At 72.5% G+C, this 41,689-nt stretch carries 33 protein-coding genes; 22 read left to right on the top strand and 11 right to left on the bottom strand.

What is annotated here, in order from left to right:
• From C7C46_RS16480 to C7C46_RS16500, 5 genes are all read right to left on the bottom strand, one after another.
• A partial coding sequence (locus tag C7C46_RS16480; protein ID WP_110670358.1) for an SDR family NAD(P)-dependent oxidoreductase occupies positions 1-670 on the bottom strand: 670 nt, incomplete at its 3' end.
• Positions 667-1,392 (bottom strand): thioesterase II family protein, encoded by a 726-nt coding sequence (locus tag C7C46_RS16485; protein WP_110670360.1) that lies wholly within the window; start codon positions 1,390-1,392, stop codon positions 667-669. The genes C7C46_RS16480 and C7C46_RS16485, both read right to left, overlap by 4 nt.
• Positions 1,393-1,685: 293 nt before the next feature.
• Positions 1,686-2,399 carry a hypothetical protein gene (locus C7C46_RS16490; RefSeq protein WP_110670362.1) on the bottom strand — a complete coding sequence of 238 codons (714 nt, stop codon included), beginning with the start codon at positions 2,397-2,399 and terminating at the stop codon, positions 1,686-1,688.
• Between the two features lie 77 nt (positions 2,400-2,476).
• Positions 2,477-3,379, bottom strand: a complete 903-nt coding sequence (locus C7C46_RS16495; RefSeq protein ID WP_110670364.1) for a Gfo/Idh/MocA family protein — start codon at positions 3,377-3,379, stop codon at positions 2,477-2,479.
• Between the two features lie 121 nt (positions 3,380-3,500).
• Positions 3,501-4,736: an ROK family transcriptional regulator gene (locus tag C7C46_RS16500; RefSeq protein WP_110670366.1), complete on the bottom strand. Its 1,236-nt coding sequence runs from the start codon at positions 4,734-4,736 to the stop codon at positions 3,501-3,503.
• Positions 4,737-4,944: 208 nt separating this feature from the next.
• Here C7C46_RS16500 and C7C46_RS16505 point away from each other — a divergent pair, with 208 nt between their 5' ends.
• The 8 genes from C7C46_RS16505 to C7C46_RS16540 all read left to right on the top strand — a co-directional run bounded on the left by C7C46_RS16505 (position 4,945) and on the right by C7C46_RS16540 (position 15,805).
• On the top strand, positions 4,945-6,264 hold the full coding sequence (locus C7C46_RS16505; protein ID WP_245984456.1) for an extracellular solute-binding protein: 1,320 nt from the start codon (positions 4,945-4,947) through the stop codon (positions 6,262-6,264).
• A 74-nt stretch (positions 6,265-6,338) separates the two neighbouring features.
• Positions 6,339-7,289, top strand: a complete 951-nt coding sequence (locus tag C7C46_RS16510; protein ID WP_110670369.1) for a carbohydrate ABC transporter permease — start codon at positions 6,339-6,341, stop codon at positions 7,287-7,289.
• Entirely contained in the window at positions 7,286-8,134 is an 849-nt protein-coding gene (locus tag C7C46_RS16515) for a carbohydrate ABC transporter permease (RefSeq protein ID WP_110670370.1), read from the top strand. The genes C7C46_RS16510 and C7C46_RS16515 overlap by 4 nt, the downstream gene beginning before the upstream one ends.
• A gap of 11 nt (positions 8,135-8,145) precedes the next feature.
• Positions 8,146-10,128: a hypothetical protein gene (locus C7C46_RS16520; protein ID WP_110670372.1), complete on the top strand. Its 1,983-nt coding sequence runs from the start codon at positions 8,146-8,148 to the stop codon at positions 10,126-10,128.
• A gap of 27 nt (positions 10,129-10,155) precedes the next feature.
• Positions 10,156-12,615 carry an RICIN domain-containing protein gene (locus tag C7C46_RS16525; RefSeq protein ID WP_220040638.1) on the top strand — a complete coding sequence of 820 codons (2,460 nt, stop codon included), beginning with the start codon at positions 10,156-10,158 and terminating at the stop codon, positions 12,613-12,615.
• A 169-nt stretch (positions 12,616-12,784) separates the two neighbouring features.
• Positions 12,785-13,432, top strand: coding sequence for a lysophospholipid acyltransferase family protein (locus tag C7C46_RS16530; protein WP_110670374.1), 648 nt, complete (start codon positions 12,785-12,787; stop codon positions 13,430-13,432).
• A 105-nt stretch (positions 13,433-13,537) separates the two neighbouring features.
• On the top strand, positions 13,538-14,368 hold the full coding sequence (locus C7C46_RS16535; protein ID WP_110670376.1) for an SDR family oxidoreductase: 831 nt from the start codon (positions 13,538-13,540) through the stop codon (positions 14,366-14,368).
• 252 nt (positions 14,369-14,620) lie between these two features.
• Positions 14,621-15,805 (top strand): FAD-dependent monooxygenase, encoded by a 1,185-nt coding sequence (locus C7C46_RS16540; RefSeq protein ID WP_110670378.1) that lies wholly within the window; start codon positions 14,621-14,623, stop codon positions 15,803-15,805.
• Positions 15,806-15,926: 121 nt separating this feature from the next.
• Here the strand turns inward: C7C46_RS16540 and C7C46_RS16545 are convergent, their stop codons facing one another.
• Entirely contained in the window at positions 15,927-16,832 is a 906-nt protein-coding gene (locus C7C46_RS16545; protein WP_110670380.1) for a LysR family transcriptional regulator, read from the bottom strand.
• A gap of 86 nt (positions 16,833-16,918) precedes the next feature.
• Between C7C46_RS16545 and C7C46_RS16550 the strand changes: the two genes are divergently transcribed.
• The 5 genes from C7C46_RS16550 to C7C46_RS16570 all read left to right on the top strand — a co-directional run bounded on the left by C7C46_RS16550 (position 16,919) and on the right by C7C46_RS16570 (position 19,164).
• Positions 16,919-17,653 (top strand): CTP synthase C-terminal region-related (seleno)protein, encoded by a 735-nt coding sequence (locus C7C46_RS16550; protein ID WP_110670382.1) that lies wholly within the window; start codon positions 16,919-16,921, stop codon positions 17,651-17,653.
• Positions 17,650-17,997, top strand: a complete 348-nt coding sequence (locus tag C7C46_RS16555) for an arylamine N-acetyltransferase (protein WP_110670384.1) — start codon at positions 17,650-17,652, stop codon at positions 17,995-17,997. The genes C7C46_RS16550 and C7C46_RS16555 overlap by 4 nt, the downstream gene beginning before the upstream one ends.
• Positions 17,998-18,001: 4 nt before the next feature.
• Complete coding sequence (locus C7C46_RS16560) at positions 18,002-18,538, top strand: RBBP9/YdeN family alpha/beta hydrolase (protein ID WP_110670386.1); 537 nt, start codon at positions 18,002-18,004, stop codon at positions 18,536-18,538.
• A 74-nt stretch (positions 18,539-18,612) separates the two neighbouring features.
• Positions 18,613-18,849 carry a hypothetical protein gene (locus C7C46_RS16565; protein WP_181442384.1) on the top strand — a complete coding sequence of 79 codons (237 nt, stop codon included), beginning with the start codon at positions 18,613-18,615 and terminating at the stop codon, positions 18,847-18,849.
• Between the two features lie 39 nt (positions 18,850-18,888).
• Positions 18,889-19,164 carry a hypothetical protein gene (locus tag C7C46_RS16570; RefSeq protein ID WP_110670390.1) on the top strand — a complete coding sequence of 92 codons (276 nt, stop codon included), beginning with the start codon at positions 18,889-18,891 and terminating at the stop codon, positions 19,162-19,164.
• 12 nt (positions 19,165-19,176) lie between these two features.
• On the opposite strand, the gene C7C46_RS37345 is transcribed toward C7C46_RS16570, so the two are convergent.
• Positions 19,177-19,665, bottom strand: coding sequence for an SsgA family sporulation/cell division regulator (locus tag C7C46_RS37345; protein ID WP_181442385.1), 489 nt, complete (start codon positions 19,663-19,665; stop codon positions 19,177-19,179).
• Positions 19,666-19,903: 238 nt separating this feature from the next.
• On the opposite strand from C7C46_RS37345, the gene C7C46_RS16580 reads away from it, so the two are divergent.
• On the top strand, positions 19,904-21,322 hold the full coding sequence (locus C7C46_RS16580; RefSeq protein WP_110670394.1) for an MFS transporter: 1,419 nt from the start codon (positions 19,904-19,906) through the stop codon (positions 21,320-21,322).
• A gap of 86 nt (positions 21,323-21,408) precedes the next feature.
• Here C7C46_RS16580 and C7C46_RS16585 read toward each other — a convergent pair whose 3' ends face one another.
• Positions 21,409-22,290 carry an SGNH/GDSL hydrolase family protein gene (locus tag C7C46_RS16585; RefSeq protein WP_110670396.1) on the bottom strand — a complete coding sequence of 294 codons (882 nt, stop codon included), beginning with the start codon at positions 22,288-22,290 and terminating at the stop codon, positions 21,409-21,411.
• A gap of 229 nt (positions 22,291-22,519) precedes the next feature.
• Positions 22,520-26,602 carry a bifunctional nitrate reductase/sulfite reductase flavoprotein subunit alpha gene (locus C7C46_RS16590; RefSeq protein WP_110670398.1) on the bottom strand — a complete coding sequence of 1,361 codons (4,083 nt, stop codon included), beginning with the start codon at positions 26,600-26,602 and terminating at the stop codon, positions 22,520-22,522.
• 440 nt (positions 26,603-27,042) lie between these two features.
• Between C7C46_RS16590 and lepB the strand changes: the two genes are divergently transcribed.
• Positions 27,043-27,678 carry a signal peptidase I gene (gene lepB / locus C7C46_RS16595; protein ID WP_484421953.1) on the top strand — a complete coding sequence of 212 codons (636 nt, stop codon included), beginning with the start codon at positions 27,043-27,045 and terminating at the stop codon, positions 27,676-27,678.
• A 101-nt stretch (positions 27,679-27,779) separates the two neighbouring features.
• Here lepB and C7C46_RS16600 read toward each other — a convergent pair whose 3' ends face one another.
• Positions 27,780-32,168: a galactose-binding domain-containing protein gene (locus tag C7C46_RS16600; protein ID WP_110670402.1), complete on the bottom strand. Its 4,389-nt coding sequence runs from the start codon at positions 32,166-32,168 to the stop codon at positions 27,780-27,782.
• Between the two features lie 453 nt (positions 32,169-32,621).
• On the opposite strand from C7C46_RS16600, the gene C7C46_RS16605 reads away from it, so the two are divergent.
• The 6 genes from C7C46_RS16605 to C7C46_RS16630 all read left to right on the top strand — a co-directional run bounded on the left by C7C46_RS16605 (position 32,622) and on the right by C7C46_RS16630 (position 40,389).
• A complete protein-coding gene (locus C7C46_RS16605; protein WP_110670404.1) occupies positions 32,622-34,058 on the top strand; it encodes an ABC transporter substrate-binding protein in 1,437 nt (478 codons plus the stop codon).
• Positions 34,059-34,138: 80 nt separating this feature from the next.
• Complete coding sequence (locus tag C7C46_RS16610; RefSeq protein WP_110670406.1) at positions 34,139-35,074, top strand: carbohydrate ABC transporter permease; 936 nt, start codon at positions 34,139-34,141, stop codon at positions 35,072-35,074.
• 1 nt (position 35,075) lies between these two features.
• A complete protein-coding gene (locus tag C7C46_RS16615; RefSeq protein WP_110670408.1) occupies positions 35,076-35,951 on the top strand; it encodes a carbohydrate ABC transporter permease in 876 nt (291 codons plus the stop codon).
• A 125-nt stretch (positions 35,952-36,076) separates the two neighbouring features.
• Positions 36,077-37,711: a glycoside hydrolase family 13 protein gene (locus C7C46_RS16620; RefSeq protein WP_110670410.1), complete on the top strand. Its 1,635-nt coding sequence runs from the start codon at positions 36,077-36,079 to the stop codon at positions 37,709-37,711.
• A 21-nt stretch (positions 37,712-37,732) separates the two neighbouring features.
• Positions 37,733-39,778 (top strand): glycosyl hydrolase family 28-related protein, encoded by a 2,046-nt coding sequence (locus tag C7C46_RS16625; RefSeq protein ID WP_110670412.1) that lies wholly within the window; start codon positions 37,733-37,735, stop codon positions 39,776-39,778.
• Positions 39,779-39,876: 98 nt separating this feature from the next.
• Complete coding sequence (locus C7C46_RS16630) at positions 39,877-40,389, top strand: hypothetical protein (protein ID WP_110670414.1); 513 nt, start codon at positions 39,877-39,879, stop codon at positions 40,387-40,389.
• 54 nt (positions 40,390-40,443) lie between these two features.
• On the opposite strand, the gene C7C46_RS16635 is transcribed toward C7C46_RS16630, so the two are convergent.
• Positions 40,444-41,019, bottom strand: coding sequence for a PadR family transcriptional regulator (locus tag C7C46_RS16635; protein WP_110670416.1), 576 nt, complete (start codon positions 41,017-41,019; stop codon positions 40,444-40,446).
• 90 nt (positions 41,020-41,109) lie between these two features.
• Here C7C46_RS16635 and C7C46_RS16640 point away from each other — a divergent pair, with 90 nt between their 5' ends.
• Positions 41,110-41,526, top strand: coding sequence for a nuclear transport factor 2 family protein (locus tag C7C46_RS16640; protein ID WP_110670418.1), 417 nt, complete (start codon positions 41,110-41,112; stop codon positions 41,524-41,526).
• Positions 41,527-41,689: the final 163 nt, after the last annotated feature.

The raw sequence follows: 41,689 nt of genomic DNA on the forward strand, positions 1-41,689 counted from the left end.
CCTGCTCGTCGTCGCGCACCGAGCCTGGGCACAGCGCGTTCACCCGGACCCCGAACGGCGCGAGGTCGAGCGCGGCCGCCTTGGTCAGGCCGACCAGGGCGTGCTTGGCCGTGACGTACCCCGCGAAGTGCCGGTAGCCGACCAGCCCTGCGGTGGAGGCGACGTTGATGATGCTGCCGGAGCGACGGTGGGTCATCGCGGCGCCCGCCGCGCGGATCATCCGCCAGGCGCCGGTCACGTCCACGTCCAGCATCAGCTGCCACTCCTCGGCGCCGATCTCGTACACGGTCCGGCCCGAGGGCGCGGCGATGCCGGCGTTGTTGAGCAGTACGTCGATCCGGCCGAACCGGTCCAGCGCGGCGTCCACCACCTGCTGCACCTCGGCCGCCGCGCGCACGTCGGCGGGCTCGACCAGCACGCTGGCGCCCCCGCCGGCCTCGGTGCACAGCTGCGCGGTATACGCCAACTGGTCCAGGCTGCCCAGCGGGTAGGGTACGCCGGGCAGGTCGTGGCCGATGTCGGTGAGCACCAGGTCGGCGCCGGCCCGGGCGTAGGCGAGGGCGCAGGCCCGGCCGATGCCGCGGGCGGCGCCGGTCACCACGGCGGTCCGACCAGCCAGTGCCGCAGTGGCCGCGGAAGGGGCGGCCCCGGGCCGGGGCAGGGCGATCATCGGCGCACCTGCACGGTAGTCCGCTCGGCGGCCAGCTCGGTCTCCAGCAGCCGGACCAGCTCCGCGGCTGAGTCGGTCAGGTACATGTGCCCGCCCGGCAGTTCGACGTGCCGGTACCCGGCGGCGGTGGCCGCCGCCCATTCGCCGGCCTGTTCGCGGGAGACCAACTGGTCCTGGTCGCCGCGGACCGAGACGATCGGTACCGCCAGCGGCTTGTCCTCGGGGCCCAGGTAGCTCTCGTGCATCTCCACATCGGCGCGCAGCGTGGGCAGCAGCACCTCGCGCAGGTCCGGGTGCTCCAGCGCCGGGTGGGCGTAACCGGCCAGTTCGGTGACCTGGGCCAGGAAGGCCTGGTCCGACAGGCCGGTGGCCCGGATCCCACGCTGCGTCCAGGGCCCGGGGGAGCCGGAGACGAAGAGCTTGAGCAACTGCGGACCGGCCGCCCCGGTGAGCCGGTGCGCGGTCTCGTAGGCGAGCACCGCGCCCAGGCTGTGGCCGAACAGCGCCACCTGCGGGTAGCCGGCCAGTTGGTCGAGCAGCGCGGGCAGCAGGTCGTCCACCGCGTTGGCCACGTCGGTGAACAGCGGCTCGGCGAAACGCTCCTCACGGCCCGGCAGTTGCACGGGCACGAGTAGCAGTTGCTCGCTGCCGTACTCCTGGCAGCGCCGGTACACCGTGGCGCCGGCCCCCGCGAACGGGAAGCAGATGACGGGGATCTGCATGTCACTCCTCCGAATCCGTGGCGACCCGGGCCTGTTCGACGGGGGGCGCACGGTGTCGGCCGCGGGTGCCTTGCGGCGTGCGCGGCCGGTTCCCAACAGCTGTCGCTCACAGGGAATTGGAGAGTGCTGGGAAACGGATGGGAGAGCGGGGCAGGCGCGGCGGCCCGGCCGGGAGATCCCCGGCGGGGCCGCCGGTGTCGGGTGGGGAGGGCCCCAGGTGCTCGGGGCGCGGCTCCAGGGACAGCGCGACGTGTCGGTCCGTCAGGTGGAGGACGGTATCGCGGGTGGGCGCCTCACACGTCGGTGTCGTCCGCCGGATTCCAGACCGCGAGGCCCTCCAGGGCACGGGCGTGGTAGTACCGGTCCGTCATCGGGGAGTCCAGCAGGTCGCAGGCGCAGGCGGAGAGGGCGGGGTGCTGGTCGGCGAGGCGCGGGTCCTCGGCGAGCGGGACGGCGCAGACCAGCGCGGCCTGGCGGACCTCGGGATCCGGGTCGTGCAGGAACGGGGCGACCGCCGCGTACAGGAGCGGGCGCAGCGCGCGTACGGCGTCGCGCTCGGGGTGCAGGTAGCCGTGCATGCGGTCGAAGTCGGCGTTCCAGTCGTTGGCGTCGTAGGCCAGGAAGCCGAGCCAGTCCAGCAGGGCGGCGCGCAGCGGGCGGGGCCGCTGGGTGCGCTGGTGGCGCTGGTACAGCTCGTAGGTGCCGACCGTGGCGGTGCGCGGGTCGGGCAGGATCGCCGCGACGTACTGGGCCACGTAGACCGCGGGCGGGTAGATGCTGTTCTGGTGCCGGACCGGCTCCAGGTCGTGGTCGAGCGCCCGCTGCTGGACCGCCGGGTCCGGATCGAGCAGGGCGGCCAGCGCGGTGGGCACGGACCGCACGTCGCCGCGAGCCATGTAGAGGTTCGGGTCGCCCCAGTCCGTGTCACGGAGCAGGGCGTCGGGTTCGGGCAGGCTCTCGGGTATGGGGTAGGGCGGGGAGCCCGCTGGATGATTGCCGATGGTCACGAAGCTAGGCTATGCCGCCGTCGGCCCCCGGTCACCCCCGGACGGGGCGTCAGAAGTTGCCAGTCGGCGCCGGTTGCTCAGTGCCCGGCGGTGCTGACGGTGCGTCCGGTGGCCAGCGCCTGCTCGGCCGCGGCCAGCAGGCGCACCACGTGGAGGCCGAACTCCAGGTCGCAGGGTGTGCGGCGGCCCGGTTCCCGGGCGCCGGCCAGCAGCGCGTCGATCGCCCGGCCGAAGGCGGGCACCGGGTCGCCGCCGGGGCTGGGCAGGCTGGTGCTGCGCGGCCCGTCGTGCAGGTCGACCGCGAGGGTGGCCAGCTCGACCGGCGCGCTCAGGCTCAGCTCGGCGGTGCTGCTGGTGCCGCCGGTGTGCTGGAAGTCGAGCCGCACCGTCTCGTGCTCGCCGAGCTCGGCCGAGACCTGCTCGACCTCCCCGAGCGTCGGCAGCAGCACCGAGAGCGCGTGCGGACCGAGGTCCCAGAGCGCGCCCTTGGTCCGCCGCCAGGGCGAGGCGTACGGGCTGTCCCCGCTGGTGAAGACGGAGCCGAGCCAGCGCACCCGCCCGGTGGTCCACCCGGCGCCGGTCTGGGCGGTGACCCAGTCGGCGCGCTCGGGGTCGAAGCGCAGGGTGAAGAAGACCTGGCCGGCCACCCCGTGCTCGCGCGCCGCGGCCAGCACGGCCGCCGCCTGGGCGACCTCGGTGGCCACCGGCTTGTCCAGCAGCAGGTGGCATCCGGCCCGCGCGGCCCGCACCGCGAGCTCGGCCTGCACCTCGGGCGGCAGCGCCACCGACACCGCGTCCACGGCGCCGAGCAGCTCGTCGAGGTCCTCGAAGGCGGCGGTCTGCTGAGCCGCCGCCAGCTCGGCGGCCGCCGCGGGGCGCCGGCCCCAGACGCCGGTGAACTCCACCTCGGGGTGCGCCGCGAGGGCGGGAGCGTGGACGCGCTGCGCCCAGGGGCCGGTGCCGAGCAGTCCGATACGCATGCGGGCAGCTTGTCATACCAGGCGGGTGGTGACGACGCAGGGTGGTGACAGGAGGGTGCGGTACGGCAGCCGGTGAGCGGTGCGTACCGCGGAGCTGACGGCCCGTGGACCGACGGGCCGCTCAGGCGCCGCCCGCCATCACCGCCGTCGGGTCCTGGTAGACCGCGTCCAGGGCCAGCAGCGCCGCGCCGCGCGCGGTGCCGGTCAGGCCGAGCTGGGAGAGCACGATCTCGCCGCCGCCCGCGTCCGGGGCCATCGTCAGCTCGTGCACCTGACGGGTCACCTGCTCGATCAGGTACTCCCCGAAGAAGGCGAAGTGGCCGCCGAGCACCAGCAGTCGGGGGTTGAGGATGTCCGCGAGCAGGGCCAGCCCCGGGGCCAGATGTGCGGCGATCCGGTCCAGCGCGGCGAGGGTGCGCGGGTCGCCGGCGCCGGCCCGCTCGCGCAGCACGGCCAGCCGCTGCCCCAGGTCGGTCATCGGGTCGAAGACCGGATCGCCCGGGTCGGCGGCGTAGCGCAGCAGGGCGTCCCGGCCCACCGTGGTCTCCCAGCAGCCGCGCCGCCCGCAGGCGCACGGCTCGTCCGAGGGGACCAGCCGAAGGTGGCCCACCTCGCCCGCGTACCCGCCGGTGCCGCGCACCAGGTGGCCGCCCGCGATGATCCCGACGCCGACACCGGTCTGGCCGCTGACGAAGACCAGGTCGCGCACGTTGTCGGCGGAGGCGAGCACGTACTCGGCCAGCGCTCCCAGCTTGGCGTCGTTCTCCAGGTGCAGCTCCGGCGTGCCGGGCCCGAGCCGGCGGCGCAGCTCGGTGAGCGCGCGGACCTCGTGCCAGCCGATGTTGGAGGCGTACTTGACCACGCCGGCTGCCATGTCCACCGCGCCCGGAGTGGCCAGGGTCAGCCCGACCACCCGCCCGCCGCCCGCCCGGACCGCGTCGGTGCCCTGCTCGGCCAGCCTGGCGACCACGTCCAGCACCGCCCCGGGGGTCAGCGCCCGCACGTCCAGCGGCACGCTGTGCTCGAAGGCCACCTCGCCGCGCAGGTTGAGCGCGAGCACGCTGACGTAGTCCACGTTGACCTCGGCGCCCAGGCCGTGCACCTGGCGCCCGTCCACCTCGACGGCCTGGCCCGGGCGGCCGACCGCCCCGCGGTCGCGCTCGGCGGCGCCCTCGCGGACCAGCCCGCCCTCCAGCAGTTCGGCGGTCAGGTGCGAGACGGTCGCCTTGGGCAGGCCGGTCTCCTCGGCGATCCGGGCCCGGGAGCGCGGGCCCTCGTCGCGCAGCAGCCGCAGCACCAGGCTCAGGTTGGCCCGTCTGGAGGCGGACCGGTCACGGGCGACGGCGGGTCGTGCCATGGCCAGATCGCGTACGCCCGTGCCCTGTAGCGCCTGCTTCACCGACGGCTCCTCTCAAGCTGTTGCGGACCAGCCTATTGACTTGGCCGATGTTAGTTCAAACAATAGCCGAACGAATTCAGACTTGCTCGGTCCTGATCGATACTGCTTCGTCCATGCCAATACCGCGCAGGTTCTCGCATCCCCTCTGGCTCCCCAGGAGACGCACGTGAAGGCAAGATCCCACTCCCTGGCCGCCGCACTCGCGGTGCTCACCGCCGCCGCCGTGGTCACCGGCTGCTCCTCCGGCAGCTCTGGCACCAGCGACTCGGCCGGCGCCTCCGGCGGCGTGGTGAAGCTCGACTTCTGGGGCTGGGCACCGGGCTACGACCAGTCGGTGGCGCTGTTCAACCAGACCCACCCGAACATCCAGGTGACCTTCGACAAGACCGCCTCCGGCGGCAAGGGCGGCTACACCAAGATGCTCACCGCCGCCAAGGCGGGCAACGCGCCCTGCCTGGCCCAGGTCGGCTACGAGACGCTGCCCAGCTTCGCCGCCGCCGGCGCGCTGACCGACGTGACCAAGTACGCGGGTGACGCCAAGTCCCAGTTCGCGGACTGGACCTGGAAGCAGGTCACGATCAGCGGCCAGACCTACGGCATCCCGGTGGACACCGCCCCGATGGCGCTGATGTACCGCAAGGACCTGTTCGCCAAGTACGGCATCGACAAGCCCCCGGTCACCTGGGACGAGTACGCGGCCGACGCGGCCAAGGTGCACGCCGCCGACCCCACCGTCTACCTGGGCGACTTCGGCAACGACTCCTACAACTACGCGGGCCTGGCCTGGCAGGCGGGCGCAGGCTGGTTCGGCACCAGCGGAGACCAGTGGCAGGTGACCCTGAACAGCGCGGCCAACCAGAAGGTGGCCGGCTACTGGCAGGGCCTGCTGGACAAGAAGCTGCTGAAGACCGACCCGAGCTACGCCCCCTCGCTCTACGCCGACATGGGCAGCGGCAAGGTGCTCTCCGACGTCAACGCGGTCTGGGACGCGCCGATCATCGCCAGCAGCGTGAAGGACGGCGCCGGCCAGTGGGCGGTCGCCCCGATGCCGGTCTGGGACGCGGCCAACCCGGCCTACGGCAACGACGGCGGCTCGGCCACCGCGGTGCTCAAGGGCTGCGGCCACGCCAAGGAGGCCACCGAGTTCGCCACCTGGATGAGCACCAACGCGGACAGCGTGAGCAACCTGATCAAGGTCACCGGCATCTACCCGGCCGCCACCTCCGGCCTGGGCAACCCCGCGCTCGCCGCACCGGACACGTTCTACGGCGGCCAAACCATCTTCGACGTCTTCAAGGCCGAGACCCCGCACATCAGCACCGACTGGACCTGGGGCCCGACCATGACCCAGACCGCCACCGACGTGGGCGACGGCCTCGGCCAGGCCGGAACCGGCGGCACCACCGTGCCGAACATGCTCGGCGCGGTGCAGGGCAAGACGGTGGCCGCGATGAAGCAGCAGGGGTTGAGCGTCGCGGGCGGCTGAGCCGCCGTCACCTGACCAGTCACCAGTTCGGCGGGGCCGCAGGCCGGCTCCGCAGCACGGAAGGCAGCACCCCCATGACCACCGCCCTGCACGAGCGAACCGCCGGCCCGGCCAGAGCCGCCGGCGCACGCCGCACCGGCCGACGCCGCCGTCGCGGGCGGCCCGTGGCCCTGTTCCTGGCCCCGTTCCTGATCCCGTTCGCGGCCTTCTACCTGGCGCCGATCGGCTACACGCTCTACCAGAGCCTGTTCAGGATGCACCGCTCCGGGCTCGGGCTGACCGCCCCGACCCAGGTGTTCGTGGGGCTGGCCAACTACGCCACCGCGCTGGGCGACGCGGACTTCCGCGGCTCGCTGCTGCGGGTGCTGCTGATCGGCCTGGTCCAGGTGCCGCTGATGCTGCTGTTCGCGCTCGGCCTGGCCCTGCTGCTGGACGCGAAGTCCACTCTCTTCAAGCGGGTCTTCCGGCTGGCCTTCTTCCTGCCCTACGCGCTGCCCGGGGTGGTCGGCGCCATCATGTGGTCCTACCTGGTGGCGCCGGGCCTGAGCCCGATCACTACGGCGGCCCACCACCTGGGCCTGCACCTCAACCTGACCTCGGACGCGATGCTGGCGCCGACCATCGGCAACATGCTCACCTGGGGCTGGACCGGCTACAACATGCTGATCATCTACTCGGCGCTGCAGGCCATCCCGGCCGAGCTGAGCGAGGCGGCCACCATGGACGGCTGCTCGGCCTGGGGCATCGCCTGGCGGATCAAGGTGCCGCTGGTGCGCCCGGCGCTGGTGCTCACCACCGTCTTCTCGATCATCGGCACCGCCCAGCTCTACAACGAGCCGGCCATCCTGCACAACGTCGCCCCGAACCTGTCCTCCACCTACACCCCCATCTACGCCGCCTACGACGCCGTGAACGCCGACAACTTCAACGCCGCCGCCACCGAATCGGTGATCCTGGCGCTGCTCGCCTTCGTCCTGTCCTTCGGCTTCCTCAAGCTGGTCCAGCGCAAGGGGGCCGCACTGTGACCCGGTCGAACCAGCTCTCCCGCTACCTGGTGCTGGCAGTCCTGCTGCTCGCCTCGGTCTACTTCCTGGCCCCCGTCTGGTGGCTGCTGGTCTCCAGCACCAAGACCAACACCGACCTGTTCACCGGCAACGGCTTCTGGTTCGCCAAGTTCGCCCTGTTCGGCAACGTGCACCAGGTCTTCGTCCAGCAGGGCGGGATCTACTGGCAGTGGCTCGCCAACAGTGCGCTGTACGCCGTGGGCGGGGCAGCGGTCAGCACCCTGATCGCCGCGCTGGCCGGCTACGCCCTGGCCAAGTACTCGTTCCGCGGCCGGGAGTTCACCTTCAACTCGGTGCTCGCCGCGGTCCTGGTGCCGCAGCCGCTGCTGGCCGTGCCGCTCTACCTGATGTTCTCCGGGGTGCACCTGGTGAACACCTACTGGGCGGTGCTGCTGCCCAGCATGGTCAGCCCGTTCGGCGTCTACCTGGCCCGGATCTACGCCGGCGCCTCGGTCCCGGACGAACTGCTGGAGGCCGGGCGGATCGACGGCGCCGGCGAGTTCCGGATCTTCGCCACCATCGCGCTGCGGATCATGTCGCCGGCCCTGGTGACCATCTTCCTCTTCCAGTTCGTGGCGATCTGGACCAACTACCTGCTGCCGGTGCTGATGCTGGCCAACGACCACCTGCAACCGGTCACCGTCGGCATCGTCGGCTGGCAGGCCCAGCGCGGGATCGGCCCGACCGCGGTGCCGTTCAACATCGTGATCACCGCCGCCGCGATCTCCGCGGTCCCGCTCGTCATCCTCTTCCTGTCCCTGCAACGCTTCTGGCGCTCCGGCCTGGTGGCCGGCAGCTCCAAGTGAGGAGCCCCCGGGTGCCCGCCAAGTACCACCTGCGCTTCCAGCTCCACCCCGGAGCCGAGGCCGCGAGGCAGGCGGGCGAACTCGCCAAGTTCTGCGGGGGGTCGGGCGTCGAGGAGGTCGTGCTGCTGCTCGGGGCCGAGGAGCTGTACGAGGGCCACCCGGACGGGGAGCAGCTCTTCGAGGTGGCCGCCACCGCCACCGCGGTGCTGCGCGAGGCGGGACTGGGCGTCAGCCTCAACCCCTGGGTCACCGCCGGGCACGCCGACCGGGGCCGCGTCGACCGGCTCGGGTTCGCGCCGATGGTCGACCCGCGCGGCCGCGCGGCCGCCGCCCAGGCCTCCTTCGCCTGCCCGCGCTGGCGCACGTGGCTGGTCGGCCAGTACGCCCGGTACGCCGAGCTGGACCTGCGGGTGCTCTGGCTGGAGGACGACTTCCGCTACCACAACCACGCCCCGCTGCACTGGGGCGGCGGCTTCGAACCGCTGATGCTGGAGCGGTTCTCGGCCCGGGTCGGCCGGCCGGTGGACCGCGAGCGCCTGGTCGCCGCCGTCACCTCGCCCGGCGAGCCGCACCCCTGGCGCGCGCTGCTGCAACAGGTTTGGCGCACCGCGCAGTTGGAGGTGGCTACCGCGGTCGCCCGGGGGGTGGCCGAGCGTTCCGGCGGTCGGGTGCAGCTGGGGCTGATGAGCTCCGAGCTCGGCGTGCACGCGACCGAGGGCCGGGACTGGCCGGCCCTGTTCCAGGCGCTGAGCATCGGCGGGCGGGTCGCCCACCGGCCGCACTTCGCCCGGTACAGCGACGCACCGGGGCGCGAACTCAGCTTCTCTGTCTGGATGCTGGAGGCGCAGCGGGCGCTGCGCCCGGCCGGGGCGAGCAGCGAGCCCGAGATCGAGAACTGGCCGCACACCACCTGGTCCAAGTCCGACACGCAGACCTGGTCCGAGCTGGTGGCCGCCCAACTCGCCGGCTCCGACGCGATGTTCCTCAACCTGCACCCGATGCAGTCCGGGCGGGCGCTGCGCTTCCCGAAGGTCGCGCAGCTGCTGCGGCGCTCGCGCCCGGCGCTGGACTGGGTGGCTGCGGCGCGCCCGGCCGGTGCCCGGAGCCTCGGCGTGGCGCTGCCGGTGCCGGCCCAGCCCGCGGCGCAGGTGCGCACCCGGGTCGGCGGCGAACTCGCCGAACTCGCGGTCGACGCACAGGGCGCCGCCGATTACCTGTTGCGCTACGGGGTTCCGGTCACCGCCGAGGCGGCGCCGGTTGCCGCCGTCTTCGGTCAGCTTGCCTGGTCTCTGGGCGACTTCGAGATCGAGCAGCTGCTCACCGGCGGCCTGCTGGTGGACGGCACGGCGGCCGAGATCCTGAGCCGGCGCGGCTTCGGCCCGCTGCTCGGACTGCGCGCGGTCGACCTGGTCGACCGCGCGACGCCGGACCGGGCCGGGCCGTACGCGATGGAGCGGGTGGTCCGGGAGGGTCAGGAGGAGGCCTATCTGAGCGTCAACGTGCAGCCCGCGCTGGCCAGGCTGACCCCGGTGGCCGAGGCCGAGGTGTGGACCGAGATCCTGACGGCAGGGCAGCAGATCTGGGGCCCGGGCCGGTTCGTCCACCGCAACCGACTCGGCGGCCGGGTGGCCGTGCTGGCCGCCACCGACGTGGCACTGCTGCCGTTCGACGAGGACGGGCGGGCGCTGCTGCACGCGGCGGTCCGCTTCCTGGAGGGCACGGCGCCCGCGCTGCCGCTGGTCAGCGGCGGCCCGCACCTGATCCCGCAGCTCTGGGAGGCCGAGGGCCGGCTGCTGCTGGCGATCGCCAACGGCAGCGCCGACCCGGCCCGCCCGCAGCTCCACCTCCCGAGCGGGGCAGCGCAGTTCACCGTTGCCACGCTGCTCGCCCCGCTCACCCCACCGACTCCGGCCCGTCTCACCGCGCAGACCGACGGACCGAGCCTCGACCAGGACCTGCCGCACCGCGGCTGGCTGGTCGTGGAATCGCACTGACTCCCCACCCCCGACCGAGGAGAATCCGTGTTCCCCCCAACACGCGCGGCCCTGCTCGCCAGCCTCACCACCGCAGCCCTGCTCACCCTCGCCGTGCCCGCGACCACCACCCCCGCGGTGGCCGCCACCGGCAGCGGCTACACCGTCAGCGTCTCGGCGCCCACGGCGTTCGGCAACATCACCGACAGCCCGGCCGCCCCCTACCTCGACAAGGACGGCACCTTCCACTACCAGGAGTCCGCCGCGCTGTACGGCGCCAGCGACACCCGGAACTGGAGCTTCTACACCGGCACCGACTTCGACACGGCCACCGCCGACAGCGCGCTGGACAACGCCGTCAACCCGGCCAACTCCAGCGACCGGAACAACGACACCACCTGGCGCTGCAACAACAGCCCCACTGGCCTGGGCGCCAGTTACGCGACCGGCAACTCCAGCTACGCCCAGAAGAACTACTGCGACCTGGTCGGCACCTGGGTCGACCCGGACACCGGCAACTGGTACGGGCTGGTGCACAACGAGTTCACCCCGTCCCCGTTCGGCGACGGCCTGCACTACGACGCGATCGACTACGCCGAGTCCACCGACCAGGGCCACACCTGGACCGTCAAGGACCACGCGATCACCTCGCCGTACAGCACCACCCGCGGCGACAGCACCCAGTTCCCCGGCCAGACCTACTACTACGGCGACGGCGACCAGCGCCTCTACGTGGACACCGCCTCCGGCTACTTCTACGTCTTCTACGGCTCCCGGGTGATCGACAAGTCCGGCGGCTGGAAGGCCTTCTACGAGCACGCGGCGCGCGCCCCGATCTCGGCCAAGATGGCGCCCAGCTCCTGGCAGAAGTGGTACAACGGCTCCTGGTCGCAGCCGGGCCAGGGCGGCCAGGAGAGCAACCTGGTCCCGGTGGACGCCACCAACAGCACCGGGTACACGCCGCCCTCGGCCGAGTACGACCCGGCCACCAGCGGCACCGCCGAGCAGCAGATCGCGGCCGGGCAGATGCCGGCCACCTCGCCGCTGTTCGTGATGGACGTGACCTACGACGCCTACCTCGGCCTGTACATCGGCGAGCCGCAGGCGGTGGACCAGAGCGGCAACGCGCCGCAGCAGTACTACGCCACCAGCGACCTGTCCTCGCAGAAGTGGTTCCTGCTGGGCGACAGCGGCAGCTACCACACCGCCTCCTGGTACCGCTGGTTCCTGGACGGGGCGAGCCGGACCACCAACGGCGTGGTGGGCAAGAGCTTCCGCTCGTACTGCGCGTGGTCCTGCGCCGCGGGCTCGAACGGACAGTACGTCAACCTGACCCTGGACGGACCGAACCCGGCCGCGCCGGTGGACACCGCCAAGACCTACCGGATCGCCAGCGGGGCGGGCCGCACGCTGGCCCAGGTCTCCGGCGGCTCGGCGACCACCTCGGTGGCCGCGCCGACCGGCTCGACCCTGGAGGAGTGGAACTTCGCCTCGCGCGGGGACGGCTCCTACACCATCGCCAACGCGTCCACCGGCCAGCTGCTCGGCGTGAGCACCGCAGGTACGGCGGGCCGCGCCTGGGGTGCGCAGCCGGTCGCGTCCACGGCGGGCAGCGGCGGCCCGACGGTGGGTCAGCAGTGGTTCGTGCTGACCGGCTCCGGCGGCGCGGTGCACCTGGTGAACCGCTACAGCGGCCTGGTGCTGGCGCTGTCGGCCACCTCCTCGCGGGCCGCGGAGACCACCCCGGTGCGCAACTGGACCGACACCAGCGGCAGCACGGTCGGCGGCGGGCGCACCGGCGCCGAGCAGACGCTGAGCCTGACCGCGGTGGGCAGTGCGGCCGAGACGGTGACGGTGGCCAACCCCGGCAACCAGTCGAGCGCGGTCGGCGCGGCGGTATCGCTCCAGCTGGCCGGGACCGACTCCGCGGGCAAGCCGCTCAGCTGGAGTGCGAGCGGGCTGCCCGCCGGACTGTCCGTCAGTACCGGCGGCCTGGTCACCGGCACCCCGAGGACGGGCGGCAGCAGCACGGTGACGGTCACCGCCTCCTCGGGGACGGCGAGCGGCTCCACCAGCTTCAGCTGGGCGGTCACCCCGGTGCTGGCGGGCGCGCACACGCTGACCGCGAGCGGCAAGGCGCTGGACGACCCGAACCACTCGACCGGTGCGGGCACCCAGCTGGTCACCTGGACCCCGAACGGCGGCAGCAACCAGTCCTGGACCTTCACCCAGCAGGCCGACGGCTCGTACCAGGTCACCAACGGCCAGTCGAAGCTCTGCATGGACGTCAGCGGCGGCTCCACGGCAGCCGGGGCGCAGGTGATCCAGTGGACCTGCACCGGCGGCACCAACCAGCGCTGGACCGTGACCCCGGTGGCCGGGGGCGGGTACACCGTCGCCTCGCAGAAGAGCGGGCTGCTGCTGACCACGGCGAGCAGCACGGACGGCGCGCTGGTCACCCAGCAGCCGGACACCGGGTCGGCGCTGCAGCACTGGACGATCGGCTGAGCCGACGTCAGCTGAGCTGATCCGACAGGCCCCGGTGGGTCCCCAGGCGCGCGGTCCGGGGGCCCACCGGTCTCTTTCCCCGCACAACTGAGTACCCGTACTCGGGTGCGGCGGCCTGCGGGTGCGGGAGGATGGGAGCGTTTCAAGGGTCACGTGGGAGGGGTGTGCGGTGCTGGGTCGGGTGGCGGCGATGGTGGTTCCGGTGTGCGGGCGGCTCGGGGTGAGCACGGCCGCGCCGATCGGGGCGAGCGAGGGGGCGATCGTCGCGGCGAACCACACCTCGCTGGCCGACCCGGCGATCGTGCTGGCCGCACTGCACCGGCTCGGGGTCCGGCCGGCCGTGCTGGCGACCGCCGGGCTGTGGCGGATACCCGTGCTGCGCACCGCACTCGAGCGGGAGGGCTGCATCCCGGTGCGGCGCGGCACCGCCCGCGCGGCCGAGTCGCTGGAGGCGGCCGCGGCGGCGCTGCGGGAGGGGCGGACCGTGCTGATCTACGCCGAGGGCGGGCTGCCGCGCCGGCGGGACTCGGGGGAGCGCGCGCCGGGGGAGTTCCGCAGCGGGCTGGCCCGGCTGGCGCTGGCCACGGGAGCGCCGGTGCTGCCGCTCGGTCAGGCGGGGGCGCGCCGGTTGAGTTCGGGAAGCGGGACCAAGCAGCTGGCCGGCGTGTTGACCGCGCCGCTGCGCCGGCCCGACTACCACGTGCACCTGGGAGCCCCGGTGCAGGTGGACGGGGAGCTGGCGGCGGTCCGGGAGCAGGTGCGGGCGGCGGTCACGGGGGCCTGGCAGGAGGCGGTCCGGCGGCGCGGGCTGGGGTGACCGGCAGACGATCGGCGCAGATCCGAACTGGTGTGTACAGCAAGCGGATTGAGCCTTCATTCGCCCGGGTACAGGCGACCCGACAGCGGAGAAGGGGAGTGCGCGATGACGCGTCGTTGGCTGGTCACAGGTGGTTCTGCCGGGCTCGGACTAGCCCTGGTGCGCGCCGTGCTGGCGGCCGGTGAGCAGGTGGTCGCGACCGGGCGCCGGCTCGGTGAGCTGGAGGCCCTGACCGCCGAGTACCCCGACCAGCTGCTCCCGTTCCGGATGGAGGCCCTCAGCGCCGCCGACTGCACCGCCGCCGTGCAGGCCTGCACCGACCGGTTCGGCGGCCTGGACGTACTGGTGAACAACGCCGGGGCCGGCATCTACGGCGCTGTCGAGGAGGTCTCGGACGAGGAACTGCGCGGCCAGCTGGAGCTGTTGGCCATCACCCCGTGGCGGCTGGCCCGGCTGGCGCTGCCGCTGATGCGGGCCCAGGGCTCCGGACACATCGTCAACGTCTCCTCGCTGGCCGGCCGGATCGGGTTCACCGGGCTCGGCGCCTACGTGGCGGGCAAGTACGCGCTGGAGGGGATGAGCGCGACGCTGGCCGCCGAGGTCGCTCCGTTCGGGATCCGGGTCACCGTGGTCGAGCCGGGCGGCTTCGCCACCGGATACGGAACCGCGATGCAGGAGACCGCCCAGCAACTCCCGGAGTACCGCGAGGCGCTGGCCCCGATGCGGGCCGGCCTGCGGGGCATGGCAGCGCTGCCCGGCATCAATCAGCCCGAGGAGTTCGCCCGGGTGGTGCTGCGCGCGGTCGGCGCCGAGCAGGGCCCGCTGCGGCTGCCGGCCGGTCCCGACGCCTTCGGCTTCCTCACCGCGGTCCTGGAGGCCGACCGCGCCGAACTGGCGGCGGCCCAGGCGCTCGCCGAACAGCCCGCCGGGGCCTGACGAAGGGTCGGAAGCGCACCGCTCAGGACGGCACCGAGTCCTCGGGCACACAGCCGTACGTCGGCCCGTCGTCACCGTTGCTGTCCCTCGCGGCAGGCGGTGACGGTGGCGCCTCCCCGGTGCCGCAGGTGGCCGCACCAGCTGTCGAACAGCCTGACACGGACGGGTGACACACCGGCTCGTCGGCGCCCCGGCACGCCCCGATCACTGCTAGCTTCTGAGGCCCTGTCATCCGAGGCGAGCTGGGGAAACATGCGGATCACTTGCGTCGGCGGCGGTCCGGCCGGCCTCTACTTCGCCGTCCTGATGAAGCTGCGCGACCCGGGCCACCAGGTCACCGTGCTGGAGCGGGACGCCGCCGGGTCGACCTACGGCTGGGGCGTGACCTACTGGGCCGGCCTGCTGGAGCGGTGCCTGGCCGCGGACCGGGTCAGCGCGCAGGCGATCCGGGCGTCCTCGGTGAGCTGGCAGCAGGGCGTGGCCCACGTCGGCGGCGAGCAGGTGGTCCGCAGCAGCGACGAGGGGTTCGGGATCGGGCGCCACCGGTTGCTGGAGCTGCTGGCGGCGCGGGCCCAGGAGCTCGGGGTCCGGATCGAGTACCGGCACGAGGTGCGCGGGCGCGAGCAACTGGGTCCGACCGACCTGGTGGTGGCGGCCGACGGGGTCAACAGCGTGCTGCGCGATGCGCGCTTCGGTCCCACCGTCACGTACGGGCGCAACCGGTACGTGTGGCTCGGCACCCCCCAGGTCTTCACCGCCTTCACCTTCGCCTTCGTGAAGACCTCCCACGGCTACCTGTGGTGCTACGGCTACCCGTTCGACGCCGGCACCAGCACCTGCGTCATCGAGTGCGCCGAGGCGACCTGGCACGGGCTGGAGCTGGACCGGCTCGGCGAGGACGAACTGCTGGCGCGGCTGGGCGCGATGTTCGCCGAGGCGCTCGGCGGCCGGCCACTGCTCGCCGGGGTCGGCGGCGCCCGATGGCAGACCTTCCGCACCGTCACCAATCAGCGCTGGTCGGACGGGAAGGTGGTGCTGCTGGGCGATGCGGCGCACACCACGCACTACTCGATCGGGGCCGGCACCAGCCTTGCGCTGGAGGACGCCCTGGCCCTGGCGGATGCCCTGGGCCGGCCGGGCCTGGCGCTGCCCGAGGCCCTGGCGGCCTACGAGCGCGAGCGGCGGCAGGCGCTGCTGGCCACCCAGAGCGCTGCCCGGTACAGCGCCCGGTGGTACGAGGAGCTCACCCGCTACCTGGAGCTGAAGCCCGAGCAGTTCTTCGCCCTACTGGGCCAGCGGCACTCGCCGCTGCTGCCGCATGTGCCGCCGCAGCTGTACTACTGGGCCAACCGCGCGGTCGAGGAGTCGCCGGGCCTGCGCCGGCTGCGCGGTCAGATCGGCCGCCGGGTCGCCCGCACACTGCACCGGCGCGGGTGAGGTCGGCCCGCACGCCGCACCTGCGCACGTGAGGCGGGCTCGCACGCTGCACCTGCGCACGTGAGGCCCGGCGCGTCACTGCGCCCGGCTGCGCCGCACCGGTGAGGGTGCAGCCCCGGCCTCACCCCCGCTGCGGGCCCGGCCGGCGGTCGGCGACGAGCTCGGCCAGCTGCCGGGCGGCCTCGGTCGGGTTGGCGGGGTGGATCAGCTCCGTGCGGTGGACCAGGCGGGGCTGGGTGAGCGGGACGGCCGCCACCCCGGGCAGGGCAGCGGCCAGCGGCATCGGCAGCACTGCCAGGCCGTGACCGGCGGCGGCCAGCGCGGCGAGTCCGTGCAGGTCGGTGCCGCGGTGCCGGATCCGGGCGCGGAAGCCGTCGGCGCGACAGACCGCGCGCAGGCGGTCGAGCGGGATCGCGGTGTCCGGGGCATCGATCCAGTGGGCCTGGGTCAGGTCGGTCAGCCGTACCGAGCCGCGCCGGGCCAGCGGGTGGCCGTCCGGGAAGAGCACGGCCAGCTCCTGCTCGGCCGCGGCGAGGGTGGTGGTGGGGCCGAGGTCCGGCAGCGGGAGCGGGTCGCTGGGGGCGGTGGCGCCGTCGACCAGGCCGAGGTCGGCGCGCCCGGTGAGCACCTCCTCGATCACCGCTTCGCGACCCAGCACCCGCACCTCGAGCTCCAGCGGGTGGGCCGCGTGATGGAGGCGTTCCAGTGCCTGCGCGACTGCCGGGCCGAACGCGGCGGGCGTGTGGGCGACGGTCAGCCGGCTGGGCCGGGTGTCGTGCAGGCGGGCGAGGTCGGCGCGGGCCGCGTCCAGGCGCAGCAGCAGGCCGGGTGCGTGCTCCATCAGCCGGGTGCCGGCCGCCGTCGCGGTCACCGGTCGGCGCTCGACCAGCCGGGTGCCCAGGTCGGCCTCCAGCGCGGCGATGTGCTGCGAGACGGCCGACTGGGTGTAGCCGAGCACCGAGGCGGCGGTGGAGAACGAGCGGTGCTCGAGGACCGCGACGAAGGTGCGCAGGAGGTGCGGATCCATGCGGACCAGTATGCATCAGTATTTCTTATGCTCGATCCAGAAACCATCGTTGGACCTGATGCTGCCTGGTCGCCAGGATGGTGGCCATGAACCGCACCGCAACCCTCGCCCTGGTCGGGGACCGCTCCGACGCCGTCCGCTCGCACGCCCGCATCCCGGGCCTGCTGGCGGCGATGCGGCTGCGCGACGGGCTGGAGCTGGACGCCTACTGGATCCCGACCGAGGAGGCCGGGCAGGGGCTGGACGGCTTCGACGCGATCTGGGTGCTGCCCGGCAGCCCGTACCGCAGTGAGGACGGGGTGCTGGCCGGGATCCGCACCGCCCGTGAGCTGGGCATCCCCTTCCTCGGCACCTGCGGCGGCTTCCAGCACGCGCTGCTGGAGTTCGCCCGCAACGTCTGCGGCCTCGACCGGGCCGGCCATGCCGAGAACTCCCCGGCCACCGCCGAGGCCGACGCCGTGATCGTCCCGCTGGCCTGCTCACTGGTCGGCCACGAGGGGACCGTCAAGGTACTGCCCGGCTCGCGGGCCGCCCAACTGCTGGGCGCGGACCGGATGCAGGCGCGCTACCACTGCAACTACGGTCCCAACCCTGCCCAGTTGGACGTGCTGCGCGGGCACGGCCTGGCCTTCACCGGGGTCGACGCCGCCGGCGAGGTCAGGATCGCCGAGCTGCCCAGCCACCCGTTCTTCCTGGCCACCCTCTTCCAGCCCGAGCTGGACGGCGACGGCACCCGGGTGCACCCGCTGATCACCGGCCTGGCCGCAGCCGCGGTCGAGCACGCAACTGTGCGGTGCCGGGCGGAAGTTGGTAGCGGTTGAGTAAAGACGCCTCGGTCTGGACCGTCTCCATCGTCGAACATGCCGTCAACTCCGATGAGTGGCAGGACATCTACGCCTTCGTCGACCATCCGGTCGAGGCCGTCGACCTGGAGATGGCGCACTTCTACACGACCGCGTCCCCCAACAGCCTGCTGAACTGGCACAAGGTGGCGAGCCTGCCCACTCCCACCGGGCGGATGAGCGTGCGCGACGGGCACCTGACGGTCGTGCACGACCGCAGCAGCACCACCACCGCCCTCGCGGACGAGGCCGAACTGCTGACCGTGCTCGACCGGCACTTCGGCCTCACCGTCCCCGCCCGCGACCTCACGCCCGAAGGGTAGGACCATGCACTTCCTGACCGTACCGGGTTACACCGGATCCGGCCCCGACCACTGGCAGACCCACCTGGAGCAGGAGTTCGCGGACTTCTCCCGGGTGGTCCAGCGCGACTGGGAGACCGTGGACCGTGACCGCTGGGTCGCCCGGCTGGACGAGGTGGTGCGCGGCACCGACGGCGAGGTCTTCCTGATCGGCCACAGCTGCGGCGCCGTCACCATCGCCCAGTGGGCCGCCACCCGCTACGACCGCCGGGTTGTCGGTGCGCTGCTGGTCGCACCGGCCGACATCGACGCGCCGGACGCGTTGCCGGCCATCAGGCCGCAGGCGCCGCTGCCCAGCTGCGAACTGCCCGTGCCCACCCACCTGGTGGTCTCTGACGACGACCCGTTCCTCACCCTGGACCGGGGCCGTGAGCTGGCCCTGACCTGGGGCAGCACCCTGGAGGTGGTGCCCGGCGGCGGGCACCTCGCCACCCGTGACGGCTACGGACGCTGGGAGTACGCCGCCCAGTTGGTCGCGCGGCTCACCGGAACCACACTCTAATCGACCACGGGACGTGTCCCCCTTGCGCAGAGGAGACGGTCGACGGGAACCCGGTCTACCGGGCGATGACAGCCGTGGAGGTCGGCGAGCACCCCGAGATCGCGGCCTACGTGGCGCAGGCCCTCACCGCGTTGGGCGTCGAGAACGGGCCCGGCCACAGCGAGCTCATCCTCACCGCGGACGGGCCGGTGCTGATCGGCACGGGCGCGCGCATGCACGGGGCGTCGACCTCGACCGGCGCGGCGCGCTGGTCGAGGTCCGGCCGCAGGACTGAGGCCGGACCGCGCCGCCCGCCGCAAGGCGAGCGGTAGGGATACGGATTGTCAGTCCCGGCTGCCAGGCTGGCGGCCATGGACGAGGAACGCTTCATGCGCGGCCGGGTGTACGGAGCTGACCACGAGGACCCGGACCCGGGCCCGCGAGCGGGCCGCAGCTACCGGGTCCTGGTGGCCGGCCCGCTCGACGGCCTCCTGCTGGACGTCACCGACTGGAGCCCGCAGACCCTCACGGAGGGAGCCGCCCTCGCCACCGAGATCGGCCGCTTCGGCCCCGGCGGCCACACCCGCTACGGCCCGGGCCCGACCCCGGACGGGCAACGCTGGTTCTGGGAGGGCGACGTCCGCTAGGGCCGCCCTGGTTCAACCGTCGTCCTTCTCGCGCAGGCGGCCGAGCAGGGTGTCGACGTCGAAGTGTTCGGACTCCAGGCCCGGGGGGACCACGCAGGCGGTCCAGCGGAGGAAGGCGTGCAGCACGTCGGCCCGGGCGCGGAGCAGGGCGGTGGTGTCCCGGCCGCGCAGCGAGACGAAGACGCTGTCCGCCTCGCCGCCGGTGCCCGGGAAGACGGAGACGTCGCCGAGGCCGGTCGGCGCGGTGAGGCCGCCGAGCAGGATCTCCCGGGAGAGCGCCCAGGTGACCGGCTCGGGTAGGTCGATGTGGCTGTCGAGGTACACCGTGTACGGCTCGCGCGAGCGGTACCGCAGCCGGGCCGGGACCGGGATCGAGAGCAGCGGGGAGATGATCGCCTCCAGCAGCACGTAGGCGGTGCAGACCGCGCCGGCGGCCCGCTGCGGGGGCACCAGGCCGTCCAGGCCGGGCAGCGGTCCCTCCTCGGGCCCGGGGCCGGTCACCGGGAGCACCGGCCCGCCGCCCGGCCCGCAAGCCCCGGCAGAAACGATTCTTCACGCCTGTCTGGTGCACCCGTCTCGGACCTCATGACCTGTCAAACGACCGAGGCCACCACAGGTGACAGACGGTTCGCGAACTGCCCGTGCGCACCACCCCGGGTGCCGCCGCGCCGCACTCGTGCTTGCCTGCTGCTGGGGGACGACCCCCGGGCGGGGGACCGAGCGAGGAGGCGGCGCCGCGATGGACGACACCACCGAGGCCGCTCGGGACGTCCAGGGCGAGCGCCGGCGCTGGCGGGCGCTGGCGGTCTGCCTGCTGGTCGGTTTCATGACCCTGCTGGACGTGTCGATCGTCACCGTCGCGCTGCCCTCGATCGAGAGCGGGCTGGGTGCGAGCGAGGCGGACCTGTCCTGGGTGCTGTCCGGTTACGCGCTCACCTTCGGCCTGACCCTGATCCCGGCCGGCCTGCTCGGCGACCTGTGGGGCCGGCGGACCGCTTTCCTCACCGGCCTGGTGCTGTTCACCCTGGCCTCGGCCGCCTGCGGCCTGGCGCCGACCGCGACCGCGCTGGTGGCCGCCCGGCTGGTGCAGGGCGTGGCCAGCGGTCTGCTCGGGCCGCAGATCTCCGGGCTGATCCAGGAGATGTTCCGCGGACCCGAGCGGGCCCGGGCATTCGGGTACTTCGGCACCACGGTCGGGCTGGCCACCGCGGTCGGGCCGCTGGCCGGCGGCCTGCTGATCAACGCGGCCGGCAGTCAGAGCGGCTGGCGCTGGGTCTTCTTCGTCAACCTGCCGATCGGGGCGGTGGCCTTCGTCCTGGCGCTGCGGCTGATCCCGCACACCGGCCGGCTGCTGGGCGGCGGCGGCCGGCCGCGGATCGACTTCGCAGGCGTGGCGCTGCTGGCCGCCGGGCTGCTGGCGATCCTGCTGCCGCTGGTGCAGGAGCAGCAGTGGAAGGGCGCCGCCAAGTGGTGGCTGATCCCGCTCGGTGTGCTGCTGCTGGCCGCCTTCGTGCTCTGGGAGCGGCGCTGCGCACTGCCGCTGGTGGACCTGGCGCTGTTCGAGATCCGCTCCTACCGGTTCGGCGCGCTGCTCGGGATGCTCTACTTCGCCGGGTTCACCACGATCTTCTTCATCTTCACGCTCTACCTGCAGCGCGGCCTGGGCTACAGCGCATTGCAGGCGGGCGCGGCGATCACCCCGTTCGCGGCCGGCTCGGCGGTCTCGGCCGCGCTGGGCGGGCGGCTGGTCACCGAGCACGGGCGCGCCGTGATCATCGCCGGGCTGGTCACCGTGATCGCCGGGACCGGGTTGGCCGCGCTGGCCGTGCACCTGGTGCCGGGTCAGCACGCCGGGTACGCGACCGCCGCTCCGCTGCTGCTGGCGGGGATCGGCTCGGGGCTGGTGATCGCGCCGAACCAGAGCCTGGCGCTGGCCCGGGTGCCGGTGGTCCGGGCCGGCACGGCCGGCGGGGTGCTGCAGACGGCGCAGCGGCTGGGGACCGCGATCGGGGTGGCCTGCGTGGGCGCGGTCTTCTTCGCCCACCTGTCGGCCGGCGGCAGTTGGCCGGGCGCCTTCCAACTGGGCGTGCTGGTGGCGCTGGGGTTCGAGGTCTGCGCGCTCGGCTGCGCGCTGGCGGACGCGCGGCGGCGCGGATGACCGGTGGGACCGGTCGGCCGCGCCGCCGACGGCGGGCCGAGCGGGGCTGGCTGGCTCAGCCCAGGCGGAGCGAGGCTGCCGCCGGCTCAGCCCAGCCCGAGCGCGCTCGCGGTCCGGTCGGCCATCGCCGCCTCGCCCAGCGCGTTCGGGTGGACCGGCACGTAGTTGGTCCCCCAGAGCACCGGCTCGATCCACCGGGTGCCGACCGGCTGGCAGGCGTCGTGCCCGTTGGAGGCTGCCGACATGTCGACATAGGTGGCGCCGGTGTCGGCGGCCGCCCGCTGCACGGCGGCGTTGAGGTGGGTCTGCAGGTCACGCAGGTAGGGGATGTCCCCGGAGGCGATCGGCATCTTGGCGAAGCAGCCGGAGACCGCCTGGGCCGGGACGATCCACGGGTAGCCGAGGATCGCCACCCGGGCGTGGGGCGCCTTGGCCTTGACGGCGGCCAGCGCGTTGCGGATCGCCGGGTAGGTGGTGTTGTCGATGGTGTTGTCGAAGCTGGAACCGTAGATGCTCTGGCACGGGTGGCCGAACCCCAGGGTGGCCGCGCCGGCCGAGCCGCAGGCCAGGATGGCGTTGATGAAGGTGTTGCTGTCGTTGCCGCCGATGGTCAGGGTGACCAGGTCGGTGCCGCTGTCCAGTGCGGCCAGCTGCGGGGCCACGCCCGGGTACTGGGAGCCGGCGAAGTCCTTGGTCTGGGCGCCGCCGCAGGTCGCGTCGGTGAGGTCGAGGCCGTAGTCGGCGGCCAGGTCGTGCGGGTAGTTGGCGCTGGACCGGGCGCACTCCAGCGGCGCGCTCAGGTCGAGCGGCAGCACGCCGGAACCGGCGCTGTAGCTGTCGCCGAGGGCCACGTAGTGGAGCGCGGAGTCGGCCTGGGCCTGGGCCGGCAGTGCGAGGCCGAGGCCGGCCACGGTGGCGGCGGCCACCAAGGTCGCGGCCAGGCGGCGGGTGCGCGCACGTAGAGACATGCGGGTCTCCTTGAAACCAGGGGTGGGGGCTGTGCCAAGGGACGCGAGGGCAGGCCGGGCCGTGGGGGCGGCCGAGCCATTGTTTCCGCGATGTTACTGGCGGGGAAGTTACCCACTGGTTCATGGCAGGTCAATGCCCATGACAGGAATCGTTGCCATGGGTCGGGTCAGCGGCGCCGCGCCGCTGACCAGGCGTCAGCCCCGGGGCCGGTCACAGCCCGACCTCCGGTCAGTAGACGTCGCGCAGATACCGCTTCTCGGCGGCCAGCTGCTTGAGGTACGCCGCCGCCTCCTCCTCGGTCAGCCGGCCGTGCGTGACGGCGATCTCGCGCAGGGCGTGGTCCACGTCGCGGGCCATCCGGCCGGCGTCCCCGCAGACGTAGAAGTGCGCGCCGTCCTGCAGCCAGCGCCACAGCCGGGCGCCCTGCTCGCGCATCCGGTCCTGGACGTAGACCTTGTTCCGCTGGTCCCGGGAGAACGCCAGGTCCAGCCGGTCCAGCAGTCCGGCCTGCTGGAACTCGGCCAGCTCCTCCCGGTAGTAGAAGTCGGTGGCCGAGCGCTGCTCGCCGAAGAAGAGCCAGTTCGCCCCGGTGTGGCCGCGGGCCTGGCGGTCCGCCAGGAAGCCGATGAACGGGGCTATCCCGGTGCCCGGGCCGACCATGACCATGGCGGCGGCGGGATCGGCGGGCGGGTGGAAGTGGGCCGAGCGCTGCACGAAGACCGGCACCGGACCGTCGTCAGCGGCGTCCGCCAGGTAGCCGGAGCAGACCCCGGCCCGCGCCCGGTCGCGCTCGCTGCGGTAGCGGACCACCGAGACGGTCAGCCGCACCTCGCCGGGGTGGGCCAGCGGGCTGGAGGAGATCGAGTAGAGCCGCGGCTGCAGCTGCTTGAGCACCCCGAGCCAGTCGGCCGCCGCCGCCCGGACCGGGAAGGCACCCACCACGTCCACCGCCTGACGACCCCAACTCCATTTGGCCAGCTCGTCCTTGTTGTCCGGCCGGAGCAGTCGGCGCAGCTCGCGGTCACCGGTGCGCTCGGCCACGAAGCGCAGCAGGTCGGGGGTGATCCGGGCGATCTCCAGGTGCCCGCGCAGCGCCTCGCCGAGCGCCACCTCGCCCGAGCCGGGCAGGGTCACCGCCTGTTCCCCGTCGAGCCCGGTGACGGACAGCCACTCTGCCACCAGCGCGGGCGAGTTGGCCGGCCAGACGCCGAGCGCGTCGCCCGCCGCGTACTCCAGTTCGCCGCCGCGGGTGTCGAAGGTGAACTGCCGCACCTCCTTGGCCGAGCCGGGCAGGCTCAGGGTCCGGTTGCCGATCAGCAGGGTGGCGAACGGGGAGGCCTTGGTGGGGCGCGCCGGTGCGCCGGCCGGCGCCGGGTCCGGCTGCGGCGCGCCCGCGCGCAGTCCGGCGAGCACCCGGTCGAGCCAGGCCCCCGCGGCCGGCGCCCAGTCCGGCTCGCAGTCGGTGCGCGGCGCGATCCGCAGCCCGCCGAGCTCGCCGAGCCGCTCGTCCAGTCGGCGCCCGTGGCCGCAGAAGTCCTGGTAGTTGGAGTCGCCGAGGGCCAGCACCGAGTAGCGCAGCCCGGCCGCGACCGCACCGGCCTGGGCCAGCGACTCCCAGAACCGGGCGCCGTTGTCCGGAGCCTCGCCGTCGCCGAAGGTGCTGGTGACCAGCAGCACCGGCACCTCGGCCGGGAGCGCGGCCGGGTCCACCTCGTCCATGCCGAGCAGCCGGGGCCGCCAGCCCGCTTCGAGCAGGCGCTTGGCGGCGGTGGCGGCCGCCTCCTCCGCGGTGCCGGTCTGCGAGGCCCACAGCACGGTGACCTCCGGGTCCGCGTCCGCCGGGTCGAGGACGGGCGCGGGGCCCGGCGCGGTGCGCGAGTACAGGCCGGCCAGCAGCCCGTTGACCCACAGCTCCCGCTCGGGGGCCAGCGGGGAGCCGGCGGGCAGCGCCGGGGCGCTGCCGGGGGCGGGCGGGGCGGCGTCCAGCCCGGCCAGGAAGCCGGCCAGGTACTGCTGCTCGGCGGCACCGAAGGACGGTGCGGCCACCTGGGGCAGGCCCAGCAGTCCGGCCAGCGTGGCGGTCTGACTGTCCGTCATGAGGACCGCCGGTGCGGCCGGGAGCCGCTCGGGTACCACCCGCACCGCCACCGCGCAGGCCTTGAGCTCGGGTTGGAACGAGATCGGGTCCACCGCGTCGTTGGTCACCGCGTTGATGCTCAGGTACTCGCCGAACAGGTCGTTCCAGTGGAACGGGGCGAAGCAGTTGCCCGGCCGCACCCGGTCGGTGACCACGGCCGGCAGCACCGCCCGCCCGCGCCGGGAGGCGATCTCCACCTGGTCGCCCTCGGCCGCGCCGAGCCGCGCCGCGTCCTCGGGGTGCAGCTCCACGAACGGGCCCGGGTTGAGCCGGTTGAGCTTGGCCACCTTGCCGGTCTTGGTCATGGTGTGCCACTGGTGCGGCAGCCGACCCGTGTTGAGCACGAACGGGAACTCGTCGTCGGGCAGTTCGGCGGTCGGCAGGTGCGGGCGGGCGAAGAAGACGGCCCGACCGCTGGGGGTGGGGAAGACCAGCCTGGGCCGGGAGCCGTCGGGCCGCTCGACCAGCGGGCTGCTCACCCCGTCGTTGAGGTAGCGCACCGGGTTGCGGGCCGGCCCGTCCTCGTGGGCACTGGGCCACTGCACCGGGGTCTCGCGCAGCCGCCGGTAGCTGACGCCGCGCAGGTCCCAGCCCGTCTTCGGGTTCCAGGCCCGCTTGAGCTCCTCGAAGACCTCCTCGGCGCTGGTGTAGTCGAAGGCCTCGGCGAAGCCCAGCTCGCGGGCGACGCGGGCGATCAGCTGCCAGTCCGGCAGTGCCTGGCCGACCGGTGCGGTGGCCGGCTGGGCCAGCGTCACAGTGCGCTCGGAGTTGACGAGCACGCCCTCGGACTCGGCCCAGAGCGCGGCCGGCAGCACCACGTCGGCGTAGGCGTTGGTCTCGGTGTCGGCGAACACGTCCTGGGCGATGACCAGTTCGGCCGCCTCCAGGCCGGCGATCACGGTGCGGCGGTTGGCCACCGAGGCGACCGGGTTGGTGCAGATGATCCAGCAGGCCTTGACCTCGCCCGCCGCCATCCGCTCGAACAGCTCGACGGTGCCGCGGCCCACCTCGGTGCGCAGCGTGCCGGCCGGCAGGCCCCACAGCTCCTCGGTGAACGCCCGGTCCGCCTCGTCCAGCACCGAGCGCTGGCCCGGCAGCCCCGGACCCATGTAGCCCATCTCCCGCCCGCCCATCGCGTTGGGCTGGCCGGTCAGCGAGAACGGGCCGCTGCCCGGGCGGCAGATCGCGCCGGTCGCCAGGTGCAGGTTGACCAGCGCGTTGGTGTTCCAGGTGCCGTGGGTGGACTGGTTGAGCCCCATGGTCCAGCAGCTCATCCACTCCTTCGCGGTGCCGATCAGCTCGGCCGCCGCCCGCAGGTCGGCCTCCGGCACGCCGGTCAGCTCGGCCACCGTGGCCGGCGGGTAGTCGCGCAGGAACTCCGGCAGCGCCTCCCAGCCCTCGGTGTACTCGGCGATGAACTCCGGGTCGGTGTGGCCGTTCTCGACCAGCAGCTGGAGCAGGCCGTTGAGCAGCGCCAGGTCGGTGCCGGGCCGCAGCTGCAGGAACAGGTCGGCCTTCTCGGCGGTGGCGGTGCGCCGCGGATCGACCACGATCAGCTTGGCGCCCGCCTTGACCCGGTCCATCATCTGCAGGAACAGCACCGGGTGGCAGTCGGCCATGTTGGAGCCGATCACCAGGAAGACCTCGGCCGCGTCGAAGTCCTGGTAGGAGCCGGGCGGGCCGTCCGCGCCCAGCGAGAGCTTGTAGCCACTGCCCGCACTGGCCATGCACAGCCGGGAGTTGGACTCGATCTGGTTGGTGCGCAGGTAGCCCTTGGTCAGCTTGTTGGCCAGGTACTGCGCCTCCAGCGACAGCTGCCCGGAGACGTAGAGCGCCACGGAGTCCGGCCCGTGCTCCGCCAGCACCGCCCGCAGCCGGCCGGCGGCCTCGGTGATCGCCGCGTCCACGTCGGTGGGCACCGGCTGCGCGCCGCGCTCGGACCGCACCAGGGCGGTGGACAGCCGGCCCGGGGCGGCCAGTAGGTCGGCAGTGGTGGCGCCCTTGGTGCACAGGCGGCCGGCATTCGCCGGGTGCGCCTTGTCCCCGGTGGCCTGTACCACCGCACGCCCGGCTCCGAGCTGCAGCACCAGCCCGCACCCGACACCGCAGTACGAGCAGACGGTCCGTACGCCCTCACCGCGTAGCGCCCCCAAGGGGTTCCCCTCACGTGCCAGATCCGGTTACGGACCGGCAGGCGGTCCGGCGGGTGGGTTTCCCACCGGATGAAGGGTAGAAACCGGGGATTTCGCGGAGGTCACGGCCGCCGGGTACGGGCGGTTAAGCGGTACGCACATCCGGCCCGGCGGCCTGTGAGCGCCGGAGGCGTTCAGAGCACCTGGCAGGAAGCGAGGACATCGGCCGCACGGCGGCTGGGGCGAATCGGGCCTCGCAGTTTTCCAGGGCGTCAGCTGCGGGAGTCTGCGCTTATCGGGATCGAACCGCCCCTCGTGGATACTCGTGCCGACCGATCGGGGACGGCAGGGACGGGGGCCGGGCAGTGAGTGCTGGGCAGGGGACCATCGAGGCGGAACGCACCGGGCGCGGGTGGCCGCTGCGGCGAGCAGGGCGGGCACGCCGGGAGCGGAGGAAGCGGCCCTGGTGGCAGGAGCTGCTGGTGATGGTGCTGGTCGCGCTGGTGCTGGCCTGGGGGATCAAGACCTTCTTCGTCCAGGCCTTCTCGATCCCCTCGGGCTCGATGGAGAACACCCTGCAGGTCGGCGACCGGGTGATGGTGGACAAGTTCACCCCGTGGTTCGGGGCGACCCCCGAGCGCGGGGACGTGGTGGTCTTCCACGACCCGAACGAGTGGCTGAGGGACCAGCCGCAGCCGAAGCAGAACGGGCTGCAGACGGCGCTGTCCTTCGTCGGGCTGGCCCCGGCGGCCAGCGAGAAGGACCTGGTCAAGCGGGTGATCGCGGTCGGCGGCGACACCGTGGACTGCGAGCGGAACCAGCCGGTGCGGGTCAACGGCGTGGCGCTGGACGAGCCCTACCTCCACCCGGGCGCGACGCCCTGCAACAGGCACCCGGTGGGGAAGGTCACGGTGCCCAAGGGCATGCTCTGGGTGATGGGGGACAACCGGGAGAACTCCGAGGACTCGCGCTTCCACATGGACGAGGCGATCGGCGGGTTCGTGCCGGTGAAGGACGTGATCGGTCGCGCGTTCGTGGTGGCTTGGCCGCTGACCCACTGGCGCACCCTGCCGGTGCCGGGCACCTTCGACCAGCCGGGGCTGAAGGGCAGTCACTGAGCCGGCTGCTCCCGGCTCCTCCCGCGGCTCCCCGCCCGACTCCTGACACGTCGGAACCGGCGCGGACGCACGGGCCGCGCCGGTTCCGACCTGCGGTCAGGTCAGGGGTTGACGGTGATGGTGAAGGTGGAGGTGGTGTTCTGGATGTTCACGTCGTTGTTGTTCGCCACCAGGTGGTTGAAGGTGACCGAGCCGACCGCCGGCCCCTGGCCCGGCTCGGGCAGCGGGTTGGCCCAGATGCCGTAGCCGGACTTCCCGGTCCCGTAGGCGTCGTCGTCGGCATGGGCGCCGGTGATCGTGGTGTTGGTGAAGACGGTGTCCGTCACCGGGTTGAGCGCGGTGCTGCCCGAGTAGTCGGTCTGGAACATGATGCCGCTGTAGGTCGGGTCGGTGATGCTCGCGTCGCTGACCCGGATGCCCTGGAACGGCTGGGTGGCCGAGAAGGCCCAGAGCGCGCCGAACACCTGGCTGCCCCAGAAGTGGCCGCCGTCCCGGGCCAGCGTGAAGTTGCGGATGGTGGTCTGCGGGGTGGACTCGAAGCCCTCGAAGGCGAAGCCGAAGTTCAGCGAGGAGATGGTCAGGCCCGAGTAGCAGAGCGTGTCGGAGACCGTGAAGTTCTGCACGGTGTTGCCGCCACCGCCGTAGATCGCCACGCCCGCCGCCCGCCACGGGGTCATCGCGGTGACGTTCTGGATGGTGTTGTTCGCCAGCTTGCTGCCCGGGTTCTGGTCCTGGGCGGCGAACAGCGCGAAGCTGTCGTCACCGGTGCTGCGGGCCTCGTCGTTGGAGATCAGGTTGCCCTGGCTGCCGTTGGTGAGGTTGATCCCGTCCGCCATGGTGTCGCGGATGCGCATGTTGGTGAACGTCGAGTTCTGCACGTTCGACGAGCCCCAGACACCGACCACGTTGTGCTCGATCCACACGTTGTCGATGGTGATGTTGGACTGGTTGCGCAGGTCCCAGGTGTGGCCGGGGCCGTCCTGGCGGGTGTTGTAGTTGCCGAACCAGGCGAAGCCGGTGAAGGTCGAGCCGGCGGCCCCGGCCTGCAGGTCCCAGCCGGTGTCGGTGTCGGTCTGGTTCTGCGGCGCGACGAACTGGGAGTACCAGACGCCGGCGCCGACCACCTTGACCGCCTTGCCGTAGACGGTCAGCCGACCGGTGACCGCGTACTGGCCGGCCGGCAGGTAGACGCCGGTCAGCGTGCCGGTGGTGTCCATCCGCACCTTGTCCAGGGCGTTCTGCACGTCCTGCTGGGCGAAGCCGGCCGGGACCACCAGGTGGGCCGGGTCGGGGTTGGCCGTCTGGGTGGCCTGCTCCAGGTTCATGAAGTCGATCGCGTACTGCGAGGTGTTGGCGGTGTCCTTCTTCAGGGTGAAGACGGTGCCCTGCGGGTACGACTGGCCGAGCAGGAAGCTGGACTCGTCGTAGATGTGGCGGGGCGAGCCGGCGGGCGGGCTCTTGCCCGGGCTGGTCTCCGAGCCGTACAGCCAGGCGTAGTGCGAGGACAGGTTGAGCGGCTGCACCAACTGGCCGTTGGCGTACAGGTCCAGGGTGGCGCTGGTGCCGCCGCCGCCCGGCGCGTCCGGGATCGAGTAGCGCAGCACGAAGGTGTTGGTCGACTCGCGCGAGGTCCAGCTGACCGAGTCACCGGTGTTGTTGAGCGTGACGGCCTTGCGCTGGGTGGCCTCGCCGGCGATGTCGCCGATGGTGCGGTTGGGGCCGACCGCGGCGGCCGAGCCGCCGAGGGTGCCGTCGGTGGACTTGTAGGAGTCGTAGGGCATGTTGGCGCCCTGGCCGACGAAGACCGCGGAGTCGCTGGTCAGATGGGGCCGCTTGACCGGCAGCTCGTTGGCGTCGGCGGCCAGCACCAGGTGCGCGGTGTACTTGCCGTTGACGGCGGTCCAGGAGCCGAGGCTGACCGGGGCGGCGGTGGCGCCGGCCGCGATGGCGCCGCTGACCGAGCCGGTGAGCGTGGTGACGGTGGCGCCGTTCGCGTCCAGCAGGGTCAGCGTCATGCCGTGGCTGCCGGCGGTGGTCGCGATGGTGCCCTGGTTCTTCACCGTCACCGAGAAGTTGACGGAGTTCCCGGCCGCCGGGGTGCTCGGGGTCCAGTTCAGCGTGCCGACCAGGTCGGCGGACTGCACCGGGGCCACCACCAGGGCGGTGCTGTTGGTGTAGCTCTGGTCGGCCGTCAGGTTGAAGTTCTTCTTCGACTCGTCGACCTTGGTGGTGAGCTGGTAGCTGCCCGCGGTCTGGGTGCCGATGGCGGCGGAGACCGTCTGGGTCGCGCCGGGGGCCAGCGCGCCGACCGTGGTCGAGCCGACCTTGGTGCTGCCGAGGTAGAAGTTGACGTCGGTGGCGACCGAGGCGGCGGTGCCGCCGTTCTTCACCACGGCGGAGGCGGTGATCGCGTCGGTCTCCACCGGGGCGGCCGGGCTCCAGGAGCTGGAGGTCACGGTCAGGTCCGGGTTGGGGGCCGGGGTCCCGTAGACCTCGAACTCGGCGACCTGGCCGCCGGGCGCACCGCTGTTGGCGGTGATGGAGAGCTCGACGTCGGCGGCCCGGCCGCTGAGCGGGATGGTGACGGTGTTCTGGTTGCTGCTCGGGTCGAAGGAGTACGACTGCGCGGCGGCCAGGGTGGCGAAGGTCGAGGAGCCCTGCCCGCGGCCGAGCACGGCGATGGTCTGGGTCCGGACTCCCCAGGCGGCGGCCGGGTTGAGCTTGACCTTGACCGAGCTGAGGTCCGCGTCGGCGCCCAGGTGGACGGTGACCTGGGAGGGGTAGGAGGCGCCCTCGAAGTAGGTGGTGGTGTCACCGTCGACGGCGTTGGCGGGGGCGTAGACGTAGGTGTTGGCGGTGCCGTCGACCGGCTTGTGCAGGGCCAGGTTGGTCGAGGAGCCGCCCGAGCCGGTGCGGGTGACGGTGTTGGACTGGCTGGACTCCAGGGCCGCGGCGTTGGTCGCGGTCATGTAGTAGGAGACGGTCTGGGTGTCCGGGACCGCGTCGGTGTAACTGAGCGTGCTGCCGCTGACCGAGGCCAGCTTGGCGTTGTTGCGGTAGACGTTGTAGCCGGTCACCCCGACCGCGTCGGAGGAGGCCGACCAGGTCAGCTTGAGCTGCCCGGAGGCCGGCTGGGTGTAGGCCAGGTTGCTCGGTGCGGTCGGCGCGGTGGCCTGCGAGCCGGTGCGGGTGACGCTGTTGCTGTTGCCGGACTGGTTGCCGGCCGCGTCCTTGGCCCGGACGAAGTAGGTGACGGTGGCGGTGGCGGCGGGGTGGTCGGTGTAGCTGGTCGCGCCGGCCGGTACCGAGGTGAGCAGCGCGTTGTTCGCGTAGACGTCGTAGCCGGCTACGCCGGCGCTGCTGGAGGCGGTCCAGGTCAGGTTGACCGCGCCGCCGCTGCTCTGGGTGTAGGCGAGGTTGGTCGGCGGGCTCGGCGGTTGCGGGGCGCCGGAGGGGCCGTAGACCTCGAACTCGGAGAGCTGGGCGGCCGGCCAGGCGGTGTTGCCGGTGACGTTCAGCCGCAGGTAACGGGTGGTCGCCTGACCGAAGTTGATGGTGACGGTGTTTCCGGTGGCCGGGTCGAAGGAGTAGCCGGCGGCGGGGACCAGGTCGGTGAACGAGGTGCCGTCGGTGCTGCCCTGGACGGCCAGGGTCTGGGTGCGGGCGCCCCAGGAGCTGGACGGCGGCAGCTTGAGCACCACCTGGTTGACCGCGACCGAGGCGCCCAGGTCCACCTTGAGCCACTGCGGGAAGGCGTTGTTGGTGGACTCCCAGTAGGTGTTCGGATCACCGTCGACGGCGTTGGCGGACGCATAGGTCTGGGCGTGGCCGGACTCGCCGGTGGCCTTGCCGAGCGCCAGGTTGGCCGCCGAGGCGGTGGGGCCGTAGACCTCGAACTCGGAGAGCTGGGCGGCGTTCCAGCCGGTGTTGGCGGTGAGGTTGACCCGCAGGTACCGGGTGCTGGTGGCACCGAAGTTGATCGAGACGGTGTTGGCCGCGGCCGGGTCGAAGGTGTAGCTGCCGGCGGCGGTGAGGGTGGCGAAGTTGGTGCCGTCGGTGCTGCCCTGCACCGACAGGGTCTGGGTGCGGGCGCTCCAGGAGCTGGGCAGCTTCAGCACCACCTGGCTGACCTGGGTGGCCGCTCCCAGGTCGAGCTGGGCCCACTGCGGGAAGGAGCCGGTGGTGCCCTCCCAGTAGCTGGACTGGTCGCCGTCGTTCAGGTGGCCGGCCACGTACTGGGCGTTGGTGCTGGACACCGAGGTGGCCTTGCCGAGCGCCAGGTTGGTCGGGGCGGCGGTGGCGGGCGCCGCGGCGGTGCCGAGCACCGAGAGGCAGAGCGCGAAGACCGCGAGCAGCGCGGCGAACAGCTGCCGCACGCGCGGCGGGCGGCCGGCGGGGCGCCCGTGGGTGGTGGAGTAGCTGCGGACCGGACCGGGCGGCGCTGATCGCCGCGGCGGCCGTGGTACTGGCGACGACTGGACTGTTCTCATCGTTCCTCGGTTCCTGTGACCACACGGATGCCGAGGCGAGCCGCCCCTGACCCGGGCTCCCTCGCTGACGGCTGGCGGCGACCCATCGTCAGATCAACCGATCTCTGACAAAGATTTCCGCAGATTTGCGAGGAAGTTACAGATCCTGTCCGGCAGGCGTCAATGGGTCGCGCGAACCTGCCCGTGCCCTGCCGCAGCTTCCTCGGCAGGGCGCCGGAGCGACCCTCGGCCAGCACAAGGCCTGCTCATGCCACGCATTGCCTGGGAGTAACGCCGTAATAAAGTCGTGTCTTTTCGTCATACTGTCGAACTCTTGCAATCTCTCGTTTCCAGGCCTACGTTCTCCACACGCCGGATGTCGGCCGCACCACCGAACGCGTCGGGACCACCACCCGGACGCCGCCCGGCCCGCTCCAGCGCCATCCACCTCGCTCCACGACATGGGGTTCTCACATGAAGCCGAACAGTTCGCGAAGATTCGCCGCCGTCGCCCTCGCGGCCGGGATGCTCCTGGGCACGGCCGCCTGCGGCAGCAGCGGCTCGTCCGCCGGCAAGCCGGCCGGCAACGCCGCCGACGGGGTCGCGGACGGCAAGCCGCTGGACCCGAACGCCACGGTCACCATCTCGATCGACTGCGCCCCCGGCGCGGACCAGGCGGCGGGCAAGGCCAACTACGCCGACGACATCGCGCTCTTCAAGGTCAAGTACCCCAACGTCACGATCAACGCGAAGCCCTACGTCGGCCAGTGCGAGGTCCCGGCCCAGCAGACCGCCGAGTACAAGGCGCACGACGAGACCGGCGCCTTCCACGCCTACTTCACCGACCGCGAGCAGACGCTCAACTCGGCCGACGCGGTGGACATCGGCGGCTACGTCAACGACCAGACAGTGCCCGGCTACTCGAGCATGCTGGCCAGCGTCAAGCAGAACATCAGCGCCGACAAGAAGGTGTACGCGCTGCCGATCAACTACTACAGCACCGGCCTGGTCTACAACCGAGACCTGTTCAAGCAGGCCGGCCTGGACCCGGACAAGCCGCCGACCACCTGGGACGAGCTGCAGGCCGACGCCAAGAAGATCGCCGCGCTGGGCAACGGCATCACCGGCTACGAGGACTACAGCGGGGGCAACACCGGCGGCTGGCACTTCACTTCGGAGCTGTACAGCCTCGGCGGCAAGATGGTCAACGACGACGGCACCAAGGCCGCCTTCAACTCCCCGCAGGGCAAGCAGGTGCTGCAGCGGCTGCACGACATGCGGTTCGCCGACCAGAGCATCGCCGCCGCCCCGATCACCCAGTGGGCCGACGCGTTCCCGCCGCTGGCCACCGGCAAGGTCGGCATGTTCATCGGGGCCCCCGACGTGGTCAAGCACCTGATCGAGGTACTCGGCGCGAACAAGGACGCCTACGGCCTGGGCGCGATGCCCGGCGCCACCGGCCCCGCCTCCAGCCTGGGCGGCGGCGACCTCTACTACTTCAAGAAGGGCCAGACGCCCAACCAGATCAAGGCCGAGATCGCCTGGATCGACTTCGAGTACCTGACGCCGGACCAGGGCCAGTTCAACTTCGCCCGGTCCAAGACGCTGGCCGGCTCCAGCAAGGACCCGGTGGCCATCTCGGTGCCGCAGCCCTACTTCTGGTCCGCGGACTCCCCGCAGATCCAGGCCATCACCACCTCGCTGAAGACCAACGGCAACCTGCCGCTGACCAACTACGACCCCTACGTGAAGAACCCGACCACCTCGGTGAACGAGCCGCCGGCCGCGCAGCAGCTGTACAAGGTGCTCGACTCGGCGATGTCCGGCGCGCTGACCGACCCCAACGCCAACGTCGACAGCCTGCTGGCCACCGCCGAGTCCGCGGCGAACAAGATCCTGGCCAACCAGTGACCGCCCCCGGCCGGGCCGTCGACGCAGTACCGGCCCGGCCGGGCGGCCCGCACCACCACGACCCCGAGGAGTCACCCCCCATGGCTGTCACGCTGACGCGCGAGCGGGCCCGGGCCGCCCGGCCGCGCGGTGCGCGCCCCGCCGCCCGGCGCCGCGCCGTGGCGCGGAACCTGCGCGCCCACGGGTTCCTGGCCGGAGCACTGCTCTGCTTCGTGCTGTTCACCTGGTACCCGATGCTCCGCGAGATCACCATGTCCTTCCAACGGGTGCACCACGGCACCACCAGCTGGGTGGGCCTGGCCAACTACCGGCAGATCACTGCGGATCCGGGCTTCTGGGACGCCTGGCGCAACACCCTGGAGTTCACCGGGATCGCCCTGGTGGTCGGCTTCGTGGTCCCGTTCGCCGCCGCCCTCGTGATCAACGAGCTGCGGCACGCCCAGAGTTACCTGCGGATCCTGGTCTACCTGCCGGTGATGCTGCCGCCGGTGGCCGGGATCCTGCTCTTCAAGTACTTCATGGACCCGGGCTACGGCCTGTTCAACCAGGTGCTGCACGCCCTGCACCTGCCGGGATCGAGCTGGCTGGCGGCCAAGGGCACCGCGATGCCCTCCCTGGTGCTGGTCTCCACCTGGGGCAACCTGGGCAGCGCGACCCTGGTCTACCTGGCCGCGCTGCAGGGCATCCCCGGCGAGCTCTACGAGGCGGCCGAACTCGACGGCGCCAACCTGCTGCAGCGGATCTGGCACGTCACCGTGCCGCAGACCCGGTTGATCCTCTCGCTGATGCTGATGCTCCAAGTCGTCGCCACCATGCAGATGTTCACCGAGTCCTTCGTGCTCACCGGCGGCGGCCCGCAGGGCGCCACCACCACCGTGGTCTACCTGCTGTACGACTACGCCTTCAACTACGACAAGTTCAACACCGCGGCCGCCCTGGGCGTGATCATGCTGCTGGTCCTGGGCTGCTTCTCCGCGCTCTACCTGTGGCTCGAACGCCGCGGCCGGGAGGACTGACATGGCGACCGCCACCCGCACCCTGATCTCCCCGGTCCAGCTGTCCCGCCCGCGCGGGCGCCGGATCTACCGGGCCGTGCTCGCGCTGGTGCTGCTCGGTGCCACGCTGGCCTTCGTCGGCCCGCTGTACTGGCTGGCCACCGGCGGGTTCAAGTCCTCCCAGGAACTGGTCCGCACCCCGCCCACCCTGTTCCCGGCCCGCCCGGGCACGCACGCCTTCACCGAGGCCTGGTCCCGGCTCGGCATGGGCCAACTGCTGCTCAACACCGTGGTCTACGCCGGCGGCGCGCTCCTGTTCCAACTGGTCTTCTGCGTCGCGGCGGCCTACTCGCTGTCCAAGTTGCGACCGGTGCTGGGCAACGTGATCCTGGGCATGATGCTCGGCTCGATGATGATCCCGGCCGCGGCCCTGGTCATCCCGCAGTACCTGACGGTGCTCGACCTGCCGCTGGTGCACTGGAACCTGCAGGACACCCCCTGGGTGATCTGGCTGCCCACGGTGGCCAACGCGTTCAACATCTTCCTGCTCAAGCGGTTCTTCGACTCGATCCCGGACGAACTGCTGGACGCCGCCGCGATCGACGGCGCCGGCCCGCTGCGCACCCTGTGGTCGGTGGTGCTGCCGATCTCCCGGCCGATCCTCGGGGTGGTCTCCATCTTCGGCCTGGTCGCGGTCTGGAAGGACTTCCTCTGGCCGCTGATCACGGTGCCCGCGCACGAGACGCTCAACGTCGGCGTGAACACCGCCGCCACCTCGATGCCGCAGAACTCGCTGATCGCCGGTCTCTTCCTGGCCTCGATCCCGACCATCGTGCTGTTCCTGGTCTTCCAGCGCAACATCATGGCGGGACTGACCGCCGGCAGCCTCAAGGGCTGAGCGCCGCCGCGACGTTGACGTACCGTCGGTCGACCCCTGCCCCGTCGCCCCGGCCCAGCCGCCCTGACCGGTGCGGGCCGGGGCGGCGGCCCCACCTCCATGCCCACTACGAAAGCAGGTCCACCGTGCCCGTCCCCGGAGCGCAGGCGCTCGACTGGTGGCGCCACGCCGCCATCTACCAGATCTACCCCCGCAGCTTCGCCGACGCCGACGGCAACGGCGTGGGCGACCTGGCCGGGGTCCTGGCACGGCTGCCCTACCTCGCCGAACTCGGCATCGACGCCATCTGGTTCAACCCCTGGTACGCCTCCCCACAGGCCGACGCCGGCTACGACGTGGCCGACTACCGGCAGATCGACCCGCTGTTCGGCACCCTGGCCGAGGCCGAGGAGCTGATCCGGCAGGCCCATGCGGTCGGCATCCGGGTGGTGGTCGACGTGGTCCCCAACCACACCTCCGACCAACACCCCTGGTTCCAGGCCGCACTGGCTGCCGGGCCCGGCTCCGCCGAGCGCGCCCGGTTCTGGTTCCGGCCCGGCCGCGGCGAGACCGGCGAACTGCCGCCGACCAACTGGCAGGGCTTCTTCGGCGGACCGGCCTGGAGCCGGGTCACCGAGCCGGACGGCACGCCGGGGGAGTGGTACCTGCACCTGTTCGCGCCCGAGCAGCCGGACTTCAACTGGGATCACGACGAGGTGCGGGAGGAGTTCGAGTCCGTGCTGCGGTTCTGGTTCGACCGCGGCGCCGACGGCTTCCGGGTCGACTCGGCCGCACTGCTGATCAAGGACCCGGCGCTACCGGTGGACGACCCGGAGGAGCGGGCCTACACCGACCGCGAGGAGGTGCACCAGGTCTACCGCTCCTGGCGGCGGGTGGCCGACTCCTACGCCGGCGGCCGGGTGCTGATCGGAGAGGTCTGGCTGCCGGACGCCGAGCGACTGGCCCGCTACCTGCGCCCGGGCGAGCTGCACACCATCTTCAACTTCCCCTACCTGGAGTGCGCCTGGGACGCCAAGGCGCTGCGCGCGGTGATCGACGACACGCTGCGCCTGCACCGGGCGGTGCAGGCGCCGGCCACCTGGGTGCTCTCCAACCACGACGTGGACCGGGTGGTCACCCGCTACGGCCGCGAGGACACCTCCTTCGCGATCTACGCCCGCCACCACGGCCGTCCGGTCGACCTCGCGCTCGGCACCCGCCGGGCCCGCGCCGCCGCGCTGCTCACCCAGGCGCTGCCCGGCTCGGTCTACCTGTACCAGGGCGAGGAGCTCGGCCTGTGGGAGGTCGAGGAGATCCCCGACGAGCTGCGCCAGGACCCGATGTGGGAGCGCAAGGGCCGCAACCCCGCCGACCCCGGCCGGGACGGCTGCCGGGTCCCGCTGCCCTGGTCCGGCGAGGCCGCCCCGTTCGGCTTCAGCCCGGACGGGGCCGAGGCCGAGCCGTGGCTGCCGCAGCCCGCGCCGTGGCACGCGTGCACCGTCGAGGCGCAGCAGGGCGACCCCGACTCGATGCTGACCCTCTACCGGGCCGCCCTGCACACCCGCCGTGAACTGCCCGAGCTGCGCGAGCCCGAGCTGAGCTGGCTGGAGGCGCCCGCCGGAGTGCTGGCCTTCCGGCGCGGTGCCGGCTTCGCCTGCGTGGTCAACCTGTCCGGCCGCACCGTCGAGGTGCCGGTCACCGGCACCGTGCTGCTCGCCAGCGGCCCGCTCGGTCCGGCCGGCGAACTGCCCCCGGACACCGCGCTGTGGATCCGGATCTGACGCCCCGTTAGGAGACCTTGGATGGCCACCCCCACCACCCGCAGACTCGGCGCCGCCGCGCTGGCCGCCGGCCTGCTGGCCGCCGGCCTGCTGGCCGCCGCCCCGATCGGCGCGGCGCACGCCGCCGACGACCGGCACCGGGCCGGCGCCACGCCCGTCACCCGGGCCGGCCTCGACCCGGCGCTGCTCGACGGCCGCGGCGCCGCAGCCGGCTTCGCCGAGCAGCGCGCCGCCGACGCCGCCACCGACGGCACCGTGCTCGCCACCGACACCACCCCCTACACGCTCGCCGCCGAGGCCACCGGCCGCAGCGCCGTCACCCTGGCGCCGGGCCAGTACGTCGAGTTCACGCTGCCCGCCGCGACCAACGCGATCACGGTGCGCTACAGCATCCCCGACGCGCCCGGCGGCGGCGGGCGCACCGCCCCGCTGGACGTCACGGTCAACGGCCACCACCGCCAGAGCATGACGCTGACCTCGCAGTACGCCTGGCTGTACAACGAGTACCCGTTCACCAACGACCCCGCGGCCGGTCCGCTGCACCCGGACTGGTGGACCACCGAGTGCGACTGCGTGCCGAACCAGACCACCCCGGCACCGGCGTTCCCGACGCCGTTCCGGGCCAGCCACTTCTACGACGAGCAGCGGCTGCTGCTCGACCACACCTACCGGGCCGGCGACGTGCTGCGCCTGCAGGTCCCGACCGGCGCCGGCGCGGTGGCCACCACCGTCGACGTGCTGGACAGCCAGCAGGTCGACCGGCCGGAACGGGCCGCGCCGGGCTCGCTGAACGTGCTCGACTTCGGCGCCGACCCGACCGGCCGGCGGGAGAGCTCCGACGCCTTCGACGCCGCGATCGCGGTGGCGCAACGCACGGGGCGGCCGGTCTACGTGCCGCCGGGGACCTTCCAGGTGAACCGGCACCTGCTGGTGGACCGGGTGACCATCCGGGGCGCGGGCAGCTGGTACACCGTCATCAAGGGCCACCAGGTGACCCTGGCGCAGCCGGACGCCGGGGGAGGCGTGCACACCGGGGTCGGCTTCTACGGGAAGCCGGCGGCGGACGGGGGCAGCCACGACGTGCACCTGTCGGGCTTCGCCGTCGAGGGCGACGTGCGCGAGCGGATCGACACCGACCAGGTCAACGGCGTCGGCGGGGCGTTCGACGACTCCAGCATCGAGGGCCTGTACATCCACCACACCAAGGTCGGCATCTGGCTGGACGGCCCGATGTCCGGCCTGCGGATCACCGGCAACCAGATCGCCGACCAGATCGCCGACGGGATCAACTTCCACGGCGGCGTGACCGACTCGACGATCAGTCAGAACTTCGTCCGCAACACCGGCGACGACGGGATCGCGCTCTGGTCCCAACCCGCCGCCGACCAGCGGGACCTGATCGACCACAACACGGTGCAGACCCCGGTGCTGGCCAACGGCATCGCGCTGTACGGCGGCACCGACCTGACGGTGAACGGCAACCTGGTCGCCGACCCGGTCCGCGAGGGCAGCGCGATCCACCTGGGCACCCGGTTCGACGCCGTCCCGTTCGCCGGCACCGTCAAGGTGAGCGACAACACCACGGTCCGGGCCGGGACCTACGAGCTGAACTGGAAGATCGGGCTGGGCGCGATCTGGCTGATGGCCCAGCAGCACAGCCTGGACGCCGACGTGGAGGTGACGGGGGACCACTTCCTGGACAGCACCTACGCCGCGATCATGATGGTGGCCGACTGGCCGGTGAAGGACCAGTACACGATCAGCAACGTGCACTTCAAGGGCATCCGGGTGGACGGCACCGGGACGGACGTGGTCAGCGCCCGGGCGGCGGGCGGCGCGAGCTTCCAGAACGTGGCGGCCCGCAACGTCGGCGCGGTCGGGGTGAATAACTGCGGCTCCTTCCACTTCACCCCGGCCGGCTCCGAGTTCAGCCTGACCGACCTGGGCGGCAACACCGGCGGCGGGACCACGGGGGCCTGGCTGGCGCCCTGGGAGCTGCCCAACACGATCACCTGCGCGGACCGGCCTGCGGTCGTGCCGCCGCCGGCGCCCGGCCCCTGGCGGTGATCTGAGCCCGGGCCCTCCGGGGAACTCCTGGACAAGGAGAACTCCTAGACTGGGGGCGCGCGTCGGGTCGTACGCGCCCTGTTCCCCGGAGGCCTGCCATGCCTGGTCGCTCGACGTTACCCGCCGAGACCAGACTCATACTCGGTTCCGACGGCTCCACCACGCTGCTGCTGGAGTCACTGCTCGGAGTCCCGCTCGCCGTCCACGTGCTGACCGAAGCCGTGGTGACGGCCGATGAACTGTCCGCACCCGCCCTGAGATCGCTGGCCCTGCCGCCGGACGCCGAGCTGGTCTCGCGCAGCTCCGAACTGCGCACGCCGCAGGGCCACCGGGTCAGCTCCAACCGGGTGCTCTACCCGCACGACAGCGCCGACTGGCTGCGCACCGACCGCACACCGCTGGGCCACCGCCTGCGCGGGCGGGGCACGGCGCAGCACCGCGAACTGCTCGGCAGCGGGCTGGCGGTGTGGGACGCGCAGACGCTGGCGGTCTGCGCCTTCAAGGAGTACCTGATCCGGTGCGCGGACGGGCAGTGGTTCCACGTGTCGGAGCGGTTCAACCCGGCGCACGTACCGGTGACCGAGCGGACGGCCGCGGGGGCCGTCCGCTAGGACCTGTCCGTCCGGGCCGCCGCATGCCTGACGGCCTGTCAGCTGTGCGAGGTGCTAGCGCTGGGCTCGGGCGGCAGCGCGGGCGTCCAGCACGTCCAGCGCCAGCAGCCCCCAGCGCAGGTTCTCCTCCTCGAAGGCCATGCCGCGCAGCAGCGTCAGGTACGGGCCGATCCGCTCGGCCTCGGCCAGGTGCTGCTCCTCGGTGCGGCCCTCCAGCAGGCGGGCCTGCAAGCGCTGGTAGCGCGCGAGCTTGGCGCGGGCCCACCCCACCCGCTCGGCGATGCCGGCGCGCACGGCGGCCGCATCGCCCGCGTCCACCGACTGGACCTTGACCATCAGCTCGTCGCGGATGGTGGTGGGCCGGTTCGGCTGCTCGGCGGTGTGGGCGTGGACCGCGGCCAGGCCGGCCGGGGTGAGCGAGAAGAGGCGCTTGTTGGGGCGCCTGTCCTGCTCGACCACCCGGGCGGTGATCAGGCCCTCGGCCGCCATCCGGTCCAACTCACGATAGAGCTGCTGCGGAGTGGCCATCCAGAAGTTGGCGACCGAGGCGTCGAAGCCCTTGGCCAGGTCGTAGCCGGAGGCCTCGCCCTCCACCAGCAGGGTCGCCATCACCGCGTTCCGTAGCGCCATGCCCGCACCGTAGCACCCTGGACAGGCAGGCAGCGGCTGTTGAATACTCGCATCGGCAGCTATTCAACTTGTTGACTACCGGGAGCCCGGATGCACCCCTTCCGCAAGGCCGTCGAGGACCGCGACGAGCAGGCCGTGGCCGACCTGCTCGCCCCGAACGTCGTCTTCACCAGCCCGGTCGCCTTCAAGCCCTACCCGGGCAAGGCGATCACGGCGGCCATCCTGCGCGGCGTGCTGCGGGTCTTCGAGGACTTCACGTACGTGCGCGAGATCGCCGACCCCGGCGGCCGTGACCACGCCTTCGTCTTCACCGCCACCGTCGCCGGCAAGGAGATCCACGGCTGCGACTTCCTGCACTTCGACGAGGCCGGCCTGATCGACGAGTTCACCGTGATGGTCCGCCCGCTCTCCGCCGCCCACGCCCTGGCCGAGGCGATGGGCGCCCAGTTCGACCGGATCGCGGCCGAGGCGGCGGCGGAGTCGGCGGCGCAGTCGCAGGTCGGCTGAGCAGCGACGCTGACCATGGCCAAGGCGCGGTGGAGCGCGGCCCGTTGGTGGACAGGTCAGATCGCTGCGCACCACGGCAACGAGCACGGGCTGTGGGCCCCGAGTCACCACTCGGGGCCCACAGCCCGGCTGCGTCAGTGCTGTGTGTCGGTGTGTTGCTGGT

The organism is Streptomyces tateyamensis (assembly GCF_003205575.1).
Taxonomy (GTDB): domain Bacteria; phylum Actinomycetota; class Actinomycetes; order Streptomycetales; family Streptomycetaceae; genus Kitasatospora; species Kitasatospora tateyamensis.

Coding starts and splice junctions, on each gene's coding strand:
- C7C46_RS16485 (WP_110670360.1), bottom strand. CDS start 1,392: ATGCAGATCCCCGTCATCTGCTTCCCGTTCGCGGGGGCCGGCGCCACG.
- C7C46_RS16495 (WP_110670364.1), bottom strand. CDS start 3,379: ATGCGTATCGGACTGCTCGGCACCGGCCCCTGGGCGCAGCGCGTCCAC.
- C7C46_RS16500 (WP_110670366.1), bottom strand. CDS start 4,736: ATGGCACGACCCGCCGTCGCCCGTGACCGGTCCGCCTCCAGACGGGCC.
- C7C46_RS16510 (WP_110670369.1), top strand. CDS start 6,339: ATGACCACCGCCCTGCACGAGCGAACCGCCGGCCCGGCCAGAGCCGCC.
- C7C46_RS16535 (WP_110670376.1), top strand. CDS start 13,538: ATGACGCGTCGTTGGCTGGTCACAGGTGGTTCTGCCGGGCTCGGACTA.
- C7C46_RS16540 (WP_110670378.1), top strand. CDS start 14,621: ATGCGGATCACTTGCGTCGGCGGCGGTCCGGCCGGCCTCTACTTCGCC.
- C7C46_RS16545 (WP_110670380.1), bottom strand. CDS start 16,832: ATGGATCCGCACCTCCTGCGCACCTTCGTCGCGGTCCTCGAGCACCGC.
- C7C46_RS16550 (WP_110670382.1), top strand. CDS start 16,919: ATGAACCGCACCGCAACCCTCGCCCTGGTCGGGGACCGCTCCGACGCC.
- C7C46_RS16560 (WP_110670386.1), top strand. CDS start 18,002: ATGCACTTCCTGACCGTACCGGGTTACACCGGATCCGGCCCCGACCAC.
- C7C46_RS16570 (WP_110670390.1), top strand. CDS start 18,889: ATGGACGAGGAACGCTTCATGCGCGGCCGGGTGTACGGAGCTGACCAC.
- C7C46_RS16580 (WP_110670394.1), top strand. CDS start 19,904: ATGGACGACACCACCGAGGCCGCTCGGGACGTCCAGGGCGAGCGCCGG.
- C7C46_RS16585 (WP_110670396.1), bottom strand. CDS start 22,290: ATGTCTCTACGTGCGCGCACCCGCCGCCTGGCCGCGACCTTGGTGGCC.
- C7C46_RS16600 (WP_110670402.1), bottom strand. CDS start 32,168: ATGAGAACAGTCCAGTCGTCGCCAGTACCACGGCCGCCGCGGCGATCA.
- C7C46_RS16605 (WP_110670404.1), top strand. CDS start 32,622: ATGAAGCCGAACAGTTCGCGAAGATTCGCCGCCGTCGCCCTCGCGGCC.
- C7C46_RS16610 (WP_110670406.1), top strand. CDS start 34,139: ATGGCTGTCACGCTGACGCGCGAGCGGGCCCGGGCCGCCCGGCCGCGC.
- C7C46_RS16615 (WP_110670408.1), top strand. CDS start 35,076: ATGGCGACCGCCACCCGCACCCTGATCTCCCCGGTCCAGCTGTCCCGC.
- C7C46_RS16625 (WP_110670412.1), top strand. CDS start 37,733: ATGGCCACCCCCACCACCCGCAGACTCGGCGCCGCCGCGCTGGCCGCC.
- C7C46_RS16630 (WP_110670414.1), top strand. CDS start 39,877: ATGCCTGGTCGCTCGACGTTACCCGCCGAGACCAGACTCATACTCGGT.
- C7C46_RS16635 (WP_110670416.1), bottom strand. CDS start 41,019: ATGGCGCTACGGAACGCGGTGATGGCGACCCTGCTGGTGGAGGGCGAG.
- C7C46_RS16640 (WP_110670418.1), top strand. CDS start 41,110: ATGCACCCCTTCCGCAAGGCCGTCGAGGACCGCGACGAGCAGGCCGTG.